Origin of the sequence: uncultured Oscillibacter sp., from assembly GCF_950073225.1 — a bacterium.
Lineage (GTDB): Bacteria > Bacillota > Clostridia > Oscillospirales > Oscillospiraceae > Oscillibacter.
Map to the genome: position 1 here is coordinate 1 of NZ_CATMPS010000009.1, position 55,650 is coordinate 55,650.

54 protein-coding genes, 1 tRNA gene, 4 pseudogenes, 2 riboswitches and 1 other annotated feature (2 of these 62 cut by a window edge) are annotated in these 55,650 nt (G+C 62.3%); of the genes and pseudogenes, 23 read left to right on the forward strand and 36 right to left on the reverse strand.

The features are described 5' to 3' along the window. The 4 genes and pseudogenes from Q1M04_RS06520 to Q1M04_RS06535 form a co-directional block, all read right to left on the reverse strand. Positions 1–258, reverse strand: a pseudogene (locus Q1M04_RS06520) (sel1 repeat family protein); the annotation flags it as partial. Beyond that, entirely contained in the window at positions 167–490 is a 324-nt protein-coding gene (locus Q1M04_RS06525; RefSeq protein WP_300446942.1) for a hypothetical protein, read from the reverse strand. The gene Q1M04_RS06525 and the pseudogene Q1M04_RS06520, both read right to left, overlap by 92 nt. 1 nt (position 491) lies before the next feature. After that, positions 492–899 (reverse strand): hypothetical protein, encoded by a 408-nt coding sequence (locus Q1M04_RS06530; RefSeq protein WP_297999456.1) that lies wholly within the window; start codon positions 897–899, stop codon positions 492–494. Between the two features lie 11 nt (positions 900–910). Further along, a complete protein-coding gene (locus Q1M04_RS06535; RefSeq protein WP_297999454.1) occupies positions 911–1,393 on the reverse strand; it encodes a hypothetical protein in 483 nt (160 codons plus the stop codon). A 165-nt stretch (positions 1,394–1,558) separates the two neighbouring features. On the opposite strand from Q1M04_RS06535, the gene Q1M04_RS06540 reads away from it, so the two are divergent. Further along, on the forward strand, positions 1,559–1,813 hold the full coding sequence (locus Q1M04_RS06540; protein WP_204791981.1) for a hypothetical protein: 255 nt from the start codon (positions 1,559–1,561) through the stop codon (positions 1,811–1,813). Further along, the gene (locus tag Q1M04_RS06545) at positions 1,806–2,660 is read left to right on the forward strand and encodes a zeta toxin family protein (RefSeq protein ID WP_297999451.1); all 855 of its coding nucleotides are present in this window, start codon (positions 1,806–1,808) and stop codon (positions 2,658–2,660) included. Before Q1M04_RS06540 ends, Q1M04_RS06545 begins: the two co-directional genes overlap by 8 nt. Positions 2,661–3,092: 432 nt before the next feature. Here Q1M04_RS06545 and Q1M04_RS06550 read toward each other — a convergent pair whose 3' ends face one another. From Q1M04_RS06550 to Q1M04_RS06580, 7 genes are all read right to left on the reverse strand, one after another. Beyond that, on the reverse strand, positions 3,093–3,281 hold the full coding sequence (locus Q1M04_RS06550; RefSeq protein WP_204791984.1) for a hypothetical protein: 189 nt from the start codon (positions 3,279–3,281) through the stop codon (positions 3,093–3,095). Between the two features lie 120 nt (positions 3,282–3,401). After that, positions 3,402–3,758 carry a hypothetical protein gene (locus tag Q1M04_RS06555; RefSeq protein WP_297999447.1) on the reverse strand — a complete coding sequence of 119 codons (357 nt, stop codon included), beginning with the start codon at positions 3,756–3,758 and terminating at the stop codon, positions 3,402–3,404. Next, complete coding sequence (locus Q1M04_RS06560) at positions 3,751–4,335, reverse strand: hypothetical protein (RefSeq protein WP_297999445.1); 585 nt, start codon at positions 4,333–4,335, stop codon at positions 3,751–3,753. Before Q1M04_RS06560 ends, Q1M04_RS06555 begins: the two co-directional genes overlap by 8 nt. Positions 4,336–4,337: 2 nt before the next feature. After that, positions 4,338–4,598: a hypothetical protein gene (locus tag Q1M04_RS06565; protein WP_297999443.1), complete on the reverse strand. Its 261-nt coding sequence runs from the start codon at positions 4,596–4,598 to the stop codon at positions 4,338–4,340. Positions 4,599–4,671: 73 nt separating this feature from the next. Further along, a complete protein-coding gene (locus Q1M04_RS06570) occupies positions 4,672–4,974 on the reverse strand; it encodes a hypothetical protein (protein WP_204792231.1) in 303 nt (100 codons plus the stop codon). After that, positions 4,968–5,297, reverse strand: coding sequence for a hypothetical protein (locus Q1M04_RS06575; protein WP_204792230.1), 330 nt, complete (start codon positions 5,295–5,297; stop codon positions 4,968–4,970). Before Q1M04_RS06575 ends, Q1M04_RS06570 begins: the two co-directional genes overlap by 7 nt. 317 nt (positions 5,298–5,614) lie before the next feature. After that, entirely contained in the window at positions 5,615–6,973 is a 1,359-nt protein-coding gene (locus Q1M04_RS06580; RefSeq protein ID WP_297999439.1) for a glycosyl hydrolase family 18 protein, read from the reverse strand. A 143-nt stretch (positions 6,974–7,116) separates the two neighbouring features. On the opposite strand from Q1M04_RS06580, the gene Q1M04_RS06585 reads away from it, so the two are divergent. Then, a complete protein-coding gene (locus Q1M04_RS06585) occupies positions 7,117–7,695 on the forward strand; it encodes a DNA-3-methyladenine glycosylase I (protein ID WP_297999436.1) in 579 nt (192 codons plus the stop codon). On the opposite strand, the pseudogene Q1M04_RS06590 reads toward Q1M04_RS06585, so the two are convergent. The 10 genes and pseudogenes from Q1M04_RS06590 to Q1M04_RS06635 all read right to left on the reverse strand — a co-directional run bounded on the left by Q1M04_RS06590 (position 7,631) and on the right by Q1M04_RS06635 (position 15,470). Continuing rightward, positions 7,631–9,605 (reverse strand): annotated as a pseudogene (locus Q1M04_RS06590) (DNA cytosine methyltransferase). The gene Q1M04_RS06585 and the pseudogene Q1M04_RS06590 sit on opposite strands and share 65 nt — an antisense overlap. Positions 9,606–9,619: 14 nt before the next feature. Next, a complete protein-coding gene (locus Q1M04_RS06595) occupies positions 9,620–10,528 on the reverse strand; it encodes a conjugal transfer protein TrbL family protein (RefSeq protein ID WP_297999458.1) in 909 nt (302 codons plus the stop codon). Between the two features lie 96 nt (positions 10,529–10,624). Then, positions 10,625–10,996: a hypothetical protein gene (locus Q1M04_RS06600; RefSeq protein WP_297999433.1), complete on the reverse strand. Its 372-nt coding sequence runs from the start codon at positions 10,994–10,996 to the stop codon at positions 10,625–10,627. Positions 10,997–11,005: 9 nt separating this feature from the next. Continuing rightward, complete coding sequence (locus tag Q1M04_RS06605; RefSeq protein WP_297999432.1) at positions 11,006–11,764, reverse strand: hypothetical protein; 759 nt, start codon at positions 11,762–11,764, stop codon at positions 11,006–11,008. Between the two features lie 12 nt (positions 11,765–11,776). Continuing rightward, a complete protein-coding gene (locus Q1M04_RS06610; protein ID WP_297999429.1) occupies positions 11,777–12,307 on the reverse strand; it encodes a hypothetical protein in 531 nt (176 codons plus the stop codon). An 11-nt stretch (positions 12,308–12,318) separates the two neighbouring features. After that, positions 12,319–12,660, reverse strand: coding sequence for a DUF3852 domain-containing protein (locus Q1M04_RS06615; protein WP_297999427.1), 342 nt, complete (start codon positions 12,658–12,660; stop codon positions 12,319–12,321). Between the two features lie 151 nt (positions 12,661–12,811). Next, positions 12,812–13,981, reverse strand: a pseudogene (locus Q1M04_RS06620) (SpaA isopeptide-forming pilin-related protein); the annotation flags it as partial. Continuing rightward, positions 13,981–14,211: pseudogene (locus tag Q1M04_RS06625) on the reverse strand (hypothetical protein); the annotation flags it as partial. The pseudogenes Q1M04_RS06620 and Q1M04_RS06625, both read right to left, overlap by 1 nt. Before the next feature lie 36 nt (positions 14,212–14,247). Further along, on the reverse strand, positions 14,248–14,919 hold the full coding sequence (locus Q1M04_RS06630; RefSeq protein WP_297999419.1) for a hypothetical protein: 672 nt from the start codon (positions 14,917–14,919) through the stop codon (positions 14,248–14,250). A gap of 477 nt (positions 14,920–15,396) precedes the next feature. Next, positions 15,397–15,470: transfer RNA gene (locus Q1M04_RS06635), tRNA-Gln, on the reverse strand. 172 nt (positions 15,471–15,642) lie between these two features. Between Q1M04_RS06635 and Q1M04_RS06640 the strand changes: the two genes are divergently transcribed. From Q1M04_RS06640 to Q1M04_RS06650, 3 genes are all read left to right on the forward strand, one after another. Further along, a complete protein-coding gene (locus Q1M04_RS06640) occupies positions 15,643–17,253 on the forward strand; it encodes an NAD(P)/FAD-dependent oxidoreductase (RefSeq protein ID WP_297999418.1) in 1,611 nt (536 codons plus the stop codon). Beyond that, the gene (locus tag Q1M04_RS06645; protein ID WP_297999417.1) at positions 17,250–18,218 is read left to right on the forward strand and encodes a D-2-hydroxyacid dehydrogenase; all 969 of its coding nucleotides are present in this window, start codon (positions 17,250–17,252) and stop codon (positions 18,216–18,218) included. The genes Q1M04_RS06640 and Q1M04_RS06645 overlap by 4 nt, the downstream gene beginning before the upstream one ends. Before the next feature lie 415 nt (positions 18,219–18,633). Further along, positions 18,634–19,482, forward strand: coding sequence for an AraC family transcriptional regulator (locus Q1M04_RS06650; protein WP_297999416.1), 849 nt, complete (start codon positions 18,634–18,636; stop codon positions 19,480–19,482). A gap of 39 nt (positions 19,483–19,521) precedes the next feature. Here the strand turns inward: Q1M04_RS06650 and Q1M04_RS06655 are convergent, their stop codons facing one another. Both Q1M04_RS06655 and Q1M04_RS06660 read right to left on the reverse strand, forming a co-directional pair. Next, on the reverse strand, positions 19,522–20,865 hold the full coding sequence (locus Q1M04_RS06655; protein WP_297999415.1) for an MATE family efflux transporter: 1,344 nt from the start codon (positions 20,863–20,865) through the stop codon (positions 19,522–19,524). A 19-nt stretch (positions 20,866–20,884) separates the two neighbouring features. After that, complete coding sequence (locus Q1M04_RS06660) at positions 20,885–21,733, reverse strand: AraC family transcriptional regulator (RefSeq protein ID WP_297999414.1); 849 nt, start codon at positions 21,731–21,733, stop codon at positions 20,885–20,887. Between the two features lie 265 nt (positions 21,734–21,998). Between Q1M04_RS06660 and Q1M04_RS06665 the strand changes: the two genes are divergently transcribed. Together Q1M04_RS06665 and recG are read left to right on the forward strand one after the other, a co-directional pair. Then, positions 21,999–22,502, forward strand: a complete 504-nt coding sequence (locus Q1M04_RS06665; RefSeq protein WP_204791573.1) for a dihydrofolate reductase — start codon at positions 21,999–22,001, stop codon at positions 22,500–22,502. Between the two features lie 99 nt (positions 22,503–22,601). After that, positions 22,602–24,650, forward strand: a complete 2,049-nt coding sequence (recG, locus tag Q1M04_RS06670) for an ATP-dependent DNA helicase RecG (protein WP_297999413.1) — start codon at positions 22,602–22,604, stop codon at positions 24,648–24,650. Positions 24,651–24,754: 104 nt separating this feature from the next. Here the strand turns inward: recG and Q1M04_RS06675 are convergent, their stop codons facing one another. The 7 genes from Q1M04_RS06675 to Q1M04_RS06705 form a co-directional block, all read right to left on the reverse strand. Continuing rightward, positions 24,755–27,358 (reverse strand): DNA translocase FtsK, encoded by a 2,604-nt coding sequence (locus Q1M04_RS06675; RefSeq protein WP_300345931.1) that lies wholly within the window; start codon positions 27,356–27,358, stop codon positions 24,755–24,757. Between the two features lie 30 nt (positions 27,359–27,388). After that, positions 27,389–28,234, reverse strand: coding sequence for an undecaprenyl-diphosphate phosphatase (locus tag Q1M04_RS06680; protein ID WP_297999748.1), 846 nt, complete (start codon positions 28,232–28,234; stop codon positions 27,389–27,391). Positions 28,235–28,374: 140 nt separating this feature from the next. Beyond that, complete coding sequence (gene ygfK / locus Q1M04_RS06685) at positions 28,375–31,323, reverse strand: putative selenate reductase subunit YgfK (RefSeq protein WP_297999746.1); 2,949 nt, start codon at positions 31,321–31,323, stop codon at positions 28,375–28,377. 36 nt (positions 31,324–31,359) lie between these two features. Continuing rightward, the gene (locus Q1M04_RS06690) at positions 31,360–31,656 is read right to left on the reverse strand and encodes a hypothetical protein (RefSeq protein ID WP_295757296.1); all 297 of its coding nucleotides are present in this window, start codon (positions 31,654–31,656) and stop codon (positions 31,360–31,362) included. Between the two features lie 98 nt (positions 31,657–31,754). After that, positions 31,755–33,098, reverse strand: a complete 1,344-nt coding sequence (gene ssnA / locus Q1M04_RS06695) for a putative aminohydrolase SsnA (RefSeq protein WP_295757295.1) — start codon at positions 33,096–33,098, stop codon at positions 31,755–31,757. 273 nt (positions 33,099–33,371) lie between these two features. Further along, on the reverse strand, positions 33,372–33,743 hold the full coding sequence (locus Q1M04_RS06700) for a metal-dependent transcriptional regulator (protein WP_293280914.1): 372 nt from the start codon (positions 33,741–33,743) through the stop codon (positions 33,372–33,374). Positions 33,744–33,928: 185 nt separating this feature from the next. Beyond that, a complete protein-coding gene (locus tag Q1M04_RS06705) occupies positions 33,929–34,672 on the reverse strand; it encodes an ECF transporter S component (protein ID WP_325187563.1) in 744 nt (247 codons plus the stop codon). Positions 34,673–34,775: 103 nt separating this feature from the next. After that, positions 34,776–34,914, reverse strand: a riboswitch (FMN riboswitch). Positions 34,915–35,040: 126 nt separating this feature from the next. Between Q1M04_RS06705 and Q1M04_RS06710 the strand changes: the two genes are divergently transcribed. Beyond that, positions 35,041–36,276 (forward strand): DNA polymerase IV, encoded by a 1,236-nt coding sequence (locus tag Q1M04_RS06710; RefSeq protein ID WP_297999743.1) that lies wholly within the window; start codon positions 35,041–35,043, stop codon positions 36,274–36,276. A gap of 52 nt (positions 36,277–36,328) precedes the next feature. Further along, positions 36,329–36,991, forward strand: coding sequence for a hypothetical protein (locus Q1M04_RS06715; protein ID WP_300446965.1), 663 nt, complete (start codon positions 36,329–36,331; stop codon positions 36,989–36,991). A 56-nt stretch (positions 36,992–37,047) separates the two neighbouring features. On the opposite strand, the gene udk is transcribed toward Q1M04_RS06715, so the two are convergent. Next, on the reverse strand, positions 37,048–37,665 hold the full coding sequence (udk, locus tag Q1M04_RS06720; RefSeq protein WP_293280921.1) for a uridine kinase: 618 nt from the start codon (positions 37,663–37,665) through the stop codon (positions 37,048–37,050). A gap of 216 nt (positions 37,666–37,881) precedes the next feature. Here udk and Q1M04_RS06725 point away from each other — a divergent pair, with 216 nt between their 5' ends. The 7 genes from Q1M04_RS06725 (at position 37,882) to Q1M04_RS06755 (ending at position 44,778) form a co-directional block, all read left to right on the forward strand. After that, complete coding sequence (locus Q1M04_RS06725; RefSeq protein ID WP_300345933.1) at positions 37,882–38,973, forward strand: SH3 domain-containing protein; 1,092 nt, start codon at positions 37,882–37,884, stop codon at positions 38,971–38,973. Between the two features lie 114 nt (positions 38,974–39,087). Then, entirely contained in the window at positions 39,088–40,839 is a 1,752-nt protein-coding gene (locus tag Q1M04_RS06730; protein ID WP_293280851.1) for an ABC transporter ATP-binding protein, read from the forward strand. Beyond that, on the forward strand, positions 40,832–41,623 hold the full coding sequence (locus Q1M04_RS06735; RefSeq protein ID WP_300345934.1) for an RNA-binding protein: 792 nt from the start codon (positions 40,832–40,834) through the stop codon (positions 41,621–41,623). The genes Q1M04_RS06730 and Q1M04_RS06735 overlap by 8 nt, the downstream gene beginning before the upstream one ends. A gap of 74 nt (positions 41,624–41,697) precedes the next feature. Continuing rightward, the gene (locus Q1M04_RS06740; protein WP_293280847.1) at positions 41,698–41,895 is read left to right on the forward strand and encodes a DUF4177 domain-containing protein; all 198 of its coding nucleotides are present in this window, start codon (positions 41,698–41,700) and stop codon (positions 41,893–41,895) included. Beyond that, positions 41,892–42,104, forward strand: a complete 213-nt coding sequence (locus Q1M04_RS06745) for a DUF896 domain-containing protein (RefSeq protein WP_300345935.1) — start codon at positions 41,892–41,894, stop codon at positions 42,102–42,104. The genes Q1M04_RS06740 and Q1M04_RS06745 overlap by 4 nt, the downstream gene beginning before the upstream one ends. A gap of 2 nt (positions 42,105–42,106) precedes the next feature. Then, complete coding sequence (locus Q1M04_RS06750; RefSeq protein ID WP_300345936.1) at positions 42,107–43,309, forward strand: 5-bromo-4-chloroindolyl phosphate hydrolysis family protein; 1,203 nt, start codon at positions 42,107–42,109, stop codon at positions 43,307–43,309. Between the two features lie 137 nt (positions 43,310–43,446). Next, the gene (locus tag Q1M04_RS06755) at positions 43,447–44,778 is read left to right on the forward strand and encodes a helix-turn-helix domain-containing protein (protein ID WP_300345937.1); all 1,332 of its coding nucleotides are present in this window, start codon (positions 43,447–43,449) and stop codon (positions 44,776–44,778) included. A gap of 34 nt (positions 44,779–44,812) precedes the next feature. Here the strand turns inward: Q1M04_RS06755 and Q1M04_RS06760 are convergent, their stop codons facing one another. Then, positions 44,813–46,081, reverse strand: coding sequence for an amidohydrolase family protein (locus Q1M04_RS06760; RefSeq protein ID WP_300345938.1), 1,269 nt, complete (start codon positions 46,079–46,081; stop codon positions 44,813–44,815). 69 nt (positions 46,082–46,150) lie between these two features. Further along, a riboswitch (purine riboswitch) is annotated at positions 46,151–46,248 on the reverse strand. Positions 46,249–46,375: 127 nt separating this feature from the next. Here Q1M04_RS06760 and Q1M04_RS06765 point away from each other — a divergent pair. Continuing rightward, positions 46,376–47,137, forward strand: a complete 762-nt coding sequence (locus Q1M04_RS06765) for a ZIP family metal transporter (RefSeq protein ID WP_295757289.1) — start codon at positions 46,376–46,378, stop codon at positions 47,135–47,137. Between the two features lie 115 nt (positions 47,138–47,252). On the opposite strand, the gene Q1M04_RS06770 is transcribed toward Q1M04_RS06765, so the two are convergent. Beyond that, positions 47,253–48,635, reverse strand: coding sequence for a TrpB-like pyridoxal phosphate-dependent enzyme (locus tag Q1M04_RS06770; protein ID WP_300345939.1), 1,383 nt, complete (start codon positions 48,633–48,635; stop codon positions 47,253–47,255). An 89-nt stretch (positions 48,636–48,724) separates the two neighbouring features. Then, positions 48,725–48,981 (reverse strand) — a binding site (T-box leader). Positions 48,982–49,162: 181 nt separating this feature from the next. Between Q1M04_RS06770 and Q1M04_RS06775 the strand changes: the two genes are divergently transcribed. Continuing rightward, positions 49,163–50,488: an FAD-dependent oxidoreductase gene (locus tag Q1M04_RS06775; protein ID WP_300345940.1), complete on the forward strand. Its 1,326-nt coding sequence runs from the start codon at positions 49,163–49,165 to the stop codon at positions 50,486–50,488. Next, entirely contained in the window at positions 50,485–51,432 is a 948-nt protein-coding gene (locus Q1M04_RS06780) for an L-lactate dehydrogenase (RefSeq protein ID WP_300345941.1), read from the forward strand. Before Q1M04_RS06775 ends, Q1M04_RS06780 begins: the two co-directional genes overlap by 4 nt. A 34-nt stretch (positions 51,433–51,466) precedes the next feature. Here the strand turns inward: Q1M04_RS06780 and Q1M04_RS06785 are convergent, their stop codons facing one another. The 3 genes from Q1M04_RS06785 to Q1M04_RS06795 all read right to left on the reverse strand — a co-directional run bounded on the left by Q1M04_RS06785 (position 51,467) and on the right by Q1M04_RS06795 (position 54,660). After that, the gene (locus Q1M04_RS06785) at positions 51,467–52,000 is read right to left on the reverse strand and encodes a sigma-70 family RNA polymerase sigma factor (protein ID WP_293280131.1); all 534 of its coding nucleotides are present in this window, start codon (positions 51,998–52,000) and stop codon (positions 51,467–51,469) included. Continuing rightward, complete coding sequence (locus Q1M04_RS06790) at positions 51,946–53,613, reverse strand: recombinase family protein (protein WP_300345942.1); 1,668 nt, start codon at positions 53,611–53,613, stop codon at positions 51,946–51,948. Before Q1M04_RS06790 ends, Q1M04_RS06785 begins: the two co-directional genes overlap by 55 nt. A 342-nt stretch (positions 53,614–53,955) precedes the next feature. Next, positions 53,956–54,660, reverse strand: coding sequence for a hypothetical protein (locus Q1M04_RS06795; protein WP_300446976.1), 705 nt, complete (start codon positions 54,658–54,660; stop codon positions 53,956–53,958). A 190-nt stretch (positions 54,661–54,850) separates the two neighbouring features. On the opposite strand from Q1M04_RS06795, the gene Q1M04_RS06800 reads away from it, so the two are divergent. Next, positions 54,851–55,441, forward strand: coding sequence for a DNA cytosine methyltransferase (locus Q1M04_RS06800; protein ID WP_300446979.1), 591 nt, complete (start codon positions 54,851–54,853; stop codon positions 55,439–55,441). Beyond that, positions 55,438–55,650: the 5' portion of a hypothetical protein gene (locus tag Q1M04_RS06805; protein WP_300446982.1), read on the forward strand. It continues 3 nt past the right edge of the window; the window shows 213 of its 216 coding nt (coding positions 1–213); the start codon lies at positions 55,438–55,440; its stop codon lies beyond the right edge, outside the window. Before Q1M04_RS06800 ends, Q1M04_RS06805 begins: the two co-directional genes overlap by 4 nt. After that, on the forward strand, positions 55,640–55,650 hold the start of the coding sequence (locus Q1M04_RS06810) for a hypothetical protein (protein WP_300446985.1). Its footprint extends 658 nt past the window's final position; the window shows 11 of its 669 coding nt (coding positions 1–11); it begins with the start codon at positions 55,640–55,642; its stop codon lies off the right edge, out of view. The genes Q1M04_RS06805 and Q1M04_RS06810 overlap by 14 nt, the downstream gene beginning before the upstream one ends.

Genomic DNA, 55,650 nt, shown 5'->3' on the forward strand with positions numbered 1-55,650 from the left:
GGCCTCCGCAAACTGCGGCGCGTAACTGGTGAGCAGGTCTTTCCAGTTGGCGGCGTTGTCGTAGCCCAGGCGGGCGGCGTCCTCCCGGCGCAGTGAGATAATGGGGAGCCACACATTGCCGGGGTGGCTGGCCACCGCCTCCGCCACCTGGGAGAGCACGAGGGGATCATCCGCCCCGGTGAACAGGCCGTGAGCGCCGGAGCGTTCTGCCCGAGGACGTTTGGCGATGTAGTCTACATAGTTCTCTCGTTTGGCAATGGTGAGCGAGGAACTCCAGAGGTTTCTCCTGCTCCAGAAGCGGCTCCAGATCTACTGCCCGGCTGTCATGGAGATATTCCATCAGCTGATTGTGGCAGAAACCCATAGCGGCGATTTCCTCAGCCTGGTTATAAACTTCAATGCTGGTTCGGGAGAGCATCCGTGTCTGGTAGTCTTCCATCTCTCGGTTTACTTTTTGCAGCAGGTCGTCATGGACTTCGGACCAGGCCATCTCACACACCGCCTTTCTGGTAGTCCACAGCGTCTTTGAGGGTGACGCTGCCGTTGGTGGACTTGACCTCCCGGACGCAGCGGCCCCGGAGGCGGTCCAGGTCCTCCTGGGGAATCTCCATCCCGGCTGCCAGGACATTCATCACCATGTCCAGCTCCACCGCCAGCTTGAACAGCAGACGGCACGTCCGGTTCTCGCTGTCGCGGACGGTACTCCGCAAGGCATCGGTCAGCGCGGCGGGCAGGAACTCACAGGCGTCCTGGCCGGAGACGTAGCCGGAATAAAACCGAATGGCCTTTTCGATGAACTCGTTTTGCGTCCGGCAGTTGTCCCGCGGGTATAGTTCTCTGACAAGCTGCTGCGTCTCCGGGGACATCCGCAGGGCGAACTTGATTTTTTCTCTGGGCATATAGCTTCTCCTTATATCGTCATTGTGGGGCACGCCGCTTCCGGCTGAGCCTGGGCAGCCATCCGATGGACTGCCAAGAGGTCCGGGGCGGTTTCCAGGATGCACGGATAGGCGTCCGCCAGCTTGGGCACTGCGTCGAGCAGCTCCTGAGAGACGAGCCAGAGGCTCGACGCGACGTCCGGGTGTTCCGACAGGATTTCAGGCGGATGGTACATAATCCACTCCCGGAGCTGGTCGCCATAGGCCCAGCAGTCCAGCAGCTTGACAGCTCCGGCCAGCACATCCTCGTCCCTGGAGATTCCAGCAGCGTCTGCGGCGGCCTGCACGGTGAGACAGGCGGTCTCCGACACATCGGCCCCGCTTTGCTCTGCGGCGCATTCCATCATCCCGCTCCAGACCTCTATGAACTGAACGATGGCCCGTCCGTCGGCGGTCTGATTTTGCTTGTGGGAAAAATCCGCGCAGTCCTTCTCCCTGCCGTATTTGATCTGCATGATACATTCCTCCTTTCTCCCTCCGGCGTTCACCGGCTGTCATTGGGCAGATTTACAAAAATAGGTCCGCACACCGCTTGGATGGGTTGCGGGGGCGCAGGGAATGTGGTATGATGCGTATACTGGAATTGAAATGGTTGACGGTCTCGTATGGAGGTGCGCCGCGTGAGCAGATATGAGTTTTCACTCCGTCAGGAAGTGCTGATGGAAAAGGGGGCTTCCGTTTTGGGGAACCTGTACCACTATGAGCGGGAGCAGAATGGGCAGAGCCAGCCGGTCCAGCTCATGTACGATTTGGTCTGGACGGCGAAGCAGGATATCCTGCTGGCCACGTCGGAGAAAGACCTGGACCGCATCGAAGGGCAGTTCGACCTTGCCGGGCAGTTCCTGTCCGGCATCAAGGCGGGCGGCAATGTCTGAACAGAATGTATCTGCCGGCTTCAGTGAAGCGGATGTGTCGGAGCTCCTGAAAAAAGAATTGCGGCTGACCTTGCGGCGCACGCACCAACAAGAACATCCCTGCGCTATCCTGCTGGCGGGCCAGCCGGGAGCGGGGAAGACGGAGCTGTCCACCATGCTGCTGTCGCAGATGCGTGGAGACGCCGCGTTCATCAACGGAGACGATTATCGCCGCTGTCATCCCAGCTACCAAAAGTTGTACGCCGCGTATGGCTCCGACTCGGTCGCCATGACCTCCGCGTTTTCCTCGGCGGTGGTGGAGGGCCTGATTGGACAGCTCTCCGACGCCGGGCGCAATCTGGTGATCGAAGGCACTGGCCGGACGGTGGAGGTCCCGAAGTCCACCGCCGAACTGCTGACGGGCAAGGGCTACCGTGTTGAGATCGCCGTCATCGCCGCCAGGCCGGAGGTCTCCCTTGCCAGCACGCTTCTGCGGTTCTACCAGATGAACGAGGGCGGGACAATTCCCAGGTCCACGGCGCTGGAGGCCCACGACAACATCGTGAGCGTCCTGCCGGAGAACCTGGACGCGCTGCGGGCGCTTCCCTGCGTCTCCCGCGTCAGCATTTGGGACCGGGAGCTGACGCTTCTGTACGACAGCGGCGGCAGTCAGGAACTGCCCTCCGCCGTCCTGCGCCGCTTCTGGAGCAGGCCATGGACAGAGGAAGAACTGTCCGGTGTTCGGAATGACCTTGCCGCTCTTCGGCAGAAGGAGCAGGAGAGCGGCCTGTGTCAGAGGGAGTCACTGGACGCTCTGGCACGGCGGATTGAAACCGCCGCTCAAACGAGCTTCCTATCGCGTGACTGACAAGAGGGCCTCCCACGCCGGTGGGAGGCCCTTTTTGCGCCCATATCCCCGAACGGAACCACGGAAAACCGCCCAACGGCGGGCCTTCGAGGAAAACCAGACCCCCGACCAGACCCCAGCGGGCGTAACCAGACCCCCGCGTCCTCGTCCCCGACCCGCTCTGCGGGGCGGTGTTCAGGGGCCGAGGGGTCCTTGTGACCCCCGGTTTTTATCCCGCACCTTTTTCGACCGGGCCTATTTGCGGTGCGCCTGGGCTCCTTGCTCTGGAGCGGGTCCGTTCGGCACAAGGCCCCGCAGGGCGTGCTCTGGTGAGGGGAGGGGTATCGCCCCGGCGGAGAGCTTGCGGCGGCAGCGTGGGGCGCCGGCGCGGCGGACAGTGCGGGAACAGCGGGAGGGCCGCTCCACAATAGGAGCGGCCCTCTGCCGGTACGGTCATGGGGTCCGTCTGTCGCTGCGGTAGGATTGGCAGTGGACGCACACGGTTTTGTTTTGCAGCTCGAAACGTTTGCCGGTGAACAGCCGGTATGGACTCACGCAGCTGTCGCGGACTATCCAGGGGGCGGAGCTTTTCTTCACGCTGTGGGCGCAGATTTCGTATCCGCGGGTGTTCCATCTTCTCATATGTCCCGCGCCCCCTGCTCCCCCTGGCCAGCCTGAGCGCACACGGGGCGGGCGCACTCAGGGAATGAACTGAACAGCCGCACGATGCTTCTCTTCTTTTTGTCGTAGACGAGGGCGCCGTCATAGGTTGGCCTCGGCGTTAATGCTCCGGCGCATATTGCTGGTGTTCCCCCGGTCCATCCGGTTTTTGTTTTGGGCGTTGTGGATGATGGCGTCCTCCTCTCCGGCGGTGGCCTGGCGGATATAGATGTGGAGAGCCACGCCGCTTTTCTCGCCCAGGTGGCAGAGGAGGGCCAGTTCCTCGGTGGTGGCGGGATAGCTCCGCAGGGCCATGGCGCAGCGGAAGGAGCCGCCCAGGACATAGGAATCCGTGTTGAACTTCATGGCGGTGGGAGCGATCATGTCCAGGAAGTCCTTGATTCGTGAGGCGGCGGGCTGAACGGCCCGGCTCTTTTTCTTCTTCTGCTTTTTAGTCATTGCCGTTCACGCTCCCTTCTCCGTCGAAGCTGTCAAAGCGCTCCGTGGTTATGTCCTGCTGGTAGTAGACGGCCAGCAGCCGCTTCACGTCCTGCTCGTTTGCCATGCGGACATGGAAGCCGCAGTCCCGGATGCGTTTCTCCATCTGCTTTAAGGCGCCGTAGTCCTCGTTGGACTTGGGGCCGACACGGTGGATAAGGGCGAACTCCCGCGCCGAGGCGGTGGTGGACTGGATGTCGTCCAGATGGGCCATATTCTTTCGGAGCATCTCCCGGATGGCGGGGACCTCCTCCCTCTCCAGGCGCGCTTGATAGTAGTCCTTATTGCTCTGGAAGGACTCGCGGGAGTCCAGGGCCAGAAGCTCGGCTTCGTCCATACCCCGGAGGAGGTCCGTCAGGGCGCGGACACGGCCCCGGACGCCCTCGGGGGAGAGGACAGAGAGATTATCCGGGCTGAGAAGAAAAAAGACCAGCTCACCCTTGGCCGTCTTCAGGCCGTGTTCGGTGAGCTGGTCGATGCCCATGAGCTGCCGGGTGGACAGACGCCGCCGCAGCTCCTTTTTCTGTTTTCGATTCAAGATCAGGACTCCTCCCATTCATAGTATTGCTGGTGCAGGAATAAGAAGCAGACGGCGCAGCGCAGGAAGTCCAGGATGCTGGCGCCCTCCATGCGGATGGAGAGGAAGGCGTAGAGGACGGTCAGCACCAGCAGGAGCATCCCGGCGCCGTGGCTCAGGGCCAGGACGGAGAGCAGGAGCCCCGCGCCGATAACCGCCACGTCCCGCAGCTCCCACAGCCACAGCTTGGCCTTTGCTTTCAGATTGTCGGGGTAGATATACATTATAATATTATTCGCCTCCCAAAAATGAAGGCGGCTGTGCGCCGCCTTCTGTGTATCTCATTCTGATCTGGGTTTACGGTGCGGCCGTGTCCGATTCGCCGCGCAGTTCCGCCAAGGCGCTCCGGCACCAGGCGATGTGCCCCTCCAGGTGCTTGACCAGCTCCGCCTCCGCAAGCTGTTCCGCCTCTTCCGGGGATACGCTGCCCAGCGGGAGTTTTTCGATCCGCAGGGACTGGCAGGTCAGGAACCACTCGCCGGGGGAGTGGATGTGGGGATGGATATTGACCCGCCCCAGATAGGGGACGCTGGCCACATAACTGCTGGAGACGATCTCCCGCCGGTTGTTCCTGCGCTCGTCTTTGGTCCACATCAGCATGTGCCGTCCTCCCCTCCGATAGATGCATCCGTCGGAGCTTCCGCCACCAGCGCCTTCTGGATGCAGTCCCGGAAGAAGGCGTTCTGCTTGATTCCGTTCTTCTTGAGGTAGTCCTTGAACCGCTCGAACAGTTCCTCCGATACCTGGAACGCGACCGTTCTCTGATTTCCTTTCATAATGGGTTTCCCCTCCTCTTCGTAAAATTTCGTAATGAGCCAAGTCATGTACTGGCCCAGGGTCTGACCGGACGCCTCCTGGCGTTGACGGAGCTGCGTATGAAGCTCAGCCGGAATGGGAGCGCAAAGATTTTTAATGGCGTCCATGTTCTGCCTCCTCCCCAGCTGGCTGGAATTCCGGCGCACTTTTCAGGCAGTCCAAAATCAGTTTCAGCAAAAATCCCTGCAGAGTGCATCCACGCAGCGCACACAGCATACGAAGCCGCCTATAGTCGCCCGGCTCTATTCTAACCTGTAGATGTTTGGGCATTTTAGTGTCTCCTTTCCAACTTTGTAAAGCAAGTATATCCCCAAAGCCATGTAAAAGCTATTCACGATACCCAACGATTAATCTATGGAAAACGAAGCGAAAGCAACAGGAGGGCCATCCACTGCCGGGTGGCCCTCCTGTATACGCTTTAACATCATTTCAAGACACTTCCAATGGCGCGCAGAAGGCTGTTCTCCTTATCGGACGTGTCCTGCGTCAGCTCCCAGATCATCACGCCGCCCAAGGCTTCCCTGGCGTACCGCGTCTTCTTGGCAATGGTGTCCGGCCCGTTGTAATAGACCTCCATGCCGTTATAGAGGACATGATCCCCGGCGGAAGCCTCCGGCACGGCGGCCAGGATCGCCCCATAGTCCGCCCAGCTGGGCCGGGCATAGAAGGGAAGCCCCAGCACCACCTTGTGAGCGGGCAGGCCGCGGGTTTCCTTCCAGTAGCGCCCGCAGTCCACGGCAAACTGATAGGAGGAGTGGCGCTCTCCGTCGCCGCCGTCATAGGCCATGACATTGATGAAGTCCAGGGCATTCAGCACGGCGTTGGAGTGGGCCGCCGCGTCATAGTAGACGTTTCCGTCCGCCGTGGCGCCGCTCAGCACCGCCGCCGTCAGCAGCCTGCCCTGGGCGTGGAGCCGCTCGGACAAGGCCAGCATCAGCGCTTCATATTGCCTGGCGCTGGTCCCGTCCACGCGGGGGTGCTCCCAGTCCATGTCCACGCCGTCGAAGCCATATGCCTCGCACATGGCGAGGATGCTTTCTACAAGCCGCTGGAGCCTGACATCGTCGGCGGTGGCCTCCATGAATACATTTTCCAGCGGGGTATCGTTGTAGCTCCAGCCGCCCACGGACAGCAGTACGTTCGCTCCGTTTTCATGGGCGGAACGGATCAGGGTCTTGGCGGTCTCCGGGTTTTCCAAATCCCGCAATCCGCCTTCTGCCGTAGGCATGGCGAAGGCGTAGCAGACGTGGGTCACCACGCCGAAGTCCACGGAGTTCAGCCTGTCCGGCTTCCAGCTGGGATAATAGCCTACCACTTTAAAGCCGGTCCGTTCCGCGTTGCGGGGCCCGGAGGCGTCAATGGGAACGCTGCTCACGCCCTCCGGCTGGACCGGCTCGCCGTCCAGGATTCCCAGGTCTTCCCACACGCCGCTGCTGTCAGGCCGCTCACCCTGGGTCCACCACCTGGCCCGGTACCGCCGCCCCTGATGGCTGACGGTATCGCCTCCGGTGTAAACTGCGGCGCTGTCCCAGATATCCGTTGGAGGGTCCGGCGCGGCGGAGCCGTCCGGTTCTTCGCCTGTGGTTTCCAGCGGCGGGGCCGTCTGCTCCTCCGGCTCTGTGTCTGGAAAGACGGCTGCTGAGGCCCCAGGGCGAGAATCCTCCGGAGCCGCCGCTATGCCGGTATCCTGCCGGATGCCGACGCGCAGCCAAACCGCAGAGGTCAGCAGCACGCCAAGGACAAAGCCGCCCAGGGCGTAAGCCAATTTTCGATTTCGTCCCATAGCGCCGCCTCCGCTCCAAGCCCGACAAGATTCGCCTTCGTTTGCTCCTATTATAAAGGATGAACAGGCCGGGCGCAATCTCGTTTTCTTCTTGTGTCCTGGATATGGATTGGGTATAATGGGGGCGAACAGGAGGTGTCCCTATGGAACGAAAGCGCTGCCGCTGGGCCGATCCGGCCTCTGAACTCTATACGGCCTATCACGACCAGGAGTGGGGGAGGCCGGAGCATGACGACCGGAAGCTCTTCGAAATGCTGATCCTGGAGGGCTTCCAGGCGGGCCTGTCCTGGATTACAATCCTGAAAAAGCGGGAGGCGTTCCGGCAGGCCTTCGACGGTTTCGATCCCGCGGTTGTCGCGGAGTACGGCCCGGAGAAGATGGAGGCACTGATGGAGGACCCCGGCATCGTGCGGAACCGCCGCAAGATTCAGGCGGCGGTCCAGAACGCGAGGGCTTTCCTGGACATCCAGAAGGAGTTTGGGTCTTTCGACCGCTACCTCTGGGGCTTCACGGACGGGCAGGTCATTCTGAACACAGACGACGAGGTCCGGGCCAGTACCGAGTTATCCGACCAGGTTTCCAAGGACTTGAAACGCCGGGGGATGAACTTCGTGGGCTCCGTCATCATCTACTCATTTTTGCAGGCGGTGGGCGTAGTTAACGACCACGAGACGGGATGCTGGTGTTATCCCCGGCAGAATTGGGAAGGGGAAACTCGCTGAAGCACGGAAGGACCATTGGATACACGCCCATCGCCATGGCGATTCCCCGCATGATGAACTCTACGCACGGTATCGCCACGCTGTTTCCCAAAGCCCGGTACCTGGCGGAGTCCGAGGCCCCCGGTATGCCCGTCCAGCCGTCCGGGAAACCCTGGAGCCGCTCGCATTCTGTCGCCGTAAGCCTCCTTATGAGCTTCGGCAGCGCTGCGGCGCATGTTTGCGCGAACGCCTCCGAGGCGGCCCGCTTCGCCGCCTGATAAATGTGATCGGTGGCGTCCTTATATTGCCTGGCGCTTTCTGTGGATGCGACATCTCCCTCCTGAAAGTGGTCTGTCCTCTGCCGGGTAAAGACGGCGTGCCGGTGCTCGGAGGTCAGCGTAAACGACAGCTCTTTCTGAACGCCAAGGCCATGACCGCCGTTCTCCGGGGCGCAGTCCACGGTATTGCCCAGGATGCAGAAAGTTTCCGGCGGCACGGAAACCAGGGGGAGGTTGTTCCCTCCTGAGCCATTACGATTGGTTAGTGTGGGGGACACCCTGTGCGGCCCTGTGTACCTTGCGTCGATGCCATGGTTTTCATAAACTCCAACGACCAGGGGCTGATTGTTGCCGCCCTGGCCAAAGCTGGCGGGCACGGTTTGGGCGGCGCTGACCGGGCCGCGGAACCTCGTGTCCTGGCCGTGATTGTCAAAAATCAGCGGCTGATGCCCATGCTCCTGAGCCCGCAGAGTGCCCGTCACATTTTCAGAGCACTCCATAACGCTGCCGCCCTGGTCGTTGAGGCAGAGGACGGAGGGCATCATGCTTCCGCTGGCGGTCCCCTTCAGTGTGGGAGCGACCTCCTCCTGATAGCCGATGGTCCCGGCGGCGGCTCCCGCTCCGGCGCAAAAGGCGGCGGTCAGCGCGCAGGGGTATTCCTGGCCGGGCATACCGCCTTCGCTGCCTTTGCTGACCACGCCCGCCGCGAACAGCAGCCCGCCGGGATTCCGGCCTCCGCCTCCGTCGGCGCTGGCCAGCGTGGGCGCTTTGCCCTCCGGCGTGAAGATCCTGGCCTGCTGGGTATCCCAGGGAGTAAGGCAGTCTTCCTCAGCGCGTTCCCGCCGGACCACGCCGCCGGCCGGCGGGCTTGCGCGGAACTCCTCCAGGGAGATCAAGCCCGCCTGGGCCTTCAGCGCCAGCTCCAATTGCGGCGGCAGATCCTTCCCCCGCTCCCCTGCCCGGCGCAGGATACCCAGGCAGGCTTTCCTGGTCAAATAATATTTGGATGGGACTTCCTCCTGCAAAATCGCAGACAAGGAAGATTCGGCGGCGTCTTTGGGGCACTCCGAGGTATTGAGCGTCCCACCGCACCCAAGCCACTGTGGATCGATCTCCCAATATGGCCCCAGCATATTTCCAGCGCCCGCGCGGAGGTCTAATAACATGAAGCTCTGGTTCCTCAATCTGGAGGAACGCCTCGAGGACCTGCCGGAAGTCCGAGCCCGGTGTTTTCCGCCCCGTTTTCGGGTCTCGTCCGCTGGAGAGGCTTCCCGGCACATTCTCCCACACGGCGAATCGGGGGCGAACATGGACACCTGTCCATCCATGACGTTTGTCTTCATCTCTCATCTCCTTGATGATTCGGATTTGCTCCATAAATAAGCCGGAGCGGGAGCCGGTCAAACCCGTTCTAGTCCCTGCGACACTGAGATCCTGGCACGGTGAGCCGCCGCAGACAACGTCTACAGGAGGAAGCTTGGCTCCGTCCAGCTTCGTGATATCCCCCACATGGACCATGTCGGGGAAGTGGTATTTCGTCACCTCGATGGGGAAGGCTTCGATTTCGCTGGCCCAGAGGGGCTCGATCCCCGCCCTGACCGCCGCGAGGGGAAAGCCGCCGATCCCATCGAAGAGGCTTCCCATGGTCAGCATGGCTTCCCCTCCTGTTATGAGTTCGGAGTCACCGCGTGAGCGATGCTCCGTGTGGTATTGATTGCCGTTTGGGCGGTATAGACCGCGCTCATGATATTGGCGTGGGTGGTGGTGTCCAGGCCGAAGGTCCCGGCGATGCGGGGCACCTCTCCGGCGGAGAGCATCAGCCCCAGGCCCAGCAGGGCGTGGTCCTTGAAGACCATGAGCCCCGCCACCAGAATGGTGGACTGCAAAAAGGCCGTCAGGCACAGGCCGACCACCTGCTTGATCCATTGGACGAATCCGTCGATGTAGCCCCTGGGGACGCTGAACATATAGAGGCTCCCCACGGCGATCTGGATGAGCAGGATGCCGCCCCGCTTCAGGTTGCTGAAAAACACCTTGATCACGGCATAGGCCATGAGGATGATGCAGAACAGCAGCATAAAGGGGCTGGTGAGGACGCTCAGGCCAAAGCCCAGGGACTGGCTGGCCATATCCGCTAGGCTGTCCACGCCCTGGAGGTCCGCAATGATGGCCTCTCCCACAGTACCGATGCTGTTTCCATACCCGGTGAGCCCTGTGGCGAAGGTCCCTTGCAAGGAGACCGACAGTGCGTAGAGCCGCACAGGTACGGTAGTAAAGAGCCCGGCGGCCATGAAGCCCTTGAGGGCGTTGATGGCGGTCTGCTGGAGGTTTCCCCGGCCGGAGGAGTATTCGATGCCGAACTCGAAGGCCGAGACCACCAGGCTGACGGCGAACAGGGCCCAGGCCAGCTGGGAGAAAAACAGGATGATGGCCTGGACCCATTCCAGGTCAAAAAGCTCCACGCCCATATTCCCCATCTCCGCAAAGAAGTTGCCGAGGAAACCGACCACCTGGCTATAGAACCAGTCGATGAGGTTATCCATGACTGTGGACGCTACAAAATCCCAGATAAAAATGTGTTTCACCTCCCGGTTATTGAATTTTAGGCAAAAAGAAACAGGCGCCGCTGTGCCGCGATGCGCCTGCCCGTTTACAGTTGTTTGGTGTGGTTCCTACATACTTGCCGCCTGAGAATTGTCCGGCTCTTGAAAAAGGCCCAGGTATTCCAGCGCTTTTTCCGTCAGAGCGTCCATGTCCGGCACAGGGCGCTGGACGCGCAGGAACGCGTCATCTTCGTGACTGTGGGAACCGTTTTCCACAGCTTTCGGGAGTTCCCAAAAATGGATTGTCACGGAGTCCACGGGCCCGGAAGATCGGTTTATGACGGTCAGCCGCAGCCCGTCGGCATAGCCTCCGCTGTGCGTGAAGGCGGCCTTTGCCAGAAACGCGCCGCCCAGGCGGAGGTAATATCCTCCACCCAGGCACACGGCCTCCAGCGAATGACGGCGCAGAGCGCCCAGCAGGTCTTCCTTATAGTTACCCATAGCTCTTGCTCATCCGAGTACCGGGCCAAAGGACTGCGGAGATTCTGCCTGGCCGGCGTCCTCTTGCGGCATGATCACAGGCTCGTCTTTATGCGCTTTGCAGGCAGAAACCGCCAGCATGATCCTGCGCTCCTGCAGCAGTTCCATCCGGCAGTCATCCAGGGTTTCCGCCGTGACCGGGTGATGGAAGACGGATTCCGCCGCCTCCCGGAACCGTTCCATGGTCATACAGAGCTTTTCGACGCTCAGCTGGAAATCCACAATCTCCTCCGGCGTTTTTGTCTCATACCACCGAAGCTCCTCCAGCCGCCGGGCTTCATCCCCGGTAAGCCGTTCCGTATGACGCTGATCCGCCTCGTAGAGAGCGTCAAAGGCGTCGATATCCTCTTGCTTTGAAACGGTGACAGGGACAGCGGACATCTCCCGCAGGGCGTTCGCCACCAGCCGGGTCATGACGTCCGGGTCCGCGCAAAGCCGCTGGAGCTCTTCTTCACGGATGGCATTGTCTCCCCGAACGCCGTTTTGCTCGACGCGCATGGGGCGGAGGGTCACGGTATATTCCTTGACCTCCGGGGGCAAGGGCGTCTCCCCATAGGGATCGGGGTCCATACAGACGACAGTACCCACCTTTGTCAGCGGGAGCGTGCTGACGCCGTAGCCCCAGGGACCGATTCCAACGTCGCACATCCCATAGGTACGCTGCCGGAGCTCCGCCGCCAGCTTGAGGATGGGATTCGATTTGGCCTGTTCTTCTGTTAATACCGGCATTTCGGGTTCCTCCTATGACATGATTTGCCCGGTCTGCTGGGAGGGGGCCTCCGGCCCGGCCTGCCGGAATTCCGCCTCCTCCTGATAGAAAAATTCCAGGCCGTCGTGACAGAGCCTGGCGCAGAGTTCCACTCCCTGTTCCGTAAAGATTTTCAGGAGTTCAACCTCCTCGCCAAAGACGCCGTTGTACTGTCTTTCCAGCGCTTCCTCAAATGAGGTTTGCTCTTCAGGCGTCAGGCTGGAGGAAAGCTCCAGTTCTACGGCGGCATACAGTCGGTCCTCACTGGTGCAGGTACTCAGGCGGGCGGTATGGACCTTGGCGCGGAGCGCCGCCTCCATTTCGGGTTCATCCGGCAGGGAGAGGCGCGGCATAAGATCGTCGTTCTGGAAATTTTGGAAAAGAAACTCCCGCAGGGCGCGGCGGATACAGGGCTCGTACTCTGCCGCGTATTCATAGAGGCATTCAGGGCCTCCCTCAATGCCATTCTCCCATATGGTTACCCAGAGCGGTGAAACGAATCGGTCTGTTTTGTTGTGTTCCACTTGAAGCCACCTCACATCCCGATAATGCCCCAAATATAAGAGGGGGCGGTGAGACAGAAGATGAGGCAGACCAGGAGGATGACGGGCGGGGTCCACTCGAACTGGCCCCGCTGGCGGTAATCGAAGTAGGCGCTGCCCACCTTGATAAAGAAGGCGATGGCAAGGATCATGTCCAGGGCCGGGAAAACGACGGTATCCACCACGGTCTTGACCTGCCCGGAAGCGGCGGTCCAAGTCTGCTGGATGGCGCCGGAGACGTCGCCGCTGCCTCCGGCGGCGAGGGCAGTGGTGCAGCAGACGGCGCACACCATTGCGGCGGTCAGCAGAAGTCGGATCAGTTTCTTGGGTTTCATATGAGGTTCCTCCTTAAAAATCAAATAGCAAGAGAAGGGCCGTCCTGGATGGACGGCCCTTTCCGCGATTGCTCAGTATCCGGTGCGGGGCAGGGGCTTGGAGGGCTTCACGGGCTTGTATACCGTGGTGACCCAGCGGTCGGTGGCCATGATCCCGCTTCAGGATGGTGAGGGTGCAGAGGGGATCGTCATAGAAGCGGAGGGTCTGCGTATCCCCGGCATTGACTACCACCGTCTGCGGTGCGGGGTCCTTCTGGTAAAAGTCCGGAGCTTTATCCTCTGTCACCACCAGCGTCCCAGGCATGACCTTGGAAATCACGATCTGGCCGTTCTGGTCCGTGGTGTAGAGGCCGTTGGAGCTGGTGAGGCCCTCGTTGTCCGGCAGCAGTTCGCCATTGGAGTAGACAATTTTGAACCGCGCCCCGGCCAGGGGCTCCTTCGTGATCTTGTCGTATTTTTCGACCACGAGTCCGCCCTTGGGAGTATTGGTCACGATGACCGTTTGGGTGTCGCCGTTGGGCCCAATCACCACATTGGTGCTGGGCGCGTCCATGACATAACCAGCCGGCGCTTTTACCTCAGTCAAAATCAGCGCCCCGGGAGCGAGATTGGATACCCGGATTTCGCCGTTGCTGTCCGTGGTGAAAATGCCGTTTTGGGTAAGGGTGGCGGAGCCGATCACGCCGTCCAGGCCAACCTCACAGCCTGCCGCCGTGGTCAAACGGAATTGGGCACCGGGGAGGGGCTGGCCGCTGATGCTGTCCCGCTTCTGGATAATCAGCTTTCCCTTGGGCTGGTTTTTGAAGGTCAAAGTGACCGTGCGGCCTTCCTTGATCTGGATGGTCTGCGACTGCGAGTCGATGATGAATCCATCCGGCGCACGCACCTCCGTCACGACCACGCTCTTTCCAGGTTTCAGCCCGGAGATCCGCACTTCGCCGTTTTCATCGCTCCGATAGATGCCGTTGGAATCACCGATGAGCGTTCCGTCCGCATAGGTGACTTTGAACTCGGCGTCCTGGAGGGTGATGCTGGGATTGACAGAGCAGACCTTGCGGATCAAGAGATTCCCGTCCGGCGCGTTGTCAAAGCGGACCGTGACAACGCTCTGCTCACCGCTGTCTGCCAAGTATACGGTTTCGGAAGAGTTGATAATGGTGTACCCGTCCGCGGGATCGATTTCCTCGCAGATGTACGTTCCCGCAGTCAAGCCTGTCCAGATGCAGGTGCCATTTTTCCCGGTTACCTTCTGGCCGATGACCGTGCCGCCGGTGCCCGAAGTGCCGCCCAGGAAGCGAAGCTGGAAGGTACAGCCGGGCAGCCATGATTAAGATTTTCCGCCAGCTTACGGGCGTAGGTATCTAGAAGACGGTCAATCTTTTCGTGGTACATGGGGTCCACTCTGGCCTTCTGGGCCTCGGCAATGGCGGCGGCCTTGTCTACCTCCTGGCGATAGGACGCGGTGGCGCTGCCGGGCTCATAGTTCCAGAAACTGTTCATTTCCTTGGCCCGGCGGGCGAGGGTTTCGTCAATTGAATAATAGGTGGGCATGGTATCTACTCCTCTCATAGTTCATAGTTTCATCCCCTACATCATGGTGATCTGACCAATGACTTGCTCCACAGGCTTGCGGTAGTCTTTCAATTCCCTTGCTGTGGCAGTGCGGATGCCCGCACCGTGGGTTGTTTCCGCAGAAACCAGCCGTCCCTCCTGGAGCAGTCGGTTGATCAGCTCAGACATGAATCGGTTCCCCACTGCATTGTGCCGTTCCCGGTCACAGAGGCGGAGGATCTCAAAGTGCTCCGCGAAGCGCGCCGCGACAGGATCGGTGATGTAAAGATTGGTTCGCTTGGTCCTGCAATGTTCCAGGATGAAGGCCGTGATCTCCTCATGCTTGGCCTCCAGCACAGCGCGGTATTCCTCATCACTCAGATCGGCGTATTCTTCGCAGCAGTCTACAGCATAGCATCGGAAGGTCTTGCCTTTTGACAGCCGCTCTTGCAGAGGCTGGATATTTGCCTCTTCCATCACGCCGCTGAAGCTGGTCGGGTGCAGGTAGAGGTCCTGCCGGTCCTTTGCGGCCGTATCGCAGACTCCGTTGGAGCCTGGGTGGAGCGTCCATCCCAGCTGTTGAAACAGGCTGCGGCACTCCTGCTCAAATGCGGCCTCGTCCGCCTCGTTTGACCAGTCGGAGTTACAGCCGTAACCGTAACCATAGGCGTATGCTTGGATGCGGAAATATACTTTTCGGTATGCCACGTTCATCCTCCTTAGCGGTTCATTTCCTTAATGGAATAGGCAGCCATGGATTCAACTCCTCTCGTAGATTTGCGGGTGAAGCAGCAGTAAGAGTATCACAAGCCGGTCTGTACGGCTATTCACTATATTCAACTAATTTTGGCATAGTTTTTGGTGGAAATATTCCAGCGCCCTTTTTCGTCAACCTGTGATACAAAAAGGGCGCCGGACGGTTGGCTGTGCATAGCCAACAAATCCGGCGTCAAAATTTCGTGTATTGTGATCTTGTGAAAAGAGGGGGGAATGCGGCGTCTGAAAAAGGGCACAGGCGTTTAAATAGCCGCTTGTCTGCAAAAAGGGGGAGTTCGAACCCCTCCAGTCGTGCCGAAACCCTGAAAAAATCCATTTTGCGGGATTTTGAAATCCCAAAAAACAAAAAGGTGAAACAATTGGGACTCTAAGCGTTCAGCCTAGAATATCCAGATTGTTTCACCTTTATGGCAGCGGGTGAAGGATTCGAACCCTCACATACAGAGTCAGAGTCTGCTGTGCTACCTTTACACAAACCCGCTGTATTGCCGTGGAACAGCTATTATTATACTAAAAATCTCCGCCTTGTCAAGGGGTTTTCAAATTTTTTCCCAAATTTCTTTTTTGGGGAAAAATCCGGCCGTTCCCCCTTCCGCCCGGAGACGGAACTGTGCTATAATAGAGCCCACATTCCCAAAGAAAGGAGCCTCGCACATGATACTGCTAGAGGGCGTCCGCCTTTCCCCCGGCGGCGGGGAGGAGGACCTCCGCGCTCGGGCCGCGAAGCTGCTGCGCCTCCGCCCGGCGGACCTTCGGGACCTCCGGGTCCTGCGCCGCAGCGTGGATGCCCGGGAGGACGCGGCCCTGACGTATACCCTGGCGGTCTTGGTGGAAAACGAGGCCGCTGTCCTCCGCCGCTGCCGGGGCCGGAAAGTCAGCCGCTGGGAGCCGGGACCGGCCTACCGCCTGCCGGAGGCCCTGCCTCCGCCGGAGATTCCGCCGGTGGTGGCGGGCGCGGGCCCCGCGGGGCTCTTCGCCGCCCTGGCGCTGGCGGAGGCGGGCCAGAGGCCCATCCTCCTGGAGCGGGGCCGCCCTGTGGAGGCCCGCCGGGCAGATGTGGAGCGGTTCTGGGCCTCCGGGGCCCTGGACACGGAGTCCAACGTCCAGTTCGGCGAGGGCGGGGCCGGGGCCTTTTCCGACGGGAAGCTGTCTACCGGCACCAAGGACCTCCGCCACCGCTTCATCCTGGAGCGCCTGGCTGCCTGCGGCGCGCCGGGGGACATCCTCATTGACGCCAAGCCCCATGTGGGCACGGATTACCTCTACAAGGTCCTCCAAAACCTCCGCCGGGAGCTGACCGCCCTGGGGGCGGACATCCGTTTTCAGACCCGGCTGGAGGACCTGCGGATGGAAAACGGGGCGCTGACGGCCATAGAGCTCTCCGGCCCGGCGGGGCGGGAGGTCCTGCCCTGCCGGAATCTGATCCTCTGCCCGGGCCACTCCGCCCGGGACACCTTCGAGATGCTCCACCGCCGGGGCGTGCCCCTGGAGGCCAAGCCCTTTGCCGTGGGCCTGCGCATCGAGCACCGCCAGGCGGACTGCGACGCGGCCCAGTACCGGCGGTACGCCGGGCATCCGGGCCTTCCCGCCTCCACCTATAAGCTCTCCTGCCATCTGCCCAGCGGGCGGGGCGTGTTTTCCTTCTGCGTCTGCCCCGGCGGGGAGGTGGTGGCCGCCGCCTCGGAAACGGGACGGGTGGTGACCAACGGCATGAGCGAATTCGCCCGGGACAAAGAGAACATCAACGGGGCCATTTTGGTAAACGTCACCCCGGAGGATTTCGGCGGGGACGGCTCCCCCTTGGCGGGGGTGGCGTTCCAGCGGCGGCTGGAGGAGGAGGCCTACGCCCTGGGCGGCGGCGGCTACCGGGCCCCTGCCCAGCGGGTGGAGGACTTCCTGGCCCGCCGCCCCTCCGGGGGACCGGGGCGGGTGAAGCCCAGCTACCGTCCCGGCGTCGCGTGGACGGATCTCCACCAGTGCCTGCCTCCCTTCGTCTCGGCGGCGCTGGAGGAGGCCCTGCCCATCCTGGGCCGGAAGCTCCGGGGCTATGACGCTCCGGACGCCGTGCTCACCGCCGTGGAGAGCCGCAGCTCCTCCCCCGTCCGTATCTCCCGGGGCCCGGACGGCCAGTCGGCCCTCCGGGGGCTCTACCCCTGCGGCGAGGGGGCGGGCTACGCCGGAGGCATTCTCTCCGCCGCCGCCGACGGCATGAAAGCCGCCGAGGCCCTGCTGAAACATTCACGACAAGGAGACGATCCGTCATGAGAGACATCTGCGTTTATCAGGAGTTCCTTACCGAGGCCCACAAGGCCCGGATTCGAGAGACGGCGGAGGACTTGGGCTTTACGCCTCATTTCTTCACCCTGGACCAGTTTGAGGAGGCGAAGGCCTGCCTCCAGGGCTGTGAAATCCTCTATGCCCACAACCCGGAGCTTCTTCGGGCGGCCCCGGCGTCTTTGAAGTGGTACTGCTGCTCCTACGCCGGGGTGGACCCCTACTGCAAGGACCCCGGCCTCTTCGCAAACCCGGACTGCCTGCTGACCAACTCCAACTGCTATGGCGTCACCATCGCGGAGCATGTGGTCATGGTGCTGCTGATGCTGCTCCGGCGGATGCCGGAGTATGAAGAGGTGGTCCGAAGCCGGGGCTGGAGCAACCAGCTTCCCATCCGGTCCATCCGGGACAACACGTTTACCATCCTGGGCACAGGGGACATCGGCGTCAACGTGGCGGATCGGCTCCGCGGCATGGGGGCCGCCCGCATCACCGGATTGAGCCGCAGCGGCCGGGCGCGGGAGGGGTTTGACGAGGTGCTGCCCATCTCGCGGCTGGACGAGGCGCTGCCCCAGGCCCGGAATCTCATTATGGCCCTTCCCGGCACGGCGGAGACCTATCACATCCTGAACCGGGCGCGGATTGCCCTGCTGCCCCGGGGGGCTTACGTGGTGAACGTGGGCCGGGGCGCCGCCGTGGAGCAGGAGCCCCTGGCGGAGGCCCTGAACGCCGGGCACTTAGGCGGCGCGGCCCTGGACGTGATGGACCCGGAGCCCCTGCCCGGGGATCATCCCCTGTGGACGGCCCGGAACATCATCCTCACCCCCCACGTCTCGGGGAACATGACCCTGGGCTATACCTGCGACCGGAACGTGGAGATGTTCTGCGAAGACTTGGGGAACTACGCCGCCGGGCGGCCCCTGAACGGCCTCATCGACCGGGCCAGGGGCTATTGAGAATGTGAAAAAGCGGCCCCGGTCAGGGGCCGCTTGGCGGTCAGGTTTTGGTTTTCAGCGGGCCAGGCAAACGGCACCGCCCAGTACCACGATGGAAAACAGCGTGTACAGCATGTGGGGCACCTCCTTCTTTCATAAAATCATTTGCGGCGTCAGCGCTTGATGCAAGCGGCGCCGCCCAGCAAGGCCATGAACAGCAGCGTGTACAAAGTGCTCATTTCCGGGGCACCTCCTTCTCTCTTGAGGTTGATTGCATGATACCACGGCCCGGAGGGAAAGACATTCAATATCTTGCCGGGATTTCCCGGGGAAGGCCCTGGCCCGGGCGGGGCGGGGCAGCCGGTTTTATAACATCTTGCGCTCCCGTGGGGGAGGGAAGGAGGACCCTGCGGCAGACGAACGGATTTTGTGCTTTGTGAAACGGGAGGCGCGCCCCTTTTTCACGCCGGAAACCATGCCCCGGCTGGCCTACGTCAGCCGGACCCTGCCCTCGGACCGGGCCTACCACAGCATCCTCCACGCCCACCAGGACCTGGCGGAGATTTTGCTGATCTGCGGGGGAGAGGGGCGCTTCCTGGTGGGGGAGGCCTTTTATGAGGTGAAGGCCGGGGACCTGCTCCTTTACAACAGCGGCGTGGTCCACGACGAGTTTTCCAGCCCGGAAAACGCCATCTCCGCTTACTGCGCGGGCATCTCCGGGCTGCGGCTGCCGGGGCTGCGGGAGAACGCCCTTGTGGCCGACGGGGCCCCGGCCCTCTTCCACGCGGGGGAGGAGGCGGAGGACCTGGTGCTTTTGATGGATATGATGTACCGCTACCTGCTGGAGGACCGCCCGGGCTGCGAGGCCCTGTGCCACCACCTGACCCTGGCCCTTCTGGGGCGCATCCTCCAGCTCACCGGGGACGCCCGGGTCCGGGAGGACCCGGAGCCCAAGAACCTGGGCAGGCAGGTCCAGGCGTTCATCGACGGGCACTTCAGCGAGCCCCTGACCCTCCAGGACATGGGAAAGGCCCTCCACGTCAGCCCCTACTACCTCTCCCACGTCTTCAAGGAGACCAGCGGCTACTCCCCCACCCAGTACCTCCTCCGCCGCCGGATCGGCGAGGCCCAGAACCTGCTGATCGCCACGGACCTGCCCATGGCGAAAATTGCGGAGCAGGTGGGCTTTGAGACCCAGAACTATTTCAACCTCCAATTCTCCAAGCATGTGGGAATGCCCCCGAAAAAATACCGGGAGTCCTTCGTGGGGAAGAAAAAGCCATAAAAAACCGGACGGGAATTCCCGTCCGGTTTTTTTGCCGCGCTACAGCGCCATGGTCTCCCACTTGTGCCCCCGGAAGCGGGGGAGAAAGAAGGCGATGCGCAGGAGCCAGTCCGCGAACATGGCTATCCAGATGCCCAGGACGCCGAAGCCTAAAACCCGCCCCAGCAGCACGCCGAAGCCCACCCGCATGGTCCACATGGAGACGGAGGAGACCACCATGGTGAACCGGGTGTCCCCCGCGGCCCGGAGGGCCTGGGGCAGGGTGAAGGACAGCGGCCAGAACAGCATGCCCATGAAGCCGTGGAGCCAGACGATCTGCCGGGCATAGCCCTCCGCCTCCGGCGAGACGTTGTACAGCCGGAGGACCAGAGGCATGGACAGGTACACCAGCAGGATGCAAAGGTCCATGGCGGCATAGGCCGCCTTAATCAGCTTTTTTGTGTAGGTCCGGGCCTTGCCGTAGTCCCCGGCCCCCACGCACTGGGACACCACCGTCACGATGGCAAGGCCCATGGCGTTCCCCGCCACGCACTGGAAGGTGGCCAGGGAGTTGCCGATGGCGTTGGCCGCCACGGAGGCGGTGCCCAGGACGGAGACGGTGGAGAGGAGCAGGATCTTTCCCAGCTGGAACATGCTGCTCTCCAGGCCGTTGGTCACGCCGAAGCGGAGGATGTTCCGCATGATGCGGCGGTCGTGCCGGAGGCTCAGCCGCTCCACCTGAAGGGCCAGGCCCGGCCGCCGGAGCAAAACCAGCATGGCTGCCGCCGCGAAAACCCGGGAAACCACCGTGGGAATCGCCACGCCCTCCACCCCCATGCGGAGGCCGAAGATCAAAAGGGCGTTCCCCCCGGCGTTGATGACGTTCATCACCAGGGAGACCCACATGGAAATTTTCGCGTTCCCCATGACCCGGAAGAGGGCCGCCCCGGCGCTGTAGACCGCCAGGAAGGGGGTGGAGGACTCCACAATGAGATAATAGGTGTTGGCGTAGGCCGCCACGTCCGGCTCCACCTGTCCGAAGACCACGTTCAGCACAAAGCCCTTTCCCAGGTAGAAGAGGGCCATGATGAGCAGGGAAGCCTCCATCATGAAGAGCAGCAGCTGCTCTCCGGCGTGGCCGGCCTTGTCCCGCTCCCGGCGGCCCAGGAACTGCCCGGCGATGGCCGCGCCGCCGGTGGCCAGGGCGGCGAAGGCCCCTACCAGCAGCACGTTCACCGTGTCCACCAGGGACACGGCGGATATGGCCGCCTCGCCCACCTGGGAGACCATGACGGAGTCCAGCAGGCCCACGGTGATGGCCAGCAGCTGCTCAATGACCAGGGGGACGATGAGCCGCCGGAGGTCCCGGTTGGTAAAGTCGATTTGAATAGGTTTGAGTTCCATGGAAGCTCCTTATCTATATCTATCGAAATTCTCTGGGATTCATGTGGAAGGTGTTTCGAAAGGCCCGGAGGAAGGTGGAGTACTCGGAAAAGCCCACCTGCTCCGCCGCCTTCATCACCGGCACCCCGGCCCGGATCAGCTCTCCCGCCCGGAGGAGCCGCTTCTGGCTGATGTATTGGTGGATGGTGTAGCCGGTGACGGCCTTAAAGCGGTGCATCAGGTAGTAGCGGCTCAGGTAGAAGCGCCCCGCCAGGGCGCTGACGGTCAGATCGGCGTCCAGATTGGCGGTGATGTAGCGCAGGATCTCCTCGATCTTGGGGTCTACCCGGTAGCTGTCCGTCTCCTCCTGGGCGGTGCGGTCCCGGAGGATGTCCCGGTTCACGCCTATCAAAAGCTGCTGGCAGAGGGTGTCCGCCATGCGCCCCGCGCCGAACTCCGCGGAGTGGAGGGCCTCCTCCAGCCGCTGGACGGCCCCCATGTACTGGAGGCGGCGCTCCGCGTCCGTCCGCAGCAGGTGGAAGCCCCGGCGGCGGGCGGCGTCAAAGCAGGCGTCCAGGGCCTCGCCGGGGTCGCTCCGGGCGGCCAGCCAGTCCCGGCCCAGCCAGATGACCACCCGCTCATAGGGCTCCGAGGGGTCGATGACGGGCCTGTGAATCAGATTGTGCTGGACCAGCAGGATGTCCCAGGGCTGGAGGAAGTAGGTGACGCCCTCCACCAGATAGGCCGCTTTTCCCCCCAGGAGGAGGATGAGCTTGTCGAATTCGTGATAGTGATAGTCCACCTTCTGGGCCCGGCTGTCCTTCAGATGGAAGAGGCGGAAGTCCTCGTTGAGGTAACCCCGTTTGCTGGCGGTTTCTCCAATGAACACGGCGCCGTCCCCCCTTTCCCGGTTTGCGACCTCTATCCTAGCGCACTTTTTGCCCTGCCGCAACCCGAATATCCAACAAACCTGGAAAAAGATTTTCCCCATCTTTGGCGGAAGCGGCAAAAACACGGGCTCTGGAAACGAAAAATTTGGGCACACGGAGTTCTTGAAATTTGCTATAGTTATGTGTAAGATATTCAAGCATATAATGAAGGACAAGGGGTGTCCTTTCGAAGACCGGATTCCCGACACGGTATGAGGTGAATGTATGAACGCTTATGTAGTTGCGGACCAGCGCTGGGCTTTCGGCCGAAACGGCGGGCTGCTCTTTTCACTGCCCACGGATTTGGAGCATTTCCACTCCCTGACCCGGAACGGCACCGTCATTATGGGTCCGGAGAGGCTGGAGTTCTTCACGGGAGGGGCTCCCCTGCCCCAGCGGCGGAATATCATCGTCACGCGGAACCTTGCCGCCCTGCCGGAGGGGACGGAGGGAGTTCCTTCTCCGGAGAAGGCCCTGGCACTGGCCGGGGGCCCGGAGGCGGAGAACCTGTGGATCATCGGCGGGGGCAGCATTTACGCCGCCCTGCTCTCCCGGTGCCGCCGGGTGTACCTCACGCGGGTGGAGACCCGGGTGCAGGAATCGGATACGTTTTTCCCCAACCTGGACAAGCTGCCCAATTGGGAGGTGGCCTCCGAAGGGGAGCCCATGGAGGAGGACGGCATGAAGTTCCGCTTCCTGGAATACGTGAACACAAAGCTGGCGGGCTGAGCCCGCGGGGACTTTCGGGAACACCCGGAAGTCCCTTGTTTTTCCCCCTGCCCCAGGGTATAATGAGGAGGCAATTCCAGCTGGAGAGGAGGCGGCCCCATGGCGGATTTGAAAACGGACGTGCGCTATATCAAGGGCATCGGCGAGCAGCGGGCCAAGGCCCTTGGAAAGCTGGGCATTCACACCCTCCGGGACCTGATTTCCTGGTTCCCCCGGCGGTATGAGGACCGGACCGAAACCCGCCGCGTCGCGGACCTGGTCCCCGGCGAACCCGCCTGCGTCGCCGCCATGGTCGCCGCGCCCCCCACGGTGTCCCACATTCGCAAGGGCTTGGACCTGGTGAAGGTCCGGACGGTGGACGAGACGGGGGCCCTGGATGTGACCTTCTTCAACCAGTCCTGGCTGAAAAACAGCCTCCAGGCGGGGGAGACCTACATCTTCTATGGCAGGGCGGAGGGGAGCCTGCTCCGCCGCCGGATGGCGAATCCCGTGGTGGAGCCGGAGGGACGGCGGGAGGCCACGGGCCGCATTGTCCCCGTCTACCCCCTCACCGCCGGGGTCAGCCAGATGATCCTCTCCCGGTCCATCCGCCAGGGGCTGGACGCCTGCGGGGATATTCTGCCTGACATCCTGCCGGACCAGGTCCGGCGGGAGCACCAGCTCTGCCGGGTGGGCTACGCCTATGAGAACATCCACTTCCCCGCCGGCGGTCAAGCCCTGGAGCTGGCCCGGCGGCGGCTGGCCTTTGAGGAGCTGTTCCTCTTCACCCTGGGCCTCCGGCGGCTGCGGCAGCGGCGGGAGACCGTGAAGGTGGAGCCCTTCCGCCCCGTGGACATGGGGCCGTTTTACAGGGCGCTCTCCTTCACCCTGACGGAGGCCCAGGGCCGCTGCGTGGAGGAGGCCCTGGGGGACATGGCCTCCGGCAGGCCCATGAACCGCCTCTGCCAGGGGGACGTGGGCAGCGGCAAGACCATGGTGGCCGCCGCCTGCGTGTACTTCGCGGTGAAAAACGGCCGCCAGGCGGCGCTGATGGCCCCCACGGAGATTCTGGCCCGGCAGCATTACGAGGGCCTGGCCCCCCTGATGGAGCCTTTGGGGGTCCGCTGCGCCCTGCTCACGGGGTCCCATACCGCGAAAGAGAAAAAGGCCCTGGCCGCGGGCCTGGCCGCGGGGGAGATCGACTTTGTGGTGGGCACCCACGCCCTCATCACCGGGGGGGTGGAATACCGGCGATTGGGGCTGGTGGTGACGGACGAGCAGCACCGCTTCGGCGTTGGGCAGCGGGCGGCCCTGGCGGGGAAGGGGGACCACCCCCACACCCTGGTCATGTCCGCCACGCCCATCCCCCGGACCCTGGCCCTGATCCTCTACGGGGATTTGGACGTGTCCGTCATCGACCAGCTTCCCCCGGGGCGGCGGCCCGTCCAGACCTCCTTTGTGGACAGCCGCTACCATCCCCGGATTTATCAGTTCCTGCGCAAACTGGTGGGGGAGGGGCGGCAAGCCTACATTGTCTGCCCCCAGGTATCCGAGAGCGAGGAGGGCGGAGACGACCGGAAGGCCGTGACGGAGTACGCCGCCAAGCTCCAGAAGGAGGTCTTCCCGGACCTCCGGGTGGCCTATGTCCACGGGAAGATGAAGCCCAAGGAGAAGGATGCGGTGATGGCCGCCTTCGCCGCCCGGGAGACGGACATCCTGGTGTCCACCACCGTTATCGAGGTGGGGGTGGACGTGCCGAACGCCGCCGTCATGGTGGTGGAGAACGCGGAGCGCTTTGGCCTCAGCCAGCTTCACCAGCTCCGGGGCCGGGTGGGCCGGGGAGAGTGGCAGTCCTATTGCGTCCTCGTCTCCGACAACCAAAACGAGGAGACCCGCCGGCGGCTGAAGGTTATGGTGAAGACCGCCGACGGCTTCAAAATCGCCGAGGAGGACCTGCGCCTCCGGGGGCCCGGGGACTTCTTCGGCCAGCGGCAGCACGGTCTGCCGGGGCTGCGGGTGGCGGACATTGGCTGTGACGCCCAGCTCCTGCGGGAGGCCCAGGCGGCGGCGGACGCGCTGCTGGAGCGGGACCCGGAGCTGAAAAGCTGCCCCGCCGCGGCGGAGCGGATGGCGGAGCTGTTTACGGAGGCGGAGCTTACTTTTTCCTGAGGGGAAAGACCGTCCGGCCCGGAGAAGGGACCTCATGGACGCCACGGACGCGGCGGAAATGCGAACAAGCGCCGGAGAAGTCATTCTTCTCCGGCGCTTGCCCTTTATTCGCCCTCTTCCGCGGAGGACTCCGGCGGGTTTCCGCCCATCTTCATCTCCTGCCATTTCTCCTTGGTGATGAGGAGCTGCCGGGGCTTGGACCCCTCGAAGGGCCCTACATACCCCCGCTCCTCCAGCTGGTCCACCAGGCGCGCGGCCCGGGAGTAGCCCAGCTTCAAGCGCCGCTGGAGCATGGACGTGGACGCCTGCCCCGTCTCCAGAATGACCTCCACGGCGGCGGGGAGGAGCTCGTCCTCCTCGCTCTCCTGGGGCTCGGCGGAGGGCTTTCCGGCTTTAGCGCCCTTCTCCTGGACGGATTCCTCGATTTTGGCAATCACGTCGTCGTCGTACTGGGCCTCGCCGGTCTGCTTGACGAAGGACACCACCCGTTCGATCTCCTCCGGGGTGATGAAGCAGCCCTGGACCCGGGTGGGCTTCCCGGCCCCCAGGGGGGCGTAGAGCATGTCGCCCCGGCCCACTAATTTTTCCGCGCCGCCGTTGTCCAGGATGATCCGGGACTCCATGGAGGAGGCCACGGCGAAGGCGATGCGGCTTGGGATGTTGGCCTTCATGAGGCCGGTGATCACGTCGGCAGAGGGCCGCTGGGTGGCGATGACCAGGTGCATCCCGGCGGCGCGGCCCATCTGGGCCACCCGGCAGATGGATTCCTCCACCTCCTTGGCGGCCACCAGCATCAAATCCGCCAGCTCGTCGATGACCACCACCACGCTGGGCAGGGGCTCTATGCCCTCCTTCGTTCTGGCAAGCTGGTTGAATTCCTCCAGCTTCTTGACCCCGTGCTCGGAGAAGGTCTTGTAGCGCTTCATCATCTCGAACACCGCCCACTGGAGGGCTCCGGCGGCCTTCTTCGGGTCCGTCACCACGGGGATCAGCAGATGGGGGATGCCGTTGTAGGGGGCCAGCTCCACCATCTTGGGGTCCACCATGATAAAGCGCACGTCCTCCGGTGTGGACTTGTAGAGGAGGCTGATGATCAAGGAGTTGGTGCACACGGATTTGCCGGAGCCGGTGGTGCCCGCGATGAGTACGTGGGGCAGGGTGCCGATGTCCCCGATGACGTTCCGCCCGCCGATGTCCCGGCCCAGGGCGAAGGCCACGTTGGACTTGTGGGCGGCGAAGTCCCGGGACTCAATCACGTCCCGGATGAGCACCGGAGTCACCTGCTTGTTGGGCACCTCGATGCCCACCACGGAAATTTTATCGGGAATGGGGGCGATGCGCACGCCGGTGGCCCCCAGGGCCAGGGCGATGTCGTCCGCCAGGTTGGTGATTTTGGAGAGCTTGACCCCCTGCTCCAGGATGAACTCGTAGCGGGTGACGGAGGGGCCGTGGATCACGTCGCCGGGGGCGGCGTCCACGCCGAAGCTGGTCAGGGTCTCCGCCAGGCGGCGGGAGTTGTTCCGCAGCTCCGCCCCGGCCTCCACATGGTTTTCCCCCTGGTTCGCGTGCAGCAGATCCACCGGCGGATAGGGGTATTCCCCTTCCTCCGACGCCAGCTTCTCCTCGATTTCCGCGGCCACGGCGGCGGTCTGAGCCGCCACCTCCTTGGCCGTCTCGGCCTTGCCGCTGCGGGTGAAAGCCTCCGCCGTGGGCAGGGTCTTCTCCGGCTGGACGGGGGCGGGCTCCGGAGGGACCGGCTCCGGACGGGCCGGTTCCGGGGCGGGCGCCAAGGGTTCCGGCGTCACCGGGATGGAGGCGGCGGAGGGAACCGGCTCCGGCACCGGCGCGGGAGGCGGCACGGGGATGGCCGCCCGGGGGCGCTCCGGCTCGGGCTCGGGAACGGGCTCCGGCTTTGGGGCGGGGGCCGCTTGAAGCACCTGGTCTGGCGTGGGCTGGGCGTCGGCCTTGTGGCGGAAGAAGCCGGTGAATTTCCCGGATTTCTCCGGCCTCGCGGGCCGCTCCTCGCCGTCCAGGGGGATGTCGATCTGGGGCTTAGGCCCGGCGGCGGCCCGGCGCTTGGGCGGGTCCACAGGGGTCAGGCGGATGGCGGGCTCGGGCGGCTCCTCATAGGGCAGGCGGTTATTCCGCCAGCCGGCGAAAGCCGCCAGGGTCAGCCGCAGGGACACAAAGAGCAGGGCCACGAACAGAACGGTAAATAAAATCACCGAGGCCAGGGAGGAAAACACGGCGGCGGACCCGTTGGCCAGCACGCCGGAGACGGCTCCGCCGGACTCCAGGGCCACGCCGTCGGCCCAGATGGCCCCCAGCATCTTGAAGAAGGAGGGCTCATAGACCTTCTTGCAGAAAACCAGATGGGTCAGGCAGCCGAACAGCGGCGGCAGCAGCAGGGCGCAGGTGGTCCGCAGCTGGACGGGGCGGCCCCGGTGGAAAATCAGGATCAGCCCCGCCAGCACCAGGGCGGGACCCGCCAGCCAGTAGCCGTAGCCGAAGAGGCCCTTTAAGAGCTTGGCGAAAAAGTCCAGAAACAGGGCGTTGACGCCGAAGTAGCCCACAAAGACGCACAGGGCCAGCACCAGCAGCACGCCGCCGGTAACCTCCCGGCGGATGGGCTGCTTCTGCGGGGGCTTTTTGGTGGATCTGCCGCCGGTTTTTTTGGCGGCGGGTTTCTTTTGTGAAGAGGAAGCCACGGTTATGTACCTCCAAGAGTCCGAAATTGGTCACTTCTGTGTGAAGATCAAGGCCAGGGTGACAATGCCCGCCAGCCAGCAGTAATAGGCGAAGAAGCCGAACTTCCCCTTGTCCGCCACCAGCTTGATTAGGCGGATGCAGGCGTAGCCCACCACGGCGGAGACCGCCACGCCCACAAGATAAACCGGCACCTCCGCCCAGAGGATCTCGCCCTCCAGCGCGTCCTTGAGGCTTAGGATGTTGGCCCCCAGAATGGCGGGGATGGACATGAGGAAGGAGTAGCGGACGGCAAATTTCCGATCAAAGCCCACGAAGCACCCGGCGGTGATGGTGGTGCCGGACCGGGAGATCCCCGGGCAGGTGGCCACAGCCTGCCCCACGCCCACCAGCAGGGCGTCCAGCATTGTCGCGGATTTCTCCGTCTTCCGCCCCCGGCGCACGCGGTCGCTGGCAAAGAGGAGGCAGCCGGTGGCCAGCAGCGCGAAGGCCACGAAGTACATGTTGTCCCCCAGGGATTCGATGGTGTCCTTGATAGGCAGCACGGCGAAGAGAGGCAGGGTGCCCGCGATGATCAGCAGAATCATCCGCCGGGCGGGGGGGACGCGGCTGGGGGTGGTCCTGTGAACCAAATCGCTCACGCCATAGAAGAACTCCAGAATCATGTCCCGGATGTCCTCCCAATAAGCGGCGAATACGGCGAACAGGGTGCCCAGGTGGAGCAGCACGTCAAAAAAAGGCGGCACCGACGACGCGCCGGAGACGTTCAGCAGGTGCTCCGCAATGGCCAGATGGCCGGAGCTGGACACCGGCAGGAACTCGGTCACCCCCTGGATGACGCCCAGGAGGACGGAGGAAAACAGGGTCAAGGGATTCACACTCCTAACTTGGGGATTTTTTCATGCAGAATACAGTATACCACGGACGGGCTGTAAATTCCAGTCATATTTCCAGAAGACAAAAAAGACGGAAAAAGGCGGAGGCCGGGACTTTTCCCGGCCTCCGTTTGAGATTACGCTTACAGCAGATACGTGTACTTGTTCAGCACCGTGAGGATGAATACCTCGATGTCCGCGGGCAGCTCGTTCTTGCCGCTCAAATCCGCCTCGAAGACCTTCCCGTCCAGCCGGACCAGGACCTTGCTCCCGCCCAGGGGCAGGAAGCCCTGGTTGTTCACGCTCTCGTCAAAGCCCTCCCGGGTCTTGAACAGGGTGAACTTATCCCGGTAGGGGGCGGAGTCGTAGGGGCAGAAGATGGCGCAGTTGCCGCACTCGTTGCACATCCGGTCCACATGGAGAATCTCATGCCGTCCGTCGGGCAGCTCCACCACCACGTTGGCCCGGTTGGGGCACACGTCGGCGCAGACCTGGCACACCACGTTGCAGGTCAGGCAGCGGCCGCCCTCGCACTTGGCGGACTCGCAGAGAATGCCCTTCTTGGCAATGGCGTCCGCCCGGGAGGCCACGGCCTTGGCGGGAATCTCAAACTTGTGGGCCTCCCCAATGACGGCGTTTGCGAACCACTGGGCGTCGGCGATGCCCTCCACCACCGTGGCGGGGCCCCGCATGGCGTCGCCGCCGGCGTAGACGCCCTCTACGTTGGTGCGGAAGTCCGGCAGACCCTTGGCGTCCACCTCCACGCCGCTGGCGGTGAAGAGCTCGCTTTCCACCTTCTCGCCTACGGCGGAGATGACGGTGTCGCACTCGATTTCCACAAATTCCCCGGTGGGCTCCGGCTTCCGGCGGCCCTTCTCGTCGGGCTCGCCCAGCTTCATTTTCTCGCAGCGGAGCTTGCCGTCCTTCTGCTCCACGGGGGCCACCAGCTCCAGGAAGCTCACGCCGTCGGCAACGGCCAGCTCCAGCTCCTCCGCGTCGGCGGGCATGTACTTCTTGGTCCGGCGGTACACCAGGGTGGAGGACTTCGCCCCGGCCCGGAGGGCCGCCCGGGCGGCGTCCATGGCGGTGTTGCCGCCGCCGACCACCGCAACATGGCCCAGGGATACGTCTTTTCCGGCCTTCAAATCCTTCAGCCAGCCGATGACGGGCACCACGTTGCCGGGGATGTCCAGCCGCCCGGCCTTCCACGCGCCCACGGCGAAGAAGATATGGGTGTACCCCTGCGCTTTCAGCTCGGCAACCGAGGGGGCGGGGGTGTTCAGCTTGATCTCCGCGCCCATCTTGGCGACCAGGGCCGCGTCCTTGTCGATGGCCTCGTCGGAAATGCGGAAGCCGGGGATGACCTGGCGGACAATGCCGCCCAGCTTATCGGCTTTTTCAAAGATGGTGACGGGGATGCCCGCCCGGCCCACGAAGTAAGCCGCCGCCATGCCGGTGGGGCCGCCGCCGATGACGGCCACCTTCTTGCCGCTGTTGGCGGGGGCGGGGGCCTTCACCTTGGACAGATATTCGTCATAGCCCCGCTCCGCGGCCACCAGCTTGGTGGCCCGGATCTGGACGGAATCATCGTAATAGGTCCGGGTGCACTTGGTCTGGCAGCGGTGGGCGCAGATGGTGCCCGTGATGAAGGGCAGGGGGTTCTTCTCGCAGATGAGCCGCAGGGCGGAGGCGTACTCGCCCTTCCGGCACAGCTCAATGTACTCGGGAATGTCCTGGCCGATGGGGCAGCCGCCCTTGCAGGGAGCGGTGAAGCAGTCCAGCAGGGGCACCTTCTCGCTGAGCTTACGGCTGGGAAGGGGCTTCACGGCCTTGACGTGGTACTTATCGGACCGGGCCGCCAGGGCCAGGGCCTCGATGCCCGCCACGTCCACGCCGGTGAAGGGCTGGAACTCCAGGGCGTCCAGCTTGTCGCCGATCTGGACGAAGCGCTGGTAGCCGCCGGGCTTGAGCTCCGTGGTGGCCATGGTGATGGGCCAGATGCCCAGGGCAAAGAGCTTGTCGATGTTCAGCGCGTCGGCGCCTCCGGCGTAGCTGATGCGCATGCGGCCGCCGAACTCCTTGGAAATCCGGGCCGCCATGGTGGTGGTCAAGGGGAAGAGGGACTTGCCCGCCATGTACATTTCCTCGCTGGGCAGTTCTCCGCCCTTCACGTCCACGGGGAAGGTGTTGGAGAGCTTGAGGCCGAACTCCACGCCGGTCTTGTCCGCCAGGGCCTGGAGGCGGCGGAACATGGGCACCGCGTCCGCGTACTGGAGGTCCTCGTTAAAGTGGTGGTCGTCGAAGGCGATGTAGTCGTAGCCCATGCCGTCCAGGATGGACCGGGCGGTCTCGTAGCTCAGAATGGTGGGGTTGCACTTGACGAAGGTGTGGAGGTGTTTCTTCTCAATCAGGTAGCTGGCGATGCGTTCAATCTCGTCCGGCGGGCAGCCGTGGAGGGTGGAGAGGGTGACGCTGCCGGAGACATGGGGCGTGATGGCGTCGATGAAGGCGCTTTCGGCGGGGAAGAACTCCTTGAGGACCCGGATGCACTCCTGGAAGATGGGGGTCTTGGAGGCGTCCACCATCTCGGTGAGGAATTTGTCCACCTTGGGCCCCTGGATGCCCTCCAGGTCGTAGCCCACGGACATGTTGAAGACAAAGGCGTCAGGATCGCCCAGGCCGTAGACCTTGGCCATGATTTTACAGGCGCACCAGGCTTTTACATACTCCTCAAAGGCCTGCTGGACGTACAGCTCCGTGGACCACTCGCAGTTGTAGCACTCGTCCTCCGCCAAAATGCAGGGCCGGCTGATGCAGGCGGCCAAATCCGTGCCGTCCATCTTCTGGACGGTTTTCAGCTCGAAGAACCGGGCTCCGGCGAAGTAGCCGGCGATGATGTTCTGGGCCAATTGGGTATTGGGGCCGGCGGCGGGGCCGAAGGGGGTCTCGATTTTCTCGCCGAAGATGGGCAGGGTCTTGACGCCCGCCTTATAGGGCTTGTGGACGCCGAAGACGGTGCCGTCCTTTTGATACTCGGCGGTTACCCAGGTCATGAGTTCCCGGAACGGGATGGGGGTCATGAGTTCGGACATTGTGATACCTCCATAGAATAAATTTTAAGCGTTCAATCAAAGTGTTTTTCCGGTGGAATCTAAAAATTCCTTGAATTTTAGCCAATAGCTGTAATGGACAGAGGCGTGGCCTTTGGGGTCTTTCCTGGGACGTTCCATATTCTCAAAATAGGCAATGAGCAATTTTCTGGCGGCTTCCATTGTCCGTTCGTTTGAAAATATTTCTTGGAACGGAATTCCAATATTGTGGCGGTAAACATAGAAGACTTCGCTGGCTATATGGTCTGAATATGCGGAGGAATAGTGTGTGCTTAAATAATGGGCAAACTTTCGCTGCTGTTCCGGTATATCCATAGAAATTCCTCCCTTACAGGCAGCTGTTTGGGATGTTTCAGGAGATTACGGACAAATCCAAATAGAAAACCAACGGTGAACCTTAACATAGTGGTGCTTCAATACTCGCAGTGATTGAGCTGGCCCCAGAGCTTCTTGGAAACCTGGAGAATTTCGGCGTTGACGGCCTCCTCGTCGATTTCCGTCAGCTGGCGGTCTTTCATCAGGATTTTGCCGTTGATCATGGTCGTCTGGCACTGGCGGCCCGTCATGCCGAAGAGCATGTGCCCGTCAATGTTCGCGTCGGAAAACGGCGTGAAGGGCTTGTAGTCCATGACGATCACGTCCGCCGCCGCCCCGGCTTTCAGCACGCCCGTCTCCGGGAATCCGGCCCGCTGGGCCATCTTGGCGTTGTTTTTGAAGAGCATATCCGTCACCTCGCACCAGCCCACGCCGGGGAGGCAGGCGTTGTGCCGCTGAATCGTCAGGGCTGCCTTAATGCTCTCCAGCATGTCGTTGGTATAGGCGTCGGTGCCCAGGCCCACCAGGATGCCCTTTTTGTAGAGCTGGAGCACCGGGGAGCAGCCCACGGCGTTGCCCATGTTGCTTTCCGGGTTGTTGACGCACATGGTGTCCGTTTCTTTGATGATGTCCATTTCCGCCGTGTTCACATGGATGCAGTGGCCCAGGATGGTCTTGGGGCCCAGGATGCCGTGGTCCTGGAGGCGCTGGACCGGGCGGCGTCCGTAGTTCTGGAGGGAGTCATACACGTCGTTCATGCCCTCGGAGACATGGATGTGGTAGCCCACCCGGCCCCCGTTGGCGGCGGCCATCCGGTCGAAGGTCTTGTCGGAAATCGTAAACAGGGCGTGTCCGCCGAACATGGCCTTCAGCATGTCGGAGGGGCGGCTCTCGCAGTAGTCGATGAAGTCCTTGTTCTCCTGGACGGACTGGAGGGATTTTTCCTCGCCGTCCCGGTCGCTGACCTCATAGCACAGGCAGGCCCGCATACCCATGGACTCCGTGACCTTGGCGATTTCCATGAGGGAGCCGGGGATCTCGCAGAAGGAGGCGTGGTGGTCGAAGATGGTGGTGACGCCCTGCTTGATGGAGTCGATCACCAGAGCCTGGGCGCTGGCCTTCGTAGCCGCCAGGTCCAGGTGGCGGTCGATGTACCACCACTGGCCGTCCAGCACCTCGTAGAAGTTGGTGGGGGCGTAGCCGTTGATGCTGAGGCCCCGGGCCAGGGCGGAATAGATGTGGGTGTGGGCGTTGATGAGGCCGGGCATGATGACCCCGCCCTTGGCGTCCACGAATTCCGCCTGGGGATATTTCGCCTTCAGGGCGGCGGTTTCGCCCACCTCGACAATTTTCCCGCCGTCGGTGACCACGCCGCCGTCGGGCAGGTAGCCGGTGCCGCTGGGGTCCCGGGTGATGAGCTTGCCGTTTGCCAGTAGGATCATAAGAAAAGTCCTCCTTGAATTGAATTTCGGGTAAAAAAAGAAAGGCGCCCCAAATCCACTCGGACTTGAAACACCTGTCGGCCCGCATGGAAAGACAGGTGCGGGCCCGTGCGCGCGGCACTCCGTTGCAGCCATCTATCCTTGCTTTATTACGTTTATTGTACCGAAGAGCCCGCAAAAATGCAAGCCCCCAAACAGAGAACTTCCCCGCCTCTTTTTAGACAAAACGCCGGAAACTTCCTGCCCGTCCGGGGGCTTTTCCTGGGACCGCCGTCACTGGGGCGGGGCCTCTACATAGGCGCAGATGCGCGCGAAGGTCTCTTCGCTGAGATCGTGCTCCACCTTGCAGGCGTCCGCCGCGGCCTGTTCCGGGGAGACGCCCATCAGCTCGAAGAGCCGGGTGATGGTCTTGTGGCGGCGGTAGATGCGGCTGGCGATTTCCATGCCGGTGGCGGTCAGGGTGATGTTCCCGTCTCCGGCCATGACGATATAGCCGCTCTCCCGCAGCTTTTTCATGGCGATGCTGACGCTGGGCTTGGAATACCCCAGCTTGTTCACCACGTCGATGGACCGGACCTGGCCGGACTGCTCCTGGATGATCAAGATGGACTCCAGGTAATCCTCCGCGGATTCATGTATGACCAAGACGATGCGCCTCCCTTCTGCTTAAGTTTACCATGATAACAAAGATTTCCAAAAAATGCAAGTTGTTTTTGTCACAAGGCCCGGAAATTTTTGGAAATCTACCCAATGAACGGGGGATCGGGGGAAAAACGGGACGGAGCCGTCAGGCTCCGCCCCAAAATTTGCGGCTGCGAGGGGTTCCCGATTCAGATTTTTCCCGCCAGCACCAGCACCAGCAGGACGAAGGTCGCCAGCAGAGCCAGGGAGAACAGCAGGAAGCCCGCGTCGAAGCGGTCGCCGCTCTGGACGCTCTCCCGCTCGGGGGCCAGCCGTGCCTTCCGCAGGGCGGTGACCACGGGCTTGTAGAGGAGCAGGATCAAGGCCATGTTCAGCCCGCCCTTCACCAGGTTAAAGGGGAGGAACACGGTGGGCAGCATGGAGGCGACGGTTTCCCGGGGAATGCCCATGTAGAGGGGGGTGATCAGGTAGTTCCAGAGGATCATGACCACCGTCAGCACCACGGTGCCCAGGGCCAGGCCCAGGACCGCGCCCTTCCGGGTACGCATTTTCTTGTAGACAAAGGAGGCGGTGCAGCAGAAGGCGCAGGTGGCCAATACGTTCATGACAAGGCCGATGGGGCCGGTGTCGCTGACAGTGAACATCTCCACCAGGGCCACCACAATGGAGATGATGGCGGCGGAGAGGGGCCCGAAGAGGAAGCCGCCGATGCAGACCACGGTGTCCTTCACATCCATCTGGAGGAAGCCGGAGATCTGGGGCAGCATCTTGCTGAGGAGCATGGCCACATAGGTTAGGGCCGTCAGCATGGCCAGGGAGGTGACGGTCTTGACGGCGCTTTGGGATTCCCGGTGCATCCGGAGCTCGGCGGCGGCTCCGGCGGCGTACTCGTCGGCGGGGGCGGTGGTGACATTGGACTCGTAGTTGGACATAAGAAAACACTCCTTTACATACTTGAAAACACCCTGGATGCTTTGGCTTCTCCAAGGTGAACAAGCAGCAAAGAAGCGCGCCGAAAGGCGCGGCTCAAGCCGCACTCATCTTCTTCCATCCAGACTGTGACTGTTGGTCCCGGAGTTTCACCGGGTCAGCGGGGGCCGTGCTCTATAGAAAACGGCCTCCGGTCGCGGACTGTACCGCCAGTGGGGAATTGCGCCCCGCCCTGAAGACAAAGTATTCAGTTCTGTTTCCTGGGCCTAGTATACGATAGTCCGCCGGAAAATGCAAGCCCTAATTTTGCTCTTTTCATATTGGAACGGATGTGCTATCATAAAGGCATCAAACGGAGAGGAGGACGCCCATGAACCGTGTCATTCTCCACTGTGACCTGAACAGCTTCTACGCCTCCGTGGAGCTGCTGGACCACCCGGAACTGAAAAAGCTCCCCGTGGCCGTCTGCGGGGACCCCTCTTCCCGTCACGGCATCATCCTGGCGAAGAATGACCCCGCCAAGGGCTTCGGCGTCCGGACGGCGGAAACCATCTGGCAGGCCAGGAAGAAGTGCCCGGAGCTGATCCTCCTGCCGCCCCACCACCGGCTTTACCGGGAGTACTCCCGGAAGGTCAACGCCATCTACGACGAGTACACCGACCTGGTGGAGCCCTTCGGCATCGACGAGAGCTGGCTGGACGTGACAAACACCCTCCACCTCTTCGGCATGGATGGGGCGGCCCTGGCGGATACCCTCCGGCGGAGGGTGAAAAAGGAGCTGGGTCTGACCCTCTCCGTGGGGGTCTCCTTCAACAAGGTCTTCGCCAAGCTGGGCAGCGACTACAAAAAGCCCGACGCCACCACCGTGATTTGCCGGGAGAACTGGCGGGAGCTTGTCTGGCCCCTCCCGGCGGGGGATATGCTCTATGTGGGGGGTGCGGCGCAGAAGCTGCTGGGGCAGTACGGCGTCCGGACCATCGGAGAGCTGGCGGCGTTCCCTCGGGAGACGCTGGAGGAGCTGATGGGCAAGCTGGGGGGGCAGATCCACGACTACGCCAACGGGCTGGACCGGGAGCCGGTGCGCTCCCGCCACACCCCGGAGGCGGTGAAGTCCGTGGGCAACGGCACCACTTTCCCCAAGAACCTCACCACCCGGGCCCAGGTGGCGGCGGGCGTCCGCCTGCTGTCGGACAGCGTGGCGGGACGCCTCCGCCGGGCGGGGCTTTACGCCGGAGGGGTTCATGTGACGGTCCGGGACCCGGCCTTTCACGACCGCTCCCGCCAGCGGCAGCTCCCGGTCCCCACCCATTTGATTCGGGATATTTCCGCCGCCGCCCTGGAGCTGGCGGAGGAGCTGTGGAAGCCCCCCAATCCCGTCCGGGCCCTGACGGTGACGGCGATTCATTTGACGCCGGAGGAGGAGACCTATGAGCAGACGAATCTCTTCACCGCCGGAAGCGCCCCGGACCGGGAACGGCAGGAGCGGCTGGAGGCCGCCATGGACGGCATCCGGCGGAAGTACGGCGGCGGGTCCATCGCCTTCGGCGGACGGACGCCGGAGGACCCGGAGGAAGGGGGAGGCTTCCGAAAGAAGGGTTTTTCTTGACGGGGGAAAAATATATGATATAATTGAGAACGGGGTGAAGAGGATGAGCGATATGGAAAAGATCCTGGAAATACTTGGGGCAATGAACCGGCGGATGGATACAATGCAGGAAGACATATCGGTCCTGCGATCTGGTTCCGCTACGAAGGAAGATGTAGGGGCTCTCAAGGAAGATATGGGATCTCTCAAGGAAGATGTAGGAACTCTCAAGGAAGATGTAGGAACTCTCAAGGAAGATGTAGGGGCTCTCAAGGGAGATGTAGGAACTCTCAAGGGAGATGTAGGAACTCTCAAGGGAGATGTAGGAACTCTCAAGGGAGATGTAGGGGCTCTCAAGGAAGATGTAGGAACTCTCAAGGGAGATGTAGGAACTCTCAAGGGAGATGTAGGAACTCTCAAGGGAGATGTAGGAACTCTCAAGGGAGATGTAGGAACTCTCAAGGGAGATGTAGGAACTCTCAAGGGAGATATAGCGGCACATAAGAGAGAGATGGCTACAAAGGAAGACCTCCGGCATGCCAAGGGCGAGATGATGGCCCTGATGGAGGCATACTTTGAGCCCAAGTTTGACCTCCTGGCCGAGCAGATTAAGCTGATTCAGGAGAAGCAGGTTCCGATGGAGACTATGGAGCAGACTGAGGACCGCCTTGACGTTCTGGAGGCGGTTGTTAAGAGTCATTCTGCGGAAATCCGAAGGCTGAAAAAAGCGCAGTGACGCGCAATGCTATAGATGGATATTTATGAGGGGAGCGGCTGTAGGCCGCTCCCCTTTCACTCTTTATCAATGTGGTTCTGAATCCGCTGCATGATCATCTCCAGGGCCACCAGGTTATGGCCCCCCTCCAAAACGATGATATCGGCGTACTTCCGGGAGGGCTCCACATACTGCTCATGCATGGGCTTTACCGTGGTCAGGTACTGGGTCACCACGGACCGCAGGGTCCGTCCCCGCTCCTCCACGTCCCGCAGGCAGCGGCGGAGGATGCGCTCGTCCGCGTCGGTCTCCACAAAGATCTTAATATCAAACAGCTCCCGGAGGAGGGGCTCGTGGAGGATCAAAAAGCCCTCCACAATCAAAACCTTGGTGGGGAAGATCTCCACCGTCTTGTCCGTCCGGTTGTGGTCCACATAGGAGTATACCGGGCACTGGACGGAGCGGCCCTCCCGCAGCTCCCGGAGGTGCCGGATCAGAAGGTCCGTCTCAAAGGCGTCGGGGTGGTCGTAGTTCTGGAGGGCCCGCTCCTCGTAGGTCTTGCCCTCCTGCCGCTTGTAGTAGCTGTCGTGCCCAATCACGGTGACGCTGCCGCCAAAGTGATCCTTCAAATGCTGGGCCAGGGTGGTTTTGCCGGAGCCGCTTCCCCCGGCGATGCCGATGATGATGGCGTTCATACCGTGTTCCTCCCGTCGGTTCGATTTGATTCCCCAAGTTCCATTATATGGTTCCGGGGCGAAAAAGCAAGGAGAACCTGAAAAGTTCACAAATTTTGACGAACTCGCACTTGACGGCGGCTTGGAAAATGGATATGATAGAAAATGCGATGATAACAAAACCCGCGGGGTTTTGACGATGAAGATCACATAAAGATCACATACGGGAGGACCGACATGGCAATGAAGCGCTGCCCCGTCTGCGGGGAGAGATATTCCGACACCTATAAAGAGTGCCCCTTCTGCGAGGAAGAGGAGTACTGGGAGGACGAGCAGCAGGAGCCTGCACGCCGCCCCATCCTCCGGGAGGGGGTCCGAAGCCCCGGCGGCCATGGAGGCCACGGCGGGCGGAGCGCCTACAGCATCGTGACGCCCATTTTGCTGGTTTTGATTGTACTGATGGCCCTGCTGCTGGTGTACCTTCTCTACGGGGACAAGCTCTTCGGCAAGGACAAGGACCCGGAGGACAACAAGCCCGGCATCACGGAGCCGCAGCAGCCGGATGTTTCCACCCCCGCGCCCGGCAATACCCCCGCTGTGGACCCCGGCGAAACGGACGGCCCGGACGCCTCCGGCGATCCCGGCGCGGAAGAACCCGGCACGGACGCTCCGGAACTTCCGGGCACCAGCACCGCGCCCGAGGGAAGCGGCACGACACCCGGCGGCAGTTCCGACGGCACGACGCCCGGCGGCAGCTCCGGCGGCATGAGCTACGCCTCCGCCGCGGCCCTGCCCGGCGGCCTGACGCTGAACAGTACGGACTTTACCCGCAATGTTTCCGAGGGGGCCTATAAGCTGCGGGTGTCCGGCGGCACCGGGACCTATACCTGGATCAGCGAGAACCCCTCCATCGCCACCGTGGGCAGCGACGGCACAATCACCCCCGTGGCCGCCGGCATCACCAATGTCGTGGTCACCGACGGGTCCAAGCGGGCCATCTGCATCGTCCGGGTCACCGGCGGCTCCGCCCCGTCCGGCGGCGGGACCACTTCTGGCGGGACCACCTCTGGCGGAACCACTTCTGGCGGGACCACCTCTGGCGGGACCTTGAAAGCGGGCAAGGCCGTGGTGGTCAACGGCGGCAACGGCGTCCGGGTCCGCTCCGGCCCCGGCACCAGCTACGACATCCTGGCCACCGTGCCCAACGGCGGCTCTGTCCAGGTGGTCCGCGCCACGGGGACCGACGACTGGTACGAGATCACCTTCACCGCCGTGGGCGGCGTGACCACCACCGGCTATATGAAGGGCGAGTTCCTTGCAAACGGCTGAGACAAAACGGCATCCCCGGACGGTTTCCGTCCGGGGATGTTTCTTGCATCCGGCAGAGAGTTATGCTATAATCCTAAACTGTAAAATTATGTACTGACAACGGAGGACGTCTCTATGACCACCCAGGATTTCCAGCGAAAATCCCCCCTGCAAATCTTCCTCTCCTACTTCCGGCCCCACCGGAAGCTGTTCATCATGGACCTGGCCTGTGCCCTGCTGATTTCCCTGATCGACCTGGCCTTTCCCGCCGTGTCCCGCTGGTGCATGTACGAGCTTTTGCCGCAAAGCGCCTATAGGACTTTCTTTGCCGTCATGGCGGTGGTGTTTGCCGCTTTCGTTCTCCGGGCCCTGCTGACCTATGTCATCTGCTACTGGGGCCACACCTTCGGCATCCTGGTGGAGGCGGACATCCGCCACGACCTCTTCCGCCACATGCAGGAGCTGAGCTTCAACTACTACGACAAGAACCGCACCGGCCAGCTCATGAGCCGCCTCACGGCGGACCTTTTCGACATCACGGAGCTGGCCCACCACGGGCCGGAGGACATTTTCATCTCCGGCGTCACCATCGTGGGGTCCCTAATCATCATGTTCACCATCCAGTGGCGGCTGGCCCTGGTGATTGCCTGCATCGTCCCGGTGTTCTTCGCCGTGGTCTGGTCCTGCCGCCGCTCCATGAGCGAGGCCTCCGCCGCCGTGAAGCAGAAAACCGCCGTCATTAACTCCGACATCGAGTCCGGCCTCTCCGGCATCCGCACGGCCAAGGCCTTCGCCAACGAGGGGGCGGAGCTCCAGAAGTTCGACAGCTCCAACGCAACCTTCAAGACCTCCAAGCGGGCCTTCCACAAGGCCATGGGCCGCTTCAACGCCACCATGGAGTTCTTCCTCTGCATCCTCTCCGCCGCCGTCATCGCTGCCGGGGGGCTGTTCATCATGCGGGGGGAGCTGAACGTCATTGACCTGACCACCTTCAGCCTTTATATCACCACCTTCGTCACCCCGGTGCGAAAGCTCAGCAACTTCGCCGAGCTCTTCGCCAACGGCACGGCGGGCCTGGGCCGCTTCATCGAGCTGATGCGGGAGGAGCCCGCCCTGAAGGACGCGCCGGACGCCCGGCGGCTGGACCGGGTGGAGGGCAAAATCGACGTGGACCATGTGAGCTTTGCCTATCAGGGCGACGCGGCGGTGCTGCGGGACGTGGACCTCCATATCCGCCCTGGCGAGACGCTGGCGGTGGTGGGGCCCTCCGGCGGGGGAAAGTCCACCCTCTGCCAGCTCATCCCCCGGTTTTACGATGTGACGGAAGGGGCCGTCCGGCTGGACGGCGCGGACGTGCGGCAGGTGACCCAGGAGTCCCTCCGGCGGAACGTGGGCGTGGTCCAGCAGGACGTGTTCCTCTTTGCCGCCAGCATCCTGGAGAACATCCGCTACGGCCGCCCCGGGGCAACCGAAGAGGAAGTGGCCCGGGCCGCCCGCCTGGCGGAGATCTACGACGATATCGTCGCCATGCCCGACGGGTTCAACACCTATGTGGGCGAGCGGGGCGTGCTTCTCTCCGGCGGGCAGAAGCAGCGGATTTCCATTGCCCGCATCTTTTTGAAGGACCCCCCGGTGCTGATTCTGGACGAGGCCACGTCGGCCCTGGACAGCGTGACGGAGGCCAAGCTCCAGGAGGCCTTTGACAAGCTCTCTCAGGGCCGGACCACCATCATCATCGCCCACCGGCTCTCCACCGTCCGCAATGCGGACCGCATCGCCGTCATTGAGGACGGGCGCATGGTGGAGCTGGGAAGCCACGAGGAGCTGATGGCCAAGGACGGGGCCTATGCCGCCCTGGTCCACACCCAGGAGCTGCGCCATGGATAAGGGCGCGCTGCTGGACCGCCTGGGCCTTGCCGGGGAGGACCGGCTGGCCCTGGCGAAGGTGCTGGACAAGGCGGAGCAGGCGTCAGGGCGGAACATTCCCGCCGCCACGGACTTCCTCAGCCCCCAGCAGCGGGCCCAGGCCCTGGACCTTCTGCATCTGGCGGGGATTTCCGAGAGCGCTTACGTGCTCCAGGGGGGCTATGAGGGGGCGGAGCGGCAGGTTTTGCAGTTCCTCCCCGACTGGATGGAGCCGGAGAGCGCCGAGGCCCCCATCCGCTGTCTCCGGGCCGTCTTCCGGGAGGAGGAGAAGCTGACCCACCGGGATTTCCTGGGGAGCCTGATGGGCATGGGCATTGTGCGGGAGAAGGTGGGGGACATTCTTGTGGCCCCCGGAAGCGCGGACCTTTTGGTTTTGGAGGGCGTTGCGGACTTTCTCCTGCAAAGCTGGAACTCCGCCGGGCGAGCAAAGCTCCGGGTTTTCGCCATCGAGCCGGAAAACCTCCATATTCCAACGGTTCAGCGGAAGGAGGTCCGGGACACGGTGTCCTCTCTCCGGCTGGACGCGGTGGCGGCCTCCGGCTTCCGGCTGGCCCGGGGGAAGGCCGCCGCCCTCATTGAAAGCGGCAAGGTTCAGCTCAACTGGCGGGAGTGCGTGAAGCCGGACAAGCTGCTGGAGGCGGGGGACGTGGTGTCCGCCCGGGGCTTTGGAAAATTCGAGCTCAGCGAGGTGGGGGGCCTGACCCGGAAGGGGCGCGTCTCCATCGTCTTGCGGGTTTACGTTTGAGGCGGGAAGAAATCCGGTACCAATTTGAAGAACGGCGGGCCGGAAACCCGTATGGAATAGGGGGAGGGTTTGGAATGATGGACTATGCGTTTGAGACGGTTGCCGCCGACGAGGGGTTTTTCGTGGGAAAGACCACCGGCCACCGGGAGGCCATTCTCCGGCGGGCGGCGGAGGGCTGGCGCTATGCCGGGTGGATTCCCACCCAGCAGATGAACGGCTCCATTTTGGAAATCGATTTGGTATTCGAGCGGGAACAGGGGGGACAAGCATGAAGCAGGAGCAGATCGACCGCATCAACGAGCTGGCCCGGAAGGCCCGGTTCACGGGGCTGACCCCGGACGAGGAGAAGGAGCGGGCCGTCCTCCGCCGGGCGTATATCGACTCGGTGCTGGGGAATCTCAAAAGCCAGCTGGACCACACCTACATCGTGGACGAGCAGGGGAACAAGCGGAAGCTGGAGAAGAAAGAGACGGAGGATTGACCATGGCGGAGAATCGAAAAAAGACGTCCGGCGGAGGGGATTGGGGCTGGCCCCTGATCATATTGTCCTTTTGCTTCGGCCTCTGGCCCGTGGGGCTGGTACTGCTGTTCGGCAAGCTTTTCGCCGACGACGAGAAAAAGCCCGTTCAGAAGGCCCCGCCCCTCCAGGGCACGCCGGGACAGACGGCCCAGGCTTCCGGGACCGTGACCGCCCCGCCCCGGCGGCAGACGAAAGCCGCCAAGGCGGTGAAGAAGGTCACCAAGTCCCCGGCGGCGAAGAAGTCCAACGCCTGGTGGCTGAAAATCGGCGGACTGGCGCTGCTGTTCTTCGGCTTGAATGGGATGGTGGACGCGATAGACAGCTTGCTGTGGGTCCTGCAAAACGGGACGGCCGCCCTTTGGTGGCTGGAGGACCTGCTGGGGGGACTGGCCATTACCGCCGGAGGCGGGGCTATGCTGTACAGCGGCCTCTCCATGGACCGCCAGCTCAAGCGGTTTTCCAAGTACCTCCTGGTCCTGGGGGACCGGGAGGCCATGCCCATCGACGAGCTGGCCCGGACCCTGGGCTACTCGGAGCGGCGGGTGGAAAAGGACCTGGAGAAAATGATCGACAAGGGCTATTTCGGCGGGAAAGCCTATCTCAACGTGGAGCTGGGCTACCTCTTCCGGGGCGGGAACGCCGCGGAAACGGCCTTCCGCCAGCGGTTCGAGGAGGCCCAGGAGGCGGCGGAGCCCAAAGCGCCGCCCAAGGAGGCGGAGGAGGGCTATTCCGGCATCCTCCGCAACATCCGCCGGGCCAACGACCAGATTGCGGACCCTGTGCTCTCCGCCAAAATCGACCGGCTGGAGGAGATCACCGCCAAAATCTTCAAAGCCGTGGAGGAGGACCCCAGGAAGAAAGACCGCATCGGTACTTTCCTGAACTACTACCTGCCCACCACTCAGAAGCTGCTGGACTCCTACGCCCAGTTTGAGTCCGCCGGGGTGGAGGGGGACAACCTCCGCCAGGCCAAGCAGCGGATTGAGACTACCATGGACTCCATCGTCAAGGGCTTTGAGCATCAGTTGGACGAGCTCTACCAGGCGGACGCCATGGACGTGGACTCGGACATCCGGGTGATGGAGCACATGCTCCGCCGGGACACCGGCAGCGCGGAGGAGGACTTCGGCCTGGGCGGGGGCGCCGTCCAGGCGGAGGAGGAATGACAAACGGCCCGGTCCACCCTGGGCCGGGCCGTTTTCCGGGAATGTAAACCTGCGGTTAGCAGAAAGAATGTCCTTGGTTGGTGGAACAAACCCGCCTCACCCTGCTATCATTGGAGCCAACAAAGGAGGGATGCCCCATGACGACCGGACGTCGCGTGGCCCAGAAGCGAAAGGAGCTCGGCCTCTCCCAGGAGGCCCTGGGGGAGAAGCTGGGCGTGTCCCGGCAGTCCATTTACAAGTGGGAATCCGACGGCGCATTGCCGGAGGTGGAGAAGCTGGTGGCCTTGAGCCGCCTGTTCGGCGTGTCCGTGGGCTGGCTTCTGGGGGTGGAGGAGGAAGCCGCCCCATCCGGCGGGGAACTGACGGCGGAGCAGCTTGCCCTGGTGGAGGAGATCGCCGCCCGGTACGCGCCGAAGCCCCGGCTGTCCGAGCACCGGAGGGCGGTGGTGAAAATGTCCGCCGTCACGGCGGCGGTGTGCCTGTGCGTGGTGCTCTGGGGCTTTTACCGGCGGCTGGAGGACCTAACCCGGAATTACTCCTATCTGCAAGCCGCCATCATCCAGGTGGAGGCCGGGGTGAACGGCCAGATCGGCGGCGTCTCCAGCCGGGTGGAGGAGCTTCTGCAAGAGCAGAACGCCGTCACCGCCGATTACGGCGTCTCCCTGCGGAACGTGAACGTGGCCGGGAACCGGGCGAAGTTCACGGCCTACGCCGTGCCCAGGACCTACGTGGAGGGCATGAGGGCGGCGTTCTACGCCGAGGGCGGCGACTGCCGGGTCATTGTCTCCCAGGGGGATGGACATCGGTTCGAGGCCGATTTGTACTGCGAACTGGAGGAGGCGATGACCATCTGCGTGGACTTCCTCTACCCGGACGGGACCCGCCAGACCCAGGTGCTGAAGCGCTATACGGGCCTCTACGGCCAGACGTTCCCGGCGGTGCGGGCGGATTATGCCCTGGGCTTTAAGCCGGTGGAAAACGGGACCTTTGCCCTGGTGGAGTCCAGAGGGAGCAGGGAAGAGTACGGGCGCCTGGACTGGAACCCGATGGGGATTCAGCCGGGACTTCCCGAAAATACCCCGCCCGTGGCGGAGCTGGAAAGCCTGCGGGTGGGCCTGTTTCGGAATATGAAGCTGGTGGACTGGGCGGTGTTCACCGTGACGCCGGGGGTGGTGGAGGAGGAGACCGCCGTCCTCACCGGGGAGCAGTGGAAGGCCCTGGACAAGCTCCGGCAGAACGACGGGGGCGGCACCAGAGGCTACCAGTGGCTTAATTTCCATTTTGCGCCCCAGGAGGTCCCGGCGGAGGCCGGGGACGTGTTCCAGGTGGCGGCGGTCATGGAGGACGTGTATGGCCGCACGGCGGTCCGGTCCGGCGGGGCCTTCGGCCTGGACGAGGGCTGGAAGGAGCTGACCAACCTGGACGCGGATACCTCCAATACGGACCCGGAGGGCTGGGTGCTTGAATAGGAAACGGGACTGCAAAAGCAGTCCCGTTTTTCGTTCATTCGGCGGAAAAGACCTTCCTGCCGTCGCTCCACACGGCTTTGACCGCGCCCCTCTGCCGCCGGTAGACGCAGCGCTCCAGCCGCTCCGCCGCCGTCAGGGGGTGGGGCTGGGGGAGGTCCCCGTCCGCCAGCACAATGGCATGGAGGCGGTTCCCCGGGGCGAAGCCCGGCTGCTCCCCAAAGAACGCCGCCCCGGCGGAGGTCCCCAAGTACCAGCCCTCCGCCACGGTGAGGAAGTCCGTGTCCCAGCCGTCCAGAATCCGCCGGGCCTTGGAGGCTCGGATGGAGGCCGCCGCCACGTCGAACATGCTCAGATGGTCCCCACCGGCGATGTCGCTGCCCAGGGCCACCTTCAGCCCCTCCTTCAGCATCACCCGCACCGGGGCCGTGCCGGAGCAGATATTCTGGTTGGAGTCCGCGCAGTGGACCACCGTCACTCCGGCGGTGCGCATCGCCGCCCGCTCCCGCTCGTCGGACCAGACGCAGTGGGCCATCAGGGTCCGGTCGTTCCAGAGGCCGTATTTCGCGTAAGTCTCCCAATACTGTCCGCAATCAGGATGCAGTTCTTTTACCCATTGGATTTCCCCGGTGTTCTCCGACAGGTGGGACTGGACCGGGAGGCCCCGCTCCGCCGCCAGCTTCCCCAAAAAGTCCATCAGTTCATTGGTGCAGGAGGGGGTGAACCGGGGGGTGAGGATGGGCTTGACGTGCCGGAAGTCCCGGCACTCCTCCAGCCAGCGGAGGGTTTCCCGCTGGGATTCCTCCGTCTCCTCCTGGAGGGCGGGGATGCCGTTGCGGTCCATGTTCACCTTGCCCACGTATCCGGTGACCCCGGCTTTTTCCAGCTCCTCCATCAAAATCAGCGTGGCCTGGCGGTGGAGGGAGGAGAACATGCACACCCTTGTGGTCCCGTTTTCAATCAGCTCCCGGGCAAGCTTGCGGTAGACCTCCCGGGCGTAGTCCGGGTCGGCGAAGCGGGCCTCGGTGGGGAAGGTGTAGGTGTTTAGCCAGTCCAAAAGCGGCAGGTCCATGCCCATGCCCAGCATAGGATACTGGGGGGCGTGGAGGTGGAGGTCCGCGAAGGACTGCAAAATCAGGGCGTCCCCGTAATCCTCCACCGCCGCCCTGGCGTATTGCTCCGGCAGGGCGGGAAAGACCCCGGTGATGCTGCCGTCCTCCGCCACCAGACAGCCGTTTTCCGTGATGTCCAGCTTCCCCAGGGCCGGAGCGGAGACCACCGTGCCCTTTAAAATGGTAATCGACATGCCAACAACCCCTTTTCTAATTTGCCGGTACAAAAACAAAAAGGACGCCTGCGCGGGCAGGGGGATTCCCCCCTCCGTACAGACACCCATAGAGAAGCCTTCGGCGGCTTCGTAGAAACGCCCGCGCCATACAGCGGGCTTATATGAGGCCCTTCGCCTTGTATCCAGTTACATATAGTATACCATGTCCTTCGGAGGAAAGCAAGCACCACTTCTGACCTCTCCGCTTATACTGGCATACGGGCGGCCCGGGACCCATGCGCCGCCCGAATCAAGAATAAGGCGTTGATGTGTATGCTGCGGTCTCTTGGCTGGGCCGCCCTGGGCACGGGCTTCACGTTCCTGATGACCACCCTGGGCGCCGCCATGGTATTTTTTCTCTCCGGGGAGCCGAAGCCCCGGTTTCAAAAGGCGATGCTGGGCTTTGCCGCCGGGGTAATGACGGCGGCCTCCGTGTGGAGCCTGCTCCTGCCCGCCATCGACCAGGCGACGGAGGAGGGGAAGGTCCCCGGCTGGCTTCCGGCGGCGGCGGGGATGCTGCTGGGGGTGGTGTTCCTGGCGGCGCTGGACGGCCTGCTGCCCCGTTTGCGGAGGGAGAAGGAGGTCAATGACGCCTGGCGGCAGAACACCCTTCTCATGACGGCCATCACCCTACATAACGTGCCGGAGGGCATGGCGGTGGGCCTGGCTTTCGCCCTGGCGGCGGCGGGGGAGGGAGCCGCCGGGGCCATGGCCCTGGCCCTGGGCATCGGCATCCAGAACTTCCCGGAGGGGGCGGCGGTGGCCCTGCCCCTGCGGCAGGAGGGCCGGGGGCGGCTGAGGGCCTTTACCGGCGGGATGCTGTCCGGGGCGGTGGAGCCGGTATTCGGCATCCTGGTGGTGCTGATCGCCGCCTGGGCCCACCCTATGATGCCCTGGCTTTTGAGCTTTGCCGCCGGGGCGATGCTGTACGTGGTGGTGGAGGAGCTGGTGCCCCAGGCCCACAGCCGGGCGGGGACCTGCGGGTTTGTCGGCGGGTTCCTGATTATGATGGTGCTGGACGTGGCGCTGGGGTGAAAAACGCGGCGGTTTTAAAACCGCCGCCTCAGTCTGTCGAAAAAGTCTGCCACAAGGCAGACTTTTTCGACAGACTGAGGCCGCCCCATTCGGGCGGCCTCCTTGCTGTTGGGGATCAATCCAGTCCGGGGACCTGGGGCAGCTTGTCAAAGCTGGCTTGGAGCTCTTCATCCGTGGGGATATAGTCCGACATCTCCCCGTTGTGGAATTTCTCATAGGCCGTCATGTCGAAATACCCGGTGCCGGTGAGGCCGAAGACGATGGTCTTCTTCTCCCCGGTCTCTTTGCACTTCAGCGCCTCGTCCATCGCCGCCCGGATGGCGTGGCTGGACTCCGGGGCGGGGAGGATGCCCTCCACCCGGGCGAAGAGCTCCGCCGCCTCAAAGACCTTCGTCTGTTCCACGGCCACGGCCTCTATCAGCCCGTCGTGGTACAGCTGGCTCAAGACGGGGCTCATGCCGTGGTACCGCAGGCCCCCGGCGTGGTTGGCGGAGGGGATGAAGCCGCTGCCCAGGGTGTACATCTTCGCCAGGGGGCAGACCATGCCGGTGTCGCAGAAGTCGTAGGCGAATTTTCCCCGGGTGAGGCTGGGGCAGGAGGCGGGCTCCACGGCAAGGATGCGGTAGTCCCGCTCGCCCCGGAGCTTTTCCCCCATGAAGGGGGAGATCAGCCCGCCCAGGTTGCTGCCGCCCCCGGCGCAGCCGATGATGATGTCGGGAACCACGCCGTACTTGTCCAGGGCCGCCTTGGTCTCCAGGCCGATGACGGACTGGTGGAGCAGGACCTGGTTCAAAACGCTTCCCAGCACGTAGCGGTAGCCGGGGTTTTTCGCCGCCGCCTCCACCGCCTCGGAAATGGCGCAGCCCAGGGAGCCGGTGGTGCCGGGGTGCTCCTGGAGAATCTTCCGGCCGATTTCCGTCTCCATGGAGGGCGACGGGGTGACGGAGGCGCCGTAGGTCCGCATGACCTCCCGGCGGAAGGGCTTTTGCTCGTAGCTGACCTTCACCATATAGACCTTGCAGTCCAGGCCCAGATAGGCGCAGGCCATGGAGAGGGCGGTGCCCCACTGGCCCGCTCCGGTCTCGGTGGTGACGCCCAGGAGGCCCTGCCGCTTGGCGTAGTAGGCCTGGGCGATGGCGGAATTCAGCTTGTGGGAGCCGGAGGTGTTGTTGCCCTCAAACTTGTAGTAGATGTTCGCCGGGGTCTGGAGCTTTTCCTCCAGGCAGTAGGCCCGGACCAGGGGAGAGGGACGGTACATCTTGTAAAAGTCCCGAATCTCCCGGGGGATGGGGATTTCCGCCGTGTCGTTGTCCAGCTCCTGGCGGATGAGCTCGTCGCAGAAGACGCCCCGCAAATCCTCGAAGCCCATGGGGGCCCCGGTGCCGGGATTCAACAGGGGGGAGGGCTTGTGCTTCATGTCGGCCCGGACATTGTACCAGGCGGCCGGCAGCTCCTGCTCGGAGAGATAGATCTTGTAGGGAATTTTTTCAAAGGTCATGACGCTTGCTCCTTTCCGACATATGGTCTCTCCCGGAGGCGGAGCGTCAAAAAAAGACCTCCGTCCACGAAAGGACCCGTTACAGGTACCTTTGGGACAAAAGTCTTGAAACTTCTGCGGTGCCACCCAAATTGGCGGTATAAGAAAACCGCCCGCTCGGCGGCGCGCCAACACGCGCCTTTCCTTGGTAACGGGGGAAAAGCCCGTCGAGGCATACTTGGGAAACATCCCGTTCGGCCCGCCCTCAGCGGTCCATTCAACAGGCTTGCTTCTGCCGCCATCTCACCACCGGCGGCTCTCTTTGAGAACCAAGGCCCTGCCTACTCGTCCGCGTCATCGGTTTGCGCTTTTGAACTTGGGCACAGAATACGCCTTACGGGGCGGGTTTGTCAAGCCCTAAAATTTATTTCGACAGATTTGACAATTTAAACAGGCGAAGCGGGTGGAAATTTCGTAAAAGCCGACTGAGAAACCGGCGGGAGGTATGATTTCCGCCCTCCCGGTCATGCTAACGCCGAGGTGATTCCATGGATTCCATTTGGAAACGGACGGCGGAGATGCCCCCATTCGCCCCGCTGGACGGGGACCTGAAAACGGACGTGCTGGTGGTGGGCGGCGGGCTGGCGGGGCTGCTGTGCGCCTATTGGCTGAACCGGGCGGGGGTGGACTGCGCCCTGGTGGAGGCGGACCGGCTCTGCGGCGGCGTGACGGGGAACACCACCGCCAAGCTTACGTTCCAGCACGGCTTGATCTATGACAAGCTCCTGCGGGAGTTCGGGCTGGAAAAGGCCCGGCTGTACCTGGAGGCCAACCGGGAGGCCCTGGGGCAGTACCGGGAGTTCTGCCGGGACGGCGGCTGCGATTTTGAGGAGCGGGACAGCTATGTCTACGCCCTGTCGGACCGGCGGAAGCTGGAGCGGGAGCTGGGGGCCCTGGAGCGCCTGGGCTTTCCGGCGGAGCTTGTGGAAAGCCCGGCCCTGCCCATGCCCACGGCGGGGGCGGTGAGGTTCCCCAAACAGGCCCAGTTCCACCCCCTGAAATTTGCCGCCGCCATCGCCAAGGGGCTTCGGATTTACGAGCACACCAAGGTCCTGGAGCTGGGCCCCGGCACGGCGGCAACGAATCATGGGACGGTGACGGCGGAGAAGATCGTCATTGCCACCCACTTTCCCCTGCTGAACAAGCACGGAGGCTATTTTCTCAAGCTCTATCAAAGCCGTTCCTATGTCCTGGCCCTGGAAAACGCCCGGGAGGCAGGGGGCATGTACGTGGACGAGGGGGAGAAGGGGCTGTCCTTCCGGGATTACAAGGGTTTCCTCCTCCTGGGCGGCGGCGGGCACCGGACGGGGAAGAAGGGCGGCGGCTGGCGGGAGCTGGAGGATTTCGCAAGGCGGCACTATCCCCAGGCGAAAATCGCCGCCCGCTGGGCTGCCCAGGACTGCATGACCCTGGACGGCGTGCCCTATGCGGGGCGGTACGCCAAGGGGACGGAGGGGCTGTATGTGGCGGCGGGCTTCAACAAGTGGGGGATGACCTCCTCCATGGCGGCGGCGCGGATGCTGGCGGATTTGGTTCAGGGGAAGGAGAATCCCTATGCGGAGCTGTTCAGCCCCTCCCGGAGCTTGCTGCGGCCCCAGCTGGCGGCCAACGCCTGGGAGTCCGCCCTGGGGCTGCTGACCCCCACGGCCCCCCGGTGCCCCCATATGGGCTGTGCGCTGAAATACAATCCCCAGGAGCACAGCTGGGACTGCCCGTGTCATGGGTCCCGGTTTGGCGAGGACGGGCGGCTCATTGACAATCCGGCGACAGATGATAAGAAGAATTTGAAAGTAAACAGGGAGGATGTTTCATGAAAATCGACCACAGAAAAGCAGCGGTCATCGGCTGCGGCAACGTGGGGGCGTCCATTGCCTTCCGCTTTTTGCAGCAGGGCCTGTTTACCCGCCTGGTGCTGCTGGACGCCAACCGGGACAAGGCGGAGGGGGAGGCCATGGACCTCCGGGACGGCCTGCCCTACGGCGCGGCCATGGAGATTTCCGCCGGGGACTACGACGATCTGAGGGACTGCGCCCTGGCGGTCATCACCGCCGGGGCGAACCAGAAGCCGGGGGAGACCCGGCTGGATCTCATCGGGAAGAACACGGAAATTCTCCGGTCCGTGCTGAAGGAGGTCACCGCCCGGAACTTCGGTGGGATTCTGCTGGTGGTGTCCAACCCGGTGGACGTGCTGACCTATGCGGCCTGGCGGCTTTCGGGCTATCCCCGGGAGCGGGTGATGGGCTCCGGGACGGTGCTGGACACGGGGCGCTTAAAGCAGCTGCTGGGGGCGGAGCTGGAGGTGGACAGCCGGAACATCCACGCCTTCATCATCGGGGAGCACGGGGACAGCGAGCTGGCGGTGTGGAGCGAGGCCAACGTTTCCGGGCTGGACCTGGAGGACTTCTGCCGGGTCCGGGGGCAGACCCTGGGGGCGGAGAACCGGGAGCGGCTGTACCGGGAGGTCCGGGACAGCGCCTACCAGATTATTGAGCGGAAGGGGGCCACGTACTATGGCATCGCCATGGCGGTGGGCCGCATCGCGGAGGCCATCGTGAAGGACGAGCGGGCGGTGCTGCCGGTGTCGGCGGTGCTGGACGGGCAGTATGGGATGAACGGCTTGGCGCTGAGCCTTCCGTCCATCGTGGGCCGGAAGGGCTTGCAGGAAATTCTGGAGATGCCGCTGAGCAGCGGGGAGCGGGCGGCGCTGAGCACCTCGGCGGAGCAGATGCGGGAGGCCATAGAATCCCTGAAGCTGTGAAGAAAAGCGCCGGCGGGTCCCGCGGATTCGCGCCCTATCCGGCGGAGGGCCCGCGCTCCGGGCCCTCCTGAAGGGCCTCCCGGAGCTTTTCCAGGGCCCGTTTTTCAATGCGGGATACATAGCTCCGGGAGATGCCGAAGGAGGAGGCAATCTCCCGCTGGGTCAGAGGTACGGTGCCCCCCAGGCCGTAGCGGAGGCGGACAATTTCCGCCTCCCGGGAGGTGAGGCGCTCCCGGACCAGCTTGTGAAGCCGCAGGGCGTTGTCCCGGTCGTGAAGGTCCTCCAGCATGGTGTCGTCCACGCCCACGACATCCATGAGCTGGAGGGCGTTTCCGTCCTTGTCGCTGTCGATGGAGTCGGAGAGGGAGACCTCCCCCTGGAGCTTTTTCTGGCTGCGGAAGTACATGAGGATTTCATTTTCGATACACCGGGCGGCGTAGGTGGCAAGGCGCGCCCCTTTGGCGGGGTTAAAGCTGGAGATGCCCTTGATGAGGCCGATGGTGCCGATGGAAATCAGGTCCTCCTGGTCGGCGCTTTGGGTGTAGTACTTTTTGGACGGGTGAAGCAAAGGGAGGAATCCGCCCGGTCAAAAGCGGCCTCCCACAGGCCGCCGAATTTCAGGTAGATGTCCAGGTGGATGCGCTCCTTGGTGCTGTCTTTTTTGACCACGATTTTATCCAGAATTGTCGTGACCAGGGCGGAGTTGATACCGTTTTGGAAGGAGAGCTCCCGCTCCAGGGCGGCGCGGATTTCCTCTAACTGCTCCGCCGTCCGCCGCCCCTTTTCCGCCTCCGCTTGGAGCGCTTCCAGCCGCTCCTCCAGGGCTTGGGCCTGTTGGTTGAAGCCGTCGTTGCGCTGTTTAAATTCCGCCGTGGAGATGGCGTCCTCAATGCTCATCTCCAGCAGGCGGTCCTTTTTTGCCCGGAGGGAGGACAGTTCCTCCTCAATACGGCGAATATCCTGAGTGTAGTCGTGCTCGTCGGGGACGGACTGGAGGACCGCCACCACCGCGTCAATGATGGCCTCTTTGTTCTGCGCCAATTGGTTGAAAATATCAGCCATGATTTGGCCTAATTCCACCGTCCTGAGCTGGGGCGCGGAGCACGCCGCCCGGCCCTTGTCCCGGTAGACCCTGCACTGCCAGACCTCCTGGTTCCCCTTGGCGCTTTTCAGCACCTGTCGGTGGAAGCTGGTCCCGTGCTCCTCGCAGATGATTTTGCCGCTGTAGGGGTAGCGGTTGTGGAACGTTGCCCCGCTTTGGTGAGACATCATTTGTTTACTCCGCCGTTTGTATAGGGTATTGGCCCGGTCCCACAGCTCCTCCGATACGATGGCCGGGATGGACGGGTCTGGGTACGTGACCCACTCGTCCTCATCCAGGAAAATTTTCCGTTTGCTGCGGTAGTCCACCGTCTGGGACTTGCCCGCGCAGTACCAGCCCTTGTACTTGGGGTTACACAAAATATGCCGGATGGTCAGGACGTTGAAAGGACCTCCCTTCCGGCTGGTGAAGCCCTCGTCCAGCAGCGTTTGGGAGATGCGCCGGATGCCCATTTGCCGGTTGGCGTAGAGGTCGAAAATTCGCCGCACTACCTGGGCCTCCGCCTCGTTGATGGTCAGCACGCAGTCCTTTTTGTCGTAGCCCCACAGCTTATCATTCCCCAGCACGTGGCCGTTTTTGATGGCCTGGCGGAAGCCGAACTTCAGCCGCTCGGAGAGCTTCCGCACCTCATCCTGAGCCACCCCGGCCATGACCACCAGGCGGAACTCGCTGTCGGAGTCCAGGGTGTTGATGTTGTCGTTCTGGAACAGGACGCCCACGTCGTGCTCCAGCAACTCCTGGGTGTATTGAATGCTGTCCAGTGTGGAACGGGAAAAGCGGGATATCTCCTTCGTGATGATAAAGTCGAAGCGCCCCGCTTTGGCGTCCGCTATCATCCGTAAGAAGCTGTCCCGCTTTTTCGTGCTGGTACCGGAAATGCCCTCGTCCACGTAGCCTTGGACGTAGGTCCAATTCCGCTTTTCCTGAATGAACTGAGTGTAATACTGCACCTGATTTTCCAGGCTGTTGAGCTGTTCGTCCTTGTCGGTGGAGACCCTGGCGTAGAAGGTCACCCGCAGGGGCAGGTCAAAAATGGTTTTCCCATTCCGCATTTCATTGCGTATCCTGAGCACGTTCACGAATCTCCGCCTCCTTTGTCAAGCACACAGGATACTGGAAAAGCTCCGGGAAGTCTATCACAGAATGTACCAAATCCACGGCTCTGGAATAGGTGAAATCCGATATCAGGCCAAGGGAATGAATGTGGTCCAGCAGGACGCCGACCAGTTCTCGCTGTGCGCTTTCCAAATTGCATCACCTCGGTTCATAGATATGTTTGGGGGGCAAAAAAATACCGGACGGATACCATCCGTCCGGCATTGATGAAATTTTACAAATCAGGCAGTTCGTTCACCGGGGGCAGGCATTGCAATCGGTGCGAGATTACCCGCTTCTCTGGCCCGGCGGAACACCTCCTCACATCACTGTTCCTGAGACCCGCTGGTTTCCAAAAACGTACCCTGGTAATCCGTGATGGCCTGATGAATCGCTTCCAGGTCGAAGTAATCCTTCACCATGTTCAGCATCTTTTTCAATTCCTCCTGTTTCTTCTGGACGTCTTCTTTTTGGAGTCCATTTTCCAGCGCCTTTTTGCAGTCCTCCAGATAGTGCAGCAGAGGGAGATATTCCCCGGAGAGCATGGCCGTACCTGTCTGCGAATGATTTGAAATGTCCTTCTTGGTGAGAAAAATGTTTCTATAACGGTTGATTTCGCTCTTCCACTCCTTCAGCCATTCCTGCTGTTCTTCTGTGCAGGAGAGGGACTTGAGATCCGTTGAGAAAGGCTTTTCCAACGTGTGCAGCACCAAGGCGGCCTGGACTTGGATTTCCCACAGCCGTTCCTTCTCTTCGTTGGAGGAAACTTCCTTGATATACTTCGCCTCCCGGTGGAATATGTTCAGCAGGTACTCCTCCGCGCTCAGATTCAGCGCCATCACCGCCGCCAAATCCGCGTAGCATTCCTTGTACAGGATCAACAGGGTCCGCACATGCTTCCTGATGTCACGCAGGCTCTGATTCCGTGTGCTGGCGTTAAAGGCCTTAGCGTATTTGAGGATGTACCGGGGCTTTAACTTCTCGTCCAGGAAATTCTGCAGCAGGCTGGCGGACATTCTCGAAAGCGTCACAGGGGAACAGCCGATTCCGTTAAACGCCGCGAAAAACGGAAAAGCGCAATGCCTACGGGCGACCTGTTACAAAGACGGTATGCGGAATCCGATTTGTAACAATGTGGACCGCCGAACATGCGTTGCCGAATGGGTCCCATTTAACTATAAGCCGCACAAGGACAGCGACATAGTTATAACGGAAAATTCTATGCGCTGTCAACGGCGGGATAAAAAGCACAGCACAATTCAAGGAACACACGTGACGTTGCCGCAGGGGAAAACGCAAACCGTGTCCGTTGCACACATTCCTATGACGTTTGAAAAAGTGGTAACGCCGCTTGGAGAAATGCCAATTTACCCGGTAAAAAATGGGGAAATCACGATTAAGGGCGCAAATTATGAAATCAATTTGCCGGACGGATTTTACATAATTCGGAAATTGACTGTCAAAGAATGTTGCCGCTTGCAGACGTTACCGGACGATTATTGCAGGGTAGCGAATAAGACAAACGCCTACAAAGGGCTGGGGAACGGCTGGACGGCGGAAGTTATCATTCACATTCTGTCCCATGCGCTGGCGGGAATTCCGAAAGATGAAGAAATCGTGATTCTTTCCATGTATGACGGAATCGGAACCGGGCGTTACTGCTTTGACAAGCTGGGGTATAGGAATATTCGATATTTCGCATATGAAATCGAGAAACCAGCGATAGAAATTGCGAAAACGAATTTCCCGGATATTGTACAATGCGGGGACGCATTCAGCGTCCGGGAAGCGGGGTGGAGTGTTCCGCTATGACAAACAATGAAGCGAAAGCGGCCTTGCTGGAGGAATGCCCAGCAGTTTATGCCGGTATCACCTATCAGAAAATAACTGCGCTGATCTATCGCAAGGCCGGGCAAGGCAAGAACATTCAGGTTTCGGCGGAACTGCTGGACCGGAACGGGCGCGCCGTCGTGATTGCCCCAGCGGGAAAAATCGAAAGGGGAACAAGCAATGCCGAAATA

Coding starts and splice junctions, on each gene's coding strand:
- Q1M04_RS06525 (WP_300446942.1), bottom strand. CDS start 490: ATGGCCTGGTCCGAAGTCCATGACGACCTGCTGCAAAAAGTAAACCGA.
- Q1M04_RS06530 (WP_297999456.1), bottom strand. CDS start 899: ATGCCCAGAGAAAAAATCAAGTTCGCCCTGCGGATGTCCCCGGAGACG.
- Q1M04_RS06535 (WP_297999454.1), bottom strand. CDS start 1,393: ATGCAGATCAAATACGGCAGGGAGAAGGACTGCGCGGATTTTTCCCAC.
- Q1M04_RS06545 (WP_297999451.1), top strand. CDS start 1,806: ATGTCTGAACAGAATGTATCTGCCGGCTTCAGTGAAGCGGATGTGTCG.
- Q1M04_RS06550 (WP_204791984.1), bottom strand. CDS start 3,281: ATGAGAAGATGGAACACCCGCGGATACGAAATCTGCGCCCACAGCGTG.
- Q1M04_RS06555 (WP_297999447.1), bottom strand. CDS start 3,758: ATGACTAAAAAGCAGAAGAAGAAAAAGAGCCGGGCCGTTCAGCCCGCC.
- Q1M04_RS06565 (WP_297999443.1), bottom strand. CDS start 4,598: ATGTATATCTACCCCGACAATCTGAAAGCAAAGGCCAAGCTGTGGCTG.
- Q1M04_RS06570 (WP_204792231.1), bottom strand. CDS start 4,974: ATGCTGATGTGGACCAAAGACGAGCGCAGGAACAACCGGCGGGAGATC.
- Q1M04_RS06575 (WP_204792230.1), bottom strand. CDS start 5,297: ATGGACGCCATTAAAAATCTTTGCGCTCCCATTCCGGCTGAGCTTCAT.
- Q1M04_RS06580 (WP_297999439.1), bottom strand. CDS start 6,973: ATGGGACGAAATCGAAAATTGGCTTACGCCCTGGGCGGCTTTGTCCTT.
- Q1M04_RS06585 (WP_297999436.1), top strand. CDS start 7,117: ATGGAACGAAAGCGCTGCCGCTGGGCCGATCCGGCCTCTGAACTCTAT.
- Q1M04_RS06600 (WP_297999433.1), bottom strand. CDS start 10,996: ATGGGTAACTATAAGGAAGACCTGCTGGGCGCTCTGCGCCGTCATTCG.
- Q1M04_RS06605 (WP_297999432.1), bottom strand. CDS start 11,764: ATGCCGGTATTAACAGAAGAACAGGCCAAATCGAATCCCATCCTCAAG.
- Q1M04_RS06615 (WP_297999427.1), bottom strand. CDS start 12,660: ATGAAACCCAAGAAACTGATCCGACTTCTGCTGACCGCCGCAATGGTG.
- Q1M04_RS06640 (WP_297999418.1), top strand. CDS start 15,643: ATGATACTGCTAGAGGGCGTCCGCCTTTCCCCCGGCGGCGGGGAGGAG.
- Q1M04_RS06645 (WP_297999417.1), top strand. CDS start 17,250: ATGAGAGACATCTGCGTTTATCAGGAGTTCCTTACCGAGGCCCACAAG.
- Q1M04_RS06655 (WP_297999415.1), bottom strand. CDS start 20,865: ATGGAACTCAAACCTATTCAAATCGACTTTACCAACCGGGACCTCCGG.
- Q1M04_RS06665 (WP_204791573.1), top strand. CDS start 21,999: ATGAACGCTTATGTAGTTGCGGACCAGCGCTGGGCTTTCGGCCGAAAC.
- recG (WP_297999413.1), top strand. CDS start 22,602: ATGGCGGATTTGAAAACGGACGTGCGCTATATCAAGGGCATCGGCGAG.
- ygfK (WP_297999746.1), bottom strand. CDS start 31,323: ATGTCCGAACTCATGACCCCCATCCCGTTCCGGGAACTCATGACCTGG.
- Q1M04_RS06690 (WP_295757296.1), bottom strand. CDS start 31,656: ATGGATATACCGGAACAGCAGCGAAAGTTTGCCCATTATTTAAGCACA.
- ssnA (WP_295757295.1), bottom strand. CDS start 33,098: ATGATCCTACTGGCAAACGGCAAGCTCATCACCCGGGACCCCAGCGGC.
- Q1M04_RS06705 (WP_325187563.1), bottom strand. CDS start 34,672: ATGTCCAACTACGAGTCCAATGTCACCACCGCCCCCGCCGACGAGTAC.
- Q1M04_RS06710 (WP_297999743.1), top strand. CDS start 35,041: ATGAACCGTGTCATTCTCCACTGTGACCTGAACAGCTTCTACGCCTCC.
- Q1M04_RS06715 (WP_300446965.1), top strand. CDS start 36,329: ATGGAAAAGATCCTGGAAATACTTGGGGCAATGAACCGGCGGATGGAT.
- udk (WP_293280921.1), bottom strand. CDS start 37,665: ATGAACGCCATCATCATCGGCATCGCCGGGGGAAGCGGCTCCGGCAAA.
- Q1M04_RS06725 (WP_300345933.1), top strand. CDS start 37,882: ATGGCAATGAAGCGCTGCCCCGTCTGCGGGGAGAGATATTCCGACACC.
- Q1M04_RS06730 (WP_293280851.1), top strand. CDS start 39,088: ATGACCACCCAGGATTTCCAGCGAAAATCCCCCCTGCAAATCTTCCTC.
- Q1M04_RS06735 (WP_300345934.1), top strand. CDS start 40,832: ATGGATAAGGGCGCGCTGCTGGACCGCCTGGGCCTTGCCGGGGAGGAC.
- Q1M04_RS06740 (WP_293280847.1), top strand. CDS start 41,698: ATGATGGACTATGCGTTTGAGACGGTTGCCGCCGACGAGGGGTTTTTC.
- Q1M04_RS06745 (WP_300345935.1), top strand. CDS start 41,892: ATGAAGCAGGAGCAGATCGACCGCATCAACGAGCTGGCCCGGAAGGCC.
- Q1M04_RS06750 (WP_300345936.1), top strand. CDS start 42,107: ATGGCGGAGAATCGAAAAAAGACGTCCGGCGGAGGGGATTGGGGCTGG.
- Q1M04_RS06755 (WP_300345937.1), top strand. CDS start 43,447: ATGACGACCGGACGTCGCGTGGCCCAGAAGCGAAAGGAGCTCGGCCTC.
- Q1M04_RS06760 (WP_300345938.1), bottom strand. CDS start 46,081: ATGTCGATTACCATTTTAAAGGGCACGGTGGTCTCCGCTCCGGCCCTG.
- Q1M04_RS06765 (WP_295757289.1), top strand. CDS start 46,376: ATGCTGCGGTCTCTTGGCTGGGCCGCCCTGGGCACGGGCTTCACGTTC.
- Q1M04_RS06770 (WP_300345939.1), bottom strand. CDS start 48,635: ATGACCTTTGAAAAAATTCCCTACAAGATCTATCTCTCCGAGCAGGAG.
- Q1M04_RS06775 (WP_300345940.1), top strand. CDS start 49,163: ATGGATTCCATTTGGAAACGGACGGCGGAGATGCCCCCATTCGCCCCG.
- Q1M04_RS06780 (WP_300345941.1), top strand. CDS start 50,485: ATGAAAATCGACCACAGAAAAGCAGCGGTCATCGGCTGCGGCAACGTG.
- Q1M04_RS06800 (WP_300446979.1), top strand. CDS start 54,851: ATGCGCTGTCAACGGCGGGATAAAAAGCACAGCACAATTCAAGGAACA.